Consider the following 54107-nt stretch of genomic DNA (forward strand, 5'->3'; position numbering starts at 1 on the left):
CGCACGCTTCCGACGGCGGCGGCTCGATCCGCGTGCCTTCGGCCTGCAGCGGCCTCGTCGGCCTCAAGACCTCGCGCGGCCGCGTGCCCCTGACGCCGCTCACCAGTGAGAGCTGGTACGGCATGGTCGTGGACCACGCCGTCAGCCGCTCGGTGCGCGACACGGCACTCCTGCTCGACCTGACGCACGGCGCCGATCCATTGTCGCCTTATGCGGCGCGGGAACCGAAAGGCTCCTTTGCCGCCGCCGCGGCGCGCGATCCGGGCAAACTCAGCCTCGCCGTCTACCGCAAGTCGCCGCTCGGCCTGCCGATCTCGGCCGAGACGATTGCCGCGCTGGACACGGCGGTGGCGCTGGCGCGCGAGGGCGGCCACACGGTGGAAGAGATCGACCTGCCCTATATCGGCCGCCACTTCATGACCGATTTCTGCAAGAGCGTCGCCTCGGCGGTCGCAGGCATGATGCGGGCCGAGGCGCTGCGTGTCGGCCGCCCCGTCACCGGCGAGGTCGAGCGCGCGACGCGCGTGCTCGGCCGCCTCGGCGAAATGCTGTCCGCCGGCGAAGTCTATGACGCGGTGCAGCGGCTCAACGCCACCGCGCGACGGATGATCGAAGAGACCGCGCGCTTCGATGCCGTGCTGATGCCGATCATCGCCCATCCTCCGCTCGCCTGCGGCGCGATGGACCCGAAAGGCGCCGACGAGCTCATCGAAAATCTGCTCGACAAATTGCATCTTACCAGACTGCTCAGGATCAAGTCGGTGTTTGGCCAGCTGATGGACAAAAGCCTGTGGTTCACCCACTGGCCGGCGATCCACAATGTCAGCGGCCAGCCCTCGATCGCGATGCCGGTGCATGTCACGGCGGGCGGCCTGCCGCTCGGCATCCAGGCCGCGGGGCGGCCCGGCGACGAGGAGACGCTTTTGTCCTTCGCCGGGCAGATGGAGAAAATTTCGGGATGGCTCAAGCGCCGCGCGCCGCTCAAGGTGCCGGGTTAAGGTCGTCGATATTCAGGTGATGCCGGCCTGCGAATGGAGGCTTTCTGCGCTTCCGGTACTCACGTACCAGAAAGTACGCTCCGTTCCGGTTCTCGAAAACCACCATTCTCGACTCGGCCTGACCTGAATCTCAACAGACCTTGGAACTCGCAGATTTCGCAATTGTGACAGCAAAGCCGTTTGCGGCCTGCGGCATTTCCCGCTAAGAGGCCGCCATCCTTGCCGCTTAGGGAAACGCACCGATGACGGACATCGCCGCCACCGCCGAAATGCAGGCCGCGCTGCTTTCCAGAGCGCTGCCGTACATGCAGCGCTACGAAAACAAGACGGTGGTGGTGAAATATGGCGGCCACGCCATGGGCGACAACGAGCTCGGCAAGGCCTTCGCCCGCGACATCGCACTCCTGAAACAGTCCGGCGTAAACCCGATCGTCGTGCATGGCGGCGGGCCGCAGATCGGCGCCATGCTCAACAAGATGGGCATCGAATCCAAATTCGAGGGCGGCCTGCGCGTCACCGACCAGAAGACGGTCGAGATCGTCGAGATGGTGCTGGCCGGCTCGATCAACAAGGAGATCGTGGCGCTGATCAACGCCGAGGGCGAATGGGCGATCGGGCTCTGCGGCAAGGACGGCAACATGGTGTTCGCCGAAAAGGCGCGCAAGACGATGATCGATCCGGATTCCAACATCGAGCGGGTGCTCGATCTCGGTTTCGTCGGCGAGCCGGTCGAGGTCGACCGCACGCTGCTCGATTTGCTCGCCCGCTCGGAAATGATCCCGGTGCTGGCGCCGGTGGCGCCCGGCCGTGACGGCCATACCTACAACATCAACGCCGACACTTTTGCCGGCGCCATTGCCGGCGCCTGCCGCGCCTCGCGCCTGCTCTTCCTCACCGACGTGCCCGGCGTGCTCGACAAGAACAAGAAGCTGATCGACGAGCTGACGGTCGCCGAGGCCAAGGCGCTGATCAAGGACGGCACGATATCGGGCGGCATGATCCCCAAGGTCGAGACCTGCATCGAGGCGATCGAGCGCGGCGTCGAGGGCGTCGTCATCCTCAACGGCAAGACGCCGCATTCCGTGCTGCTCGAGCTGTTCACCGAGCACGGCGCCGGCACGTTGATCGTGCCGTAACAAGAGCAATTCCAGGAAAAGTGTGACACGGTTTTCCGTCCGGAATTGCGTCAGAACAAAGAGAGAGGGCAAGTTCACCGTTTCATGAAACGGTGAACTGTCATAATCAGCCGGCTAATCTTCTTTCGTTTGGCACGCGCGTCTTCGATGACGGGCGCGGCCGGCTTTCGCCCCGGGCGTTGAAAGACCATCCGAATCCGGCGTCGACCAGGGCGCACCAGATGGTCGGCATCGAGCAGCGGCCGCCGATCGCCAACAGGCGGAGAGGCGGCTGGTGATCGTCTGACACGCGGCTGCCGATGGCCGTATGCGGCGGGTTGACCAGCACGATCTTTCATGGCGGGCCTTCCTTGTGTCGGTCTGCAGGTCGTATTTGCCGAAGTCGAACCAGCCTTGGCACGGTTCAGCAGTTTCGTGCAGCTTCCCGCATGCCAGGAAAACGCGTCAGCCAGTGCAACAACGAAAGACGTTGAGGTCGTACGCATGCGTACGTTGACGGCGCCGTAGCACTTGGCGGTTCAAACCTTCGGGCGATCATATTTTAGCTACCACTAATGCAGTCTCTCCTAAACTTTTATTAAAACTCTATGCATCTATAATTGTCGCCGGGGGACCACAAGGAAATGGCCATATGGCGCTCAATCCTGACCTGAAAATTGATGAAGCAAGCCTGATCACGTCGACATTGATCAAAAAGCACAAGGCGGCGTCCGCCGAGACGGTCGACGCCGTCGAGCTCAAGGCACGGGCGGCCCAGCTCGCCCTCGTGCTGGACCTCGCCCACCAGGCTTTCGCGCGCCAGGAGCCCGCGGGGCAAATCGTCGAACGCCTGGCGGGTCGATTGCACGAACTGCGCCGCGATGTCGCTCCGGCTCTGTGGCAGGAACTGATCCCGCTTGCTCAGCAGCACCGTGTCGCGGCATATCTGAAACAGGATCCGTTCACGCGCTGGTCCTTCGAGAAGCCGCGCGGCTATTCGGGCGACGCGACACTGCTGGACATCTACTACAAGCATCCGAGCGCCAACGAGATCTTGGCATCGTCGAGCGATCTCGGCCGCGAGATCTTTGCCTATACGAGCGAGGCGGCAAGCTCGGTGGCGGGGCGCGAGCGTCGCGAGATACTGGCCAAAACGGTCGACGAAACGGCTGCGCGGGCAGAAAATGCCGAGGTGCTGGCAATCGCTTGCGGCCATTTGCGGGAAGCAGAACTCTCGAAGGCGCTGGCCGAGAAAAGGCTGAAGCGCTGGATCGGTCTCGACCAGGATCCGGTGAGCGTCGGCACGGTCAACCGCGACCTCGCCGGCACGGTCGTGGAAGCCGTGGACGGATCCGTGCGCGGCCTGTTGCGGCGCGCCTATCCGCTTGGCACGTTCGATCTCGTCTACGCGTCCGGCCTGTACGACTACCTGCCGCTTCCCGTCGGCGCGCGCCTGCTTCAGCGGGCCATGGAACTGGTCAAGCCGGACGGCGAATTCCTCTTCGCCAATTTCAGCGACGAGATCACGACCGACGGCTATATGGAGACGTTCATGGATTGGCCGCTCATCCTGCGTTCGGCGAGCGACATGTGGGACATCATCAATGCCGCGGTGGACAAGAACCGCGTCGAGGCCGAGGTCTATTACGGATCGAACAGAAACATCGTTTACGGCAAGATCCGCAAGCGCGGGGATCTCGGGGCGCCGGCATAGAGCGGTAGTGGAGTCGCTCACAATCCATTTTGATTTTCAGTCGGGCCGTGCAGCGGCCCGACTTTTTGATGCAGCTCGTGGCGCCACATCCTGTTTTGCCGGGATTAGCGCCGCTCTGCATTCCTGCTGGATTGCTTCAAATTAGGCGACCAGTTCCCGCCTGGCCTGCTTGATCTCTTCGATCGGAACGGGGCGCCCGGTGAGGAAGCCCTGCACCGACTGAATGCCCATATGCTGCAGCAAATTCTGTTGTTCTTTCGTCTCGACGCCCTCGACCAGGACAGTGTGGCCCAGATTGCGCAGAAGCCTGACCATGTCCTGCAACAGGCTCAGACCACGGATCGTCTGGCAGTCGTGCAGGAAACTCCGGTCGATCTTGACGACGTCGAATTTGAACCGACGGAGCCAGGCCAGACCGGCAAACCCGGTTCCAAAATCATCCAGCCAGATCTGAATGCCCAGGTTTCGAAGCTGCTCGATATTTCTGGCGGCCTGCGCCTCCAGGAAGATATCGCTGCCTTCTGTGACTTCGAGCGCCAGTTTCTGGGGCGCCATGCCATGCCTGCCGAGGATCTCGGCGATGTGCAGCGGGAAATTCGGCGCCTTGAGCTGGACGACCGACACGTTCGCCGACACGACCGATCCCAACCCATGCTCGACCATGTCGCCGCAGGCCCGATCGATCAGCCACATCCCGAGTTCCTCGATGCCGCCGGTCTGCTCGGCGACAGGTATGAACACGGACGGGCTGATCATGCTGCCGTCGAAGTCGCGCAGCCGCATCAACGACTCATGGCCAAGCACCTGGCCGGATGTCGCATCGCAGATCGGCTGATAGACAACCGAGACAAGTCCCTCCGCAACGGCATGCTTGAGCAGTTCTGAGAGATTCTGGCTGGCGCGCTTCTGGTCGATGGCCTGTGCGTCATAGATCGTGAATGTCGCGCGACCCGAAAACTTGGAGGCATAGAGCGCGCGGTCGGCCTCCTGCAGCAGGATCCGAAGCTCTATGCTTTGATCGGCGCGCGTCAACGAGGCGCCGGCGCTGATGGTGACGATGTTGAGCTTGTCATCCCGGTCGGGATGGGAGATTTTCAAATCCTCGACGGCCCGGCAGAATTGATGCGTCATCTCGCGCAGATGATCCCGTCCGGCGACCTTGCAGAGCACGACGAATTCCTCGCCGCCGTAGCGTCCCGCGATGGCATGGTTGGAAGCCGCCGTTTCGTCGAAGGCCCGGGCGAGCTCGATCAGGCAGTCGTCGCCGGCCTGATGGCCGAGCCGGTCGTTGAACCGCTTGAAGTAGTCCACATCCATGAGAATGACGCCTATCTCGTCATTGTCCGTGGCCCATTCCCTGCACAACTCCGCGAATTCCCGCGTGATCGCCCTGCGGTTCTTAAGCCCGGTAAGCGGATCCGTGTCCGCGATCTCGATGAGCTTTTGCCCGTTCTCGATGGCGACCTGCTCCTGGATCTGCGCCTGAAGCGCATGCAGGAAGGTCTGGTAGCGCTCCATGCTGAGGCGCCATGAAAGATATAGCGACAAAACAAGGCAATTCGCGAAATAGGTTGCAAGCACCAGGCGGGTGGCAAAGTCGGCTTGAAGGACGAACAGCGTGGCGCTCGCGAAGGCGACCGTCACGGTCGCCGACGACAGCGCCGAGAGCCATAACCGGAAATTGAAGAAGAGGTTGGCGCCGAGAATGAACACCGTGCCGAAAATGATGAAATGGGATAGCGCCTCCTGATGCGTCGTTCCTAGCGCCGACAGCAGCCACCCGATTGCGCCGGCCACGATCGCCAGGGCGGCAACATAGTGCAAAGTGGTGACGGCAAAACCGCGTCGAGCAACGAGTTCGACAAGCACCAGGAAGGTTAGTCCCAACGTCAGGCGCGTCAGGACCAGACGGTCCGCAAGGTCCGGGAAAAGAAACCAGTCGAAGGCACCGTAGGATATGTAGCTCAACACGGCCGCCGCTATGCCCCAGCGCACGACCTTGCGATTCTGGTCCGCGTTTTTGTGCAACAACATCGCAAAAAGCGTCGGATCGGCGGATTTCCACGGCGGGCGTGAAATCGCTTCGGTGACCCTTTGAGCCACATCCTCCGTCAGTTGCATGCAACGCTCCTGTGCGATCATCCTCCGCATGAACGGTTCGAGCAAGCGAAGTCCGTCAAGTCCTCACGGAAGGACGAAGGCAAGACTGGTTCATTATAAGACACTAATGTTGCTAACCGGCGGTAAACGGATCGTGCGGCCGAACCGGCCTGGCGACACGCCAGGATTCCAGGCAACAATCCGGAGCTACAGAATAATGCGCGGTCATACTTTCTTCCGGCTCGCAAGAGAAGACGAACGAAACGTCGATGCTACCGTAAATCTCCAGGCATGTCTTTTCTTAAGGTTTGCATAACCTTAATTTCAGTTGATACCGGGGAAATCGTTCAGATTGAATTTACCCCGAACATTTTGTCGGGTTCGTTTTCGCAGAACCGCAATCTAACGCCGCAAATGGTTGAGCGGCACGTGACCTGGCCCTTTGATATTCTGCAGCACAAGCTGGGTGTGGACGTCGCGGACGCCGGGCAGCCGCATCAGCCGGTGCATGACGAAAGCGTTGAGATCGTCCACTGACGGCACCATCACATGCAGCAGGAAATCGTGGTCGCCGGTCATCGTCCAGCAGGACGAGACCTCGTCCATGCGCTGCACGGCGGCGATGAAGCTTTCCGGCGAGCCGTCGCTGTGGCTCACCAGGCGGACCTGGATGAACACCTCGACCGTCAGGCCCAGCGCGCGCCGGCTGAGCACGGCAGCAAAGCCCTTGATGATGCCGCCGCCTTGCAGCGCCTCGAAGCGGCGCGCGCAGGGCGTGGTCGACAGGCCGATCTCCTGCGCGAGCTCCGATACGGTCTTGCGCCCGTCGCGCTGCAGGATGTCGAGCATTCTTATTTCGAACTCATCCAACTGAGGCATTTTCACTCCTATCCGCATAAGTTCGAGCGAAGTTTATCTCGAAATCCGTCGCGCGGCTACAAACAAGGCTGATTTGCCTCATGAGCCGCGGCTACGATGCCGACATGATCCGGGAATCATGATTTTGAGGAGGAAGACATGACGATCAGCGTTGCCGACTATGCCCGCGAATGCGCGGAGCAAGGCCTTCGCGGCGACTATTCGGTCTGCCGCTCCGACTTCACGGTGGCTCAAGGGTACAATTATTCGGCCGAGGAGCAGGCGGTGTGGCGCACGCTCTGCGACCGCCAGACGAAGCTGACGCAGAAGCTCGCGCATCGCTCCTATCTCGACGGCGTCGCGGCGCTTGGCCTGCTCGACAGGATTCCGGATTTCGACGCCGTCAGCGAGAAACTGCGCAAAGCGACCGGCTGGGAGATCGTGGCGGTGCCCGGGCTGATCCCCGCGGGCCCGTTCTTCGAGCATCTGGCCAACCGCCGCTTCCCCGTCACCAACTGGCTGCGGACCAGACAGGAGCTCGACTATATTGTCGAGCCGGACATGTTCCACGACTTCTTCGGCCATGTGCCGATCCTGACGCAGCCGGTGTTCGCCGATTTCATGCAGATGTATGGCGAGAAGGCCGAGGACATGATCGCGCTGGGCGGCGACGAGATGATCACCCGGCTCTACTGGTACAGCGCCGAATACGGCCTCATCCAGGAACCAGGCCAGCCGCTCAAGGCGTTCGGCGCCGGGCTGATGTCATCCTTCACCGAGTTGCAGTTCGCGGTCGAGAGCAAGGACGCCCACCACGTGCCTTTCGACCTCGAGACGGTGATGCGCACCGGCTACGAGATTGACAAGTTCCAGCGCGCCTATTTCGTGCTGCCGTCCTTCGACGCGTTGCGTGACGCATTCGCCGGCGGCGAACTCGCCGGTATCATCACGCGGTTCAAGGGTCAGCCGGCGCTCGACCCGGCCACGGTCTAGGCATCAAAAGCGCGGCGCCTCACTGTTTCAACGCGGCGCGCTTCAGTGTCCGGCTTTCGCCCAGCCGGCGGGTCAGAGCGGTTCAGTCGCCGACCAAGCGGCTGAACCTCTCTGGTTATCCGGAAAACGTCTCCCTCGCTGCCATCAGCCAGCCGGAGCCGGCTCGGCCTTGAGCCTCGCCAGCTGCTCGCTCTGCAGGTCGAGTGCGGCGTTGATGAATCGCAGCACGGTCGCCAGCTCGGCGTCACTGAAGTCCGCCACCACCTTCTCGCCCTCCCGCGCGATGGCGCCATAGTAGCGTTCCGACAGCTCTCTGGTCAGCTCGGTCGCCTCGATCACTACCTTGCGCCTGTCCTCCAGGCTGCGAGTTCGGGTGACGAGCCCACGCGCCTCCAGACGGTCTATCAACGCCGTGACGGCCGCCGGCGTCAGCCCCGTTGCCGTGGCTACGGCGCCCGCCGATTGCGGTCCTGCGTAAAGCAGGCCCAGACAATGCCGCTCGGCGGCGATCAGCCCGAGCCGCGCCCCCACCGCCTCGTCATAGGCCTGCGTTGCGTCCTGCCAGCGCATGACGGCGAGGCTGACAGCCGCTGTCATTTCAGCGCGATTTGCGCTTGACGAATTTACTTCTATCATCTAACTATCAATCCGCCTAACATTCAGACTATCGTATCAATATGCGACGCCACCCTTTGCAAGGCAAGGGCAAAGTCGCCGACAAGGAGTGAACAATGAGCTTGATTCAACAGCGCACCCCGCTCTCGAACGAGGAAGAGTACAAATACGCCAAGCTGGCGATGGAGTGGTATGGCTGGGGCTCGCCCATCGGCCTCGGCATTCTGCTGGTAGCACTTGCCGCTGCGGCCGTTCTGGTGCGCGTCGCCGTTTACGGACTGTAGATCTGACCCCAAAAGGCGCGCCACGGCGGCGCCGGTTGCCAATTCCAGGCGCCGACGCCGCCTGCCTTTCGGGGGCTCAGACCGTGATCACCTTGCTGAGGTGATCCCCCAGCCGGCAGGCGAGCGCGGTGATGGTGGTCGTCGGGTTGCACTGTCCGGAGGTGCAGAACACCGAAGAGCCGCCGACATAGAGGTTGTCCATGCCATGCACCTTGCAGTTGGCGTCGACGACGCTCTTCAGGACATCGGTGCCCATGCGGGTGCCGCCCATATGGTGGTGGCCGGCCGTCTCCTCATTCGTCGGGTAGTCGCCGCCATTGCTGACCCAGTCGTCGATGCGGACGCGGCCGAGATTCTTCTGCGCCATTGTGGTGCCGAAAAGCCTCAAGCCTTCCAGCAGCGTGCGGCGCTCGAGCGGCGACTTCTTCCAGTGCAATTCGATGCGCGGCACGCCGGCGTGGTCGACATCGGTCTTCGACAGCTCGATCTGGTTCGAGGCGAGTGGCGCCTGTTCCCAGGCGACGTAAAGCTGAGCGGCGCAGCGCAACCTCTGGTCAAGCTGGGAGGACATCCACTCCGCCATGTCGGGAGCCGTGCAGGCGAGGTCGGCGATCAGCCGCTTGACATTGGGATAAGGCGACTCGATCAGGCGGACGCCGAAATTCAGGATCCGCAGCCGCTCCATCGCGGCGAGTGTCGGCGAGAAGAAGGCCTCGTTCGAGGCGTCGACCTCGAACTCGTTGTAGTTGGCGAGGATGGCGTTGCCGCCCTGGAAGGTCGGATGCTCCATCCAGTAGTGGCCGAGCGCGGCGGCGTTCGGCACGACGCCGCCATTGGAGCGCTGATTCGACCATAGAAGCAGCCTGGAATTCTCCAGTCCGCCGGTGCAGGCGATGAAATAATCCGCCGTGAAGGCGCCGGCATCCTGGCCGTTCGACCACAATCTGGCGCCGGTGACGCGCCTGCCGTCGCCGGCGAGCTCCGTTGCGTAGGTGTTGAGCACGACGGCGATGTTCTTGCTCCGGTCGAGCTCGTCGGCGAACTTCTCGCCGAAGCGCACGGCCGGGCTCTTGATCAGCTGCACCCAGCGGATGTCGTCCGAAATCGGCACATCCGGCCGGAAATCGGGCAGTTCGAGGATGTCGTGGACTTCCCGCAGATAGGGCTCGATGTCAGCGCGGCTGATCGGCCAGCCGGTGTCCGGCGCCCAGGCCTTCGGCTCGAAGTCTTGGCTGTCGAGCACGCGGCACCAGCCGGCCCAGTGGTTGGAAGAGCCGCCCATGAAGCGCAGCCTGGTGATGTCGAGATCGAAATAGTAATCGCCGACCGTGGTGCCGCGGTAGAAATCCTGCGACTCGTCGCTGAATTCGCGCGAGCCGGCCTCCAGGACGGCGACCGGAATGCCGGCGGCGCCCAGCTTCCTGGCGATCGTGGTGCCGGCAGGGCCGGAGCCGAGAATGCAGACCTTCGGCTTGAAGCTTGCCTGCTTGTAAGCCTCGTAGCTGTCGAAGATCATGCGAGATCGCTCCGCTTCAGGATCCAACCGTTGACCTCCACGATCTCGTCGGGGTCGATCCCGTTTGGGTTGGGGACGGCGGACTGGTTGCGGAACAGCGACAGCGCCGGCAGCGCGATCAGCGCCTGCACGATCTTGCGGCGCGACATCTTTTTTATGAAATAGCTCATGACACGTCTTTCGATGGGAGCTCGATAGCATGCCGTTCCTGGGCGGCACACATGCCGCCGCAGAAGCTAATTCCGTGCCAAGTCTAGATGAAAACCCCGTTACAACCGCGCAATCGCCGCGGTTGAATTTGGAAAGGGTTAGGAATCTGCTAACGCCCACCCATGGCCTCAGGCGGCTTCCGAAATGTCGTGATCGAGAATGGAGAGGTTGCGGCCACGATGCTTGGCCTCGTAGAGCCTGCGGTCGGCGGCGCGCATCAGCTCCGACACGGTGGCGCTCTCGCCACAGGTGATGCCGCCGATCGAGACGGTCAACGAAACGGTCCGCTCGTCGACTGGGCGGAAGCGGATCAGTTCGACCTCGCGGCGGATGCGCTCGGCCACGCGCCTTGCCTCCGGCTCGATGGCGCCGACCAGGAAGGCGGCGAACTCCTCGCCGCCGATACGGCCGAGCACATCGCCGCTGCGCACGCCGCGCTCGATGGCGCCGGCGATCAGAAGCAACGCATCGTCGCCGGTCAGGTGACCGTAATTGTCGTTGATGGTCTTGAAATGATCGGCATCGATGATCAGCAGCGCGCCGCGATCGGCCTTGCGCCGGGAACCGTCGAGCGCGGCAAAGAAGCTCTCGCGGTTGAGCATGCCGGTCATGTCGTCGCGGCTTGCCTTCTCCGACAGGCGCCTGTGGGAGGCGGCAAGCTGCGCATGCGCACGGGCAAGCTCGCGATGCGCATTCTTCAGGCGGTCGCTTTGCCAGAAGGTGCCCGCGCTGGCGATCCAGGCGAGCATCAAAGGGCAGATCGTGGCCGTCAGCCAGACGGTGCGGCTGACAGCAAAGCCCATCGCCGGGACCACAACCAGCGTCAACAAAAGCGAGACGGCGACCGAAGCGAACGCTACGGCTGCGGACTTCAAAATTATGCGACTCATCGCTGTCTCCCACCGGACTGCTTCTGTGCCAGCAAGCGCTGAAGGTGACCTTTCCGGGACGATTAAAATTTGAAGCGAGAGGTTATTTTCACCGTGCGCGACGCGCAGAAGTTGTGGATAAAGTCAGCGCCGGCATGCCATAAGGAAGCCATGACAACGACACCCGACCCCGCCCGTTTTGCCCATGTCACGGATTGGGTGTTCGACCTCGACAACACGCTCTATCCGCATCATTCGAATCTGTTCGCGCAGATCGACGTGAAGATGACCGCCTATATCGGCGAGCTGCTGACGCTCTCGCGCGAGGAGGCGCGCAAGCTGCAGAAAGATCTCTACCTGGAGTATGGCACGACGCTGAATGGGCTGATGACGCGCCACGGCATCGACCCCGACGACTTCCTCGAGAAGGTGCACGACATCGACTATTCCTGGCTGGTGCCCGATCCGGTGCTCGGCGCCGCGATCCGGCAGTTGCCGGGCCGCAAGTTCATCTTCACCAATGGCGACCGCAGGCATGCCGAGCGCACGGCACGCCAGCTCGGCATATTGGACCATTTCGACGCCATCTTCGACATCGTCGCGGCTGGTCTCAACCCCAAGCCGGCGCGCCAGACCTATGAAAGGTTCGCCGAGCTGCATTCCGTCACCGGCCACAACGCGGTGATGTTCGAGGATCTGGCTCGCAATCTCTCGGTGCCGAAATCGCTCGGCATGACGACGGTGCTGGTTGTGCCGCGCAATTTCGAGCCGACTTTCTCGGAGATCTGGGAGCGCGATCCGGCCAATGAGGACGATGTCGATTTCGTCACCGACAATCTCGCCGACTTCCTGACGGCGATCGTCGAAGTCCCGGCCTGAACCAACTCCAGATTGCCGGCGCGCCGCCTTCGGCGGCACGCGTTAGTCGAAGTCCGGAATCGCGCCCGGCGGCAGTTGACCGTTCAGGTTTTTCAGGAACCGGCACCACTCGGGGACGTCCCGATGGTTCCCGTTGCCGTTGCCGTCGGACGAAAACCCGTTGCCGAAGCCGCTGCCGCAATTGGCGTTGCCATTGAAGCTGCCCGCGTTGCCATTGCCGTTGAAGCTGCCGGCATTTCCGTTGCCGTTGAAATCGCCGGTGTTGCCGTTGCCGTTGAAGCTGCCGCGATTGCCATTGCCGTTGAAATTGCCGGAATTCCAATTGCCGTTTGAGCCATCGGCGTCGCCCAGACCGACGCTAGGACCGGCAATCGCGACATGTCCATGGTCGATGGGGCCGCGGCCGATGGGAAGATCGGCCATCCTGATCACCGTCGAGGCATCGGCAACCACGATCGCGGCAAGCAGCGTGCAAACCGCAAGGCCGATACCGCCGGACAGCCTCGCGGCCGCCTGGCGAGTGCCACGCCGGACCGAAGCGGATGGTCCGGCCATCAGTGGTTTCCTCGACCGTTGAAATTGCCGTTGAACGCGCCGGCATTGCCGTTGCCGTTGAACGCGCCGACATTGGTGTTGCCGTCATATTCGCCGGTGTTGCCGTTGCCGTTGAAAGCCCCGATGTTGTGGTTTCCGCTCGTCGAGGACGTGTTGTCGTTGCCGTTGAAGGCGCCGACATTGCCGGTGCCGCTGTTGAAGGCGCCGACGTTGCCGCTGCCGGTGTTCTTGTAGCCGACATTGCCGCCCAGGCTGCCGAGCGGGTCCATGCCCCTGACATTCGAACCGATATACTGGCCGTATTGGCCGGCGGTTTGCTGGACGCGCGACATGCTGAAGGCCTGGCTGCCCGTCGTGGTGTCGGCCTTCACCGCGGTTGCACTGAGCAGCCCCAGGCAAAGCGCCGGTATGACACACCGTTTCATCTGCGAACTCCTTCCATCGCTTGCTTGAAAAGGATCTCCGGAAAAGGACTGGGACCGCCGGCGACATGTCGCGATAGCCCTGCGTGGGGGACGGGCGCGCGGCTCGGCGATCCCAGAAGCGTCAGCGTCTTTCGACGCTAGTGGTTGGCGACGCTAGTGGTTGGCGTTGCCGTTTCCGTTGCCGTTGCCGATGCCCGCATTGGCGTTGCCGTTGGCATTGCCGTTGCCGAAGCCCCAGTTGCCGTTGCCGTTGCCGTTGCCGTTGCCGAGGCCCCAGTTGCCGTTGCCATTGCCGTTGCCGTTGGCGGCGCCGGCATTGAGGTTGCCGTTGTAGTTGCCATTGAAGGCACCCATGTTGGCATTGCCGTTGCCATTGCCGTTGCCGAAGCCGAAATTGCCGTTGCCGTTGAAGTTGCCGTTGAAGGCGCCGGTGTTGGCATTGCCGTTCCCGTTGCCGTTGCCGACCCCGACGTTGCCGTTGCCGTTGCCGCTACCGATCGACAATGCGGATGCCGAACCTGTCAGAGCCGACAGGACAGCCGCGGCCAGAATGATCTTCCTCATGACGTTCTCCTTGGTTTGCGTTGAACATCCCGGCCAGCACAAGATGACCGGGACCACGCAAAAAGGATGCGCGCAGAAACGTCGCCGCAACATCGGGGCTGATCGGCATAGTCTGTGGGTTTTTCAGCTGATGCTCTTGTCAGGAAAAGTTAAAGGCATCGGGAAAAAACTGACACGCATAACGGCATATGTCCGGTGTATGTTGCCGGAGGAACAGACATTCATGCCTTTTCTCGGCGACCGTGAACGGCTTGCGCCCGCGACGGCAACGAGAAGAGAAGGGCTGATGCAGGCGGGTATCGCTACAGGCAAGGACGACAAGGCCCGGCGCCGGAGACTGGCGCGGCGCTTGATTGCCGTGCAGGAGGAACAGCGCCTGCGCCTGTCACGCGAGCTGCATGACGATCTGGGCCAGATGCTGGCGAGCGTCGCGCTGGAACTACACAGCATCCGCGCGGACTCGGCGGAACTCGATGCCCGCCTGGCGCGCGCCGCCCAATTGATCGACCAGTTGAGCGCCCGGGTGCACGACGCTGCCTGGAGCCTGCGGCCAGCAGACCTCGATCGCCTGGGACTTCGCGCCTCGGTCGAGGATCTGGTCAGCATGCTGTGCGCTCAGCTCGGCATCCCCGGCGATGTGGATCTCGAAGCCCTGTCGAGGCCGCTCGAGCTCGAAGTCGCCCTAACGCTCTATCGCATCGCGCAGGAGGCCCTCACCAACATCGGCAAGCACGCCCGGCCGGGCCGGGTCAGCGTTACGGCCCACATTTGGGACAACAAACTGCGGCTGGCCGTCGAGGACAACGGCCATGGGTTCGACGGTACCGTCGCGCCCGGCCCTCACCATTTGGGGCTTGCGGGGATGAAAGAGCGCCTTGCCTTGATCGGAGGCGAACTGACGGTCGAAACCGCCAAGGGCAGGGGGACCGCCATCTATGCCGACGTGCTTTTGAGCGACTGAGCGCTCTGACAAATGGCTGCACGCCCTAGAGCCGGATGATTTCGGATCGAGTCGATTCGAAATCTGAATCCGGCTCTAAATCAAAGAGATAGAGCATGATGTCGTCCGAAAACCGCTTCACACTCTTCGGCATCATGCTCCAAAGCGCCTTACCGTTTCATGGAAACGGCGAACCGCTCTATCTCTTTGTTTTTACGCAATTCCGGACGGAGGCTACGGCGAAGGCGCCGAGCCTAACCGTTATGCACTTTTCCTGGAATTGCTCTAAGTGAAGCGTTCCACATCCGAAATCGTCGGCCGCGGCTTACAATCCGCCCCATGGGTCAGGCGGGGGATGGCTTACCCGTTGCGGCCGCGTCGCGGCTTTGCTGAAACAGACGGGCGTCCCGCGCCAGGCGGGGCAGTTGCCTAGACCATCAAGCACAAGGGGGACCGCTCCAAGGGACGGGCCCTTTGACAGACTGATGGAGGTTATAGGTGTGCTGCAGGCGCATATTCGTGGTCGACGACCATCCGATCATCCTGTCCGGCGTGGGTGCGATGATCAACAGCCAGGACGATCTGACGATCGTCGGACTGGCGGCGAATGCCGACGAGGCCCTCGCGGGCATAGGCAAGGCCCTTCCCGACGTCGCCGTGGTCGACACATCTCACTCCCCGGCGTCAACGGCGTCACGTTGATCGAACGGCTCGTCGAACGGTTTCCCGAGCTCGGCTGCATTGCGCTGACGGCGCATGAGGACCCCGGCTGCCTGCGCCAGGTGCTGGCCGCCGGGGCGCGCGGCTTCGTGGTCAAAAGGTCGACCGCGACGGATCTGCTGCAGGCCATCCGATGCGTGCTGGCCGGCGACAATTATGTCGATCCGGCGCTTGCCGCGCGCATCTTAAGCCCCCGTCATGGCACGCAATGCGATCCGGGGAATCTCAGCGAGCGGGAGCGGTCGGTGATCCAGCTGGTTGCGCTTGGCTACAGCAACAAGGAGATATCCTCGCGGCTCAACCTCAGCATAAAAACCATCGAAACCTACCGGACCAGGGCAACCGACAAGCTGGAGCTCCACTCCCGCGCCGCCATCGTTCGCTTCGCGCAATCGAACGGCTGGCTGGCCGAGCTGCAGTAACGGCCGGCCGGCTGCCTCAGAGCGGTTCACCGTTTCACGGAAACGCCGAACCGCTCTATCCCTTTGTTTTTACGCAATTCCGGACAGAAAACCGTTACACACTTTTCCTGTAATTGCTCTAGAGATTGTAGAAGCGGCGGACGATGTCCCAGGCTTCTTCGGCGGTGTCGACGAAATCGATGATGTCCTGGTCGCCGGGCGAGATCGTGCCCTGCTCGGCGAGGAAATCGAGGTCGATCGCCCTTTGCCAGAACGTCTTGCCGAACAGGATCACCGGCACGCGCTCCATGCGGCCGGTCTGGATCAGCGTCAGCGTCTCGAAGAATTCGTCCATCGTGCCGAAGCCGCCCGGAAACACGGCGACCGCCTTGGCGCGCATGACGAAATGCATCTTGCGGATGGCGAAATAGTGGAAGTTGAAGCAGAGTTCCGGCGTCACATAGGCGTTTGGTGCCTGCTCATGCGGCAGCACGATGTTGAGGCCGATCGACGGCGCGCCGACATCGTCGGCGCCGCGGTTTCCGGCTTCCATGACGCCAGGGCCGCCGCCGGTGACGACTACGAATTCGCGGTAGTAGGACGCGGCCGACTGCTGCGAGCAGAGCCGGGCGAACTTGCGCGCCTCCTCGTAGTATTTGCTGTTCAGCTCGAGGTTCTTCTTCTGCGTCTCGTTCTTCGCCGCCCAGGCGACGCCGCCCGGCTCCGGCAGCCTGGCGCCGCCGAACAAGATGACCGTCGAGCTGATGCCGCGTTCGGCGAGGATCATCTCCGGCTTCAAGAGCTCGAGTTGCAGGCGCACCGGGCGCAATTCGCGCCGCGTCATGAAGTCGGGATCGTTCCAGGCCAGGCGATAGGTTTCGGCTCGCGTCTGCGGCGTGTCCGGCACGCTTTTCGACCGCTCCAGATCCTCGTCCGAATGCGGCAGCGGCGTCCAGCCCGCCTTTTCCATGGGTGTCATTGAGTCCACCGTTCCAATTCCCTTACTTGCGCCGTCCCGTGACGCAGCCGCGATTGACCCTCATCAAGGCTTCACATAGGGTCCGCGCGATTTCAAAACAGGTTAAGGCGCAGCCCTTAACAGCTTTGTAATGGAGCAATTTCATGTCGAAGACCGATCTGGCGAGCCTCGAAAAGACCATCGAAAAGGCCTTCGAGGAGCGCGATACGATTTCGACCGCGACTCGCGGCGAAACGCGCGACGCCATCCAGTCGGCGCTGGACCTGCTCGATCGCGGCGTGGCCCGCGTCGCCGAGCGGCAGGACGACGGCAAATGGCGTGTCAACCAGTGGCTGAAGAAGGCGGTGCTGCTCTCCTTCCGGCTGAACCCAATGGAGATCATCAAGGGCGGTCCGGGGCAGGCGGTCTGGTGGGACAAGGTGCCGTCGAAGTTCGACGGCTGGAGCGCCGTCGATTTCGAGAAGGCCGGCTTTCGCGCCGTGCCGTCCTCGGTCGTGCGCCGCTCGGCCTATGTCGCGCCGGGCGCGGTGCTGATGCCGTCCTTCGTCAATATCGGCGCCTATGTCGACACGGGCACGATGGTCGACACCTGGGCCTCGGTCGGCTCTTGCGCCCAGATCGGCAAGAACGTGCATCTTTCGGGCGGCGTCGGCATCGGCGGCGTGCTGGAGCCCATGCAGGCCGGCCCGACCATCATCGAGGACAATTGCTTCATCGGCGCGCGCTCCGAGGTGGTCGAAGGCTGCATCGTGCGCGAAGGCTCGGTGCTCGGCATGGGCGTGTTCATCGGCCAATCGACCAAGATCGTCGACCGCGCCACCGGCGAGGTCTTCTACGGCGAGGTGCCGGCAAATTCCGTGGTTGTCGCCGGATCGCTGCCGGGCAAGCCGCTGCCCAATGGCGAGCCGGGACCCAGCCTCTACTGCGCCGTCATCGTCAAGCGCGTCGACGCCAAGACCCGCTCCAAGACATCGATCAACGAACTGCTGCGCGATTGATCTTTTCCGGAAACGGACGCACCTTCCGCCGGCGCGACATTCCGTCGCGCCGGTTCAACGGAGGGGCGTCATGGACTGGAAGTATCTGCTGACGAGTTTCGACGGCCGCATCAACCGCGCCAAGTTCTGGGCCGGCATCGGCATATTCATCGTCATTGCCATCGTAGCCTTCATTCTCGATTCGATCCTCGACACACGTTTCACCACCGAGAGCGGCGCCCAGGTCGGCGTCGTCGGCATCCTCGTCATGCTGGCATCGATCTATTTCTCGATTGCTCTCTACGCCAAACGCTGGCACGACCGTAACAAGTCGGGCTGGTGGACGCTGATCGGCCTTATCCCCATCATCGGCATCTGGCTGCTCATCGAACTCGGCATCCTCGAAGGCACCAGGGGCGCCAATCAATACGGACCGGACCCGCTTGCCTGAAAAAGCAGACTTCATCTGGCTCTTCTTCAAAACCTCGGGCCGCGTCAGCCGCGCCGCCTATTTCCTCGGCGGATTGCTGGTGGCGCTCGTCCAGGCTTTCCCGCTCTACCGCTTCACGCTGGTGCCGGAAGGCTCGGCCGAGAGCAACATGTGGTCGTTCGTCTTCTTCCTCACCTTCCTCGCCTCGCTGTGGTCGAACATCGTGCTGGCGGTGAAGCGGCTGCACGACCTCGACAAGCCCGGCATCGCGGCGCTGGTGCTGTTCGTCCCCGTCGTATCGATCATCGCCTTCCTGGTGCTCTGCCTGTTTCCGGGACAACCCGGATCCAATCGCTACGGCAGCCGCACGAATGCGCCGGCTGACCGCTGAAGTGCCAAAGCGGCCATGCGCAACCGCACGCTCGATCCGCAACTGATCATCGAGACCGCCAAACGGCTCGAGGAGCGGGTCGCCGAGCGTTTTCCGGAAGCCGGCCTGCGCGGCGTCGCCGGCGAGCTGGTCGCGCTGTCGGGCGACCTGGCGAAGGCCGCCAAGGAACTGGAGGCGCCGATCTGGTGGCTGCGCGGCGTCATCGTCGCGGCCTTCATTGCCGGGGCGGCGATGTTCCTGTTCGTCGGCACCATCCTGCCGCTCGACCGAATCTCGGGTGCCGACGATGCGGTGCAGTCGGTGCAGGGCATCAAGGCGACGATCAACACGGTCATTCTGGCGGTACTTGGGCTGCTGGCGCTGATCCGCACCGAGGAACGGATAAAACGCAAGAAGGTCTTCCGGCAACTGCACGGACTGCGCTCGCTGATCCATGTCATAGATATGCATCAGCTGACCAAGGATCCGGCCGCGTTGTCGGCCGACTTCAAGCCGACCGCGCATTCGCCCGCACGCATCACCAACGCGGCCGACCTTGCCCGCTATCTCGACTATTGCTCGGAAATGCTGTCGATCACCGGCAAGATCGCGGCGCTGTTCGCCCAGTCGGTCAACGACGACGTAGTCATCGACGGGGTCAACGATATCGAAAACCTGGCCTCCAACCTGTCGCGCAAGATCTGGCAGAAGATCACGCTGATCGAAGACCGCCAGTGACGGCATCCGGGCCCAGCCCGGGCGGGCCGCGCTTGTCCGCTTCCGCCTGACGCACCAGCGCGATGATGCGCTTTGTCAGCGGCACCGCCACGCCGGTCTTTTGCGCGAGCCGCAGGATCGCGCCCTGCAATTCGTCGATCTCGGTCGGCCGGCCGCGCTGGAGATCGTCCCACATCGAGGAGCGGGCATTGGGGTCGATGGCGAGCATGCGCCGCGCCAACAGCTTGAACAGCCAGTCCGGCAACCTCAGCACCTTCGGCAAGAGCGCCGGCGGCAGCGCGGCAATCCGCGCCGGCTTGATGCCTGCGGCCTTCATGGCAACGAGCGCCTCGTCGACCTGGTCGGCAAGGATCAACCGCCAGCGCCGATCGGCCAGTTGCGTGGCCAGCGGCAAGTCGCAAAGCGCCACCAACGCGTTGTTCAGGTTGAAGAGCAGCTTGCTCCACTGCACCGCCTTCATGTCGGCGCGTGCTTCGACGGCAAGCCCATCGACGTCGAGCAGGTCGACAAGGCCATCGACCCCGTCCTCGATCCTCACGTCGCCCTCGCTGGCGCGATGGACCCGGAACGGTGTCTCTCCATCCGGCGATTGAACCACGTTGAACAGCACCATGCCGGCAAGCACTCGCCGGCCGGGAAGCCCGGCGCGCAGCCGGTCGGCATTGCCGACGCCGTTCTGCAGGCTGATCACGACGGCGTCCGGGCGTCCGTGGGCGGCGATCTCAGCCGCCATCTCCTGCGTCGCGCCGCTCTTCACCGCCACAAGGACAATATCGGCGTCGCGCAATGCGGTCGCCGGATCGTCGGTGGCCGTAAGCGCCTCAGGCCCGATGCGGCGGTCGCGGCCGTCGAGATCGCTGACCCGCAGCCCGTCCTTGCACATGGCTTCGACGATGCGCCCGCGACCCAGGAAGACGACCTTGCGGCCGGCGAGCGCCAGGCAGCCGCCGACATAGCAGCCGATGCTGCCGGCGCCGGCGACGGCGATGGTTTTGTCTGCCTTGGCCATGCAATCGTCCCGACTTGGCTCGCAACTATACGACATGAAAACCATAATGTCGGCGGCGTGATCGCCCACCATGTCCGACCGTGACAGGCCCGTTGCTTTCGACTATCGCTTTGCCCATGAAATTGCCGACCGATCCCGCACAGAACCTTGCCGCCCTGATCCGCTGTCCTTCCGTGACGCCTGCCGAAGGCGGCGCGCTGCAGACGCTGGAAGACATGCTGAAGCCGCTCGGCTTCTCGGTCGAGCGGCCGGTGTTCTCGGAGGACGACACGCCGGACATCGAAAACCTATACGCGCGCCGCTCGGGCAACGGCCCGCATCTGATGTTTGCCGGCCATACCGACGTCGTGCCGGTCGGCGACGAGGCGGCCTGGACGCATCCGCCTTTCGGCGCCGAGATCGCCAATGGCGAGATGTATGGCCGCGGCGCCGTCGACATGAAGGGCGGTATCGCCTGCTTCATCGCTGCGGTGGCGCGCCATATAGAGACGAATGGCGGTCCCAAGGGCTCGGTATCGCTGCTGATCACCGGTGACGAGGAAGGACCGGCCATCAATGGCACGACGAAGCTGCTCGACTGGGCGGCCGCCAAAGGCGAGAGATGGGACGCCTCGATCGTCGGCGAGCCGACCAATCCGGACGCGCTCGGCGACATGATCAAGATCGGCCGGCGCGGCTCGCTCTCCGGCAGCGTCATCGTCAACGGCCGCCAGGGCCATGCCGCCTATCCGCAGCTTGCCGACAACCCGGTGCGCGGTCTCATCAGCCTGGTCGACGCGCTGCTCCATCCGGTGTTCGACAAGGGAACGAAGGATTTCCAACCGACCAATCTTGAAGTGACGTCGATCGATGTCGGCAACCCGGCGACCAATGTCATCCCGGCCAAGGCGACGGCCACCTTCAACATCCGCTTCAACGATACCTGGACCGCCGAGACCATCCAGGCCGAGATTCACAACCGGCTCGACCAGGCGGCCGGACGCAAGAAATACCGACCCGGCAAGAAGACCGCGGTCGACTACGAGCTTGTCTGGCGCGACCGGCCGAGCCATGTCTTTCTTACCCGCGACGAGAAGCTGATCGACACGCTGAGCACATCGGTTGCGGCGGTGGTCGGCAAGACACCGGCGCTCTCGACCTCCGGCGGCACGTCGGACGCGCGCTTCATCAAGGATTTTTGCCCAGTGGTCGAGTTCGGGCTGGTCGGCAAGACCATGCACATGGTGGACGAACGGGTGGCGGTCGCCGATCTCGAGACGCTGACGCGGATCTACGAGCGCTTTATCGAGGACTGGTTCGGACAAGGTCTGAAGTGACCATGCTCTCAACGGACGAAACCTTTGCTTCGCTGGCCGGCGCCTGGCGGCTGATGTTCGGCAAGGCCGACGGTCTGCGCATGCTCGACCTTTCGGCGGACGGTTTCTGGAATTCCTTCTTCGCCATCATCGTGGCGTTGCCGGCGTTGATCGTCGGCTGGGTCGGCATCGCCAACGAGATCGGCGACCCGAACGCATTCGCCGGGCGGCTCAGCATGCTGATCCGGCTGGCAACCGTCGACATCGGCTCTTGGGTGTTGCCGCTGGTGGTGCTTGCGCTGGTCGCGCCGCGCGCCGGCATCGGCGGACGCTTCGTCCATTATGTCGTCGCCTCCAACTGGGCCTCCGCGATCATCGCCTGGCTGATGCTGCCGTCGGCGCTGCTGAGGCTGTTCCTGCCCCCGACCGACGAGATCAGCGGGCTGGTCTCGCTGCTTCTGTTCGCGCTGTCGATGGTGCTGACCTGGCGCATGACCAACGCGGCGATCGGCAAGGGCGCCGCCGTCGGCAGCACGGTGTTTGCCGGCATGTTCGTGGCCTCGCTGCTCGTCCTGTTCGGGCTGCAGGCGCTGCTCGGCATCGACATGCCGGACGGTGCGAGGGGCTGATCTTCGAACCGAAGGCGGTCTTTTAATTCATCGTCCTTTTAATTCATCGTCAGGATGGTATGATAATTTCATACCGAGCCTTGAGGAGGGAGCCAGTGTCGGCCACGGAAAAACGCACTTTCAGCCTTCCGACTGAGCAAGCCGCCTTTATAGATCAGCTCGTTCGATCAGGCGCCTATGCAACCAGTAGCGAGGTCATCCGCGCCGGGCTTCGCGCGCTTCAGGAGCGCGATGCCGCCGTGGAGCGCTGGTTGCGCGAGGAAGTCGCTCCGACCTATGATGCCTGGAAGGCAAATCCCGGCAAGGGCATCTCGCCGGAGGAAATGGCCGAACGGGCGCGCAAACGCCATGAGACCCATTTGCAGAAGAAACCGTGAAGCGTCGCGCGGTCGTCTACACGCTTGATGCCGGCGACGATCTCGATCGAATCTACAACCTCATTGCGGAGGCCAGCAGCGCGACCACGGCCGACCGCTACGACAGTCGCATACGGTCCTTCTGTGAGCGCCTCGAATATGGCTCCGAACGCGGCACCCGCCGTGATGACGTGCGGCCTGATCTTCGTGTCGTGGGATTTGAACGCCGAGTAACCGTTGCTTTCATCGTGGAACCGGAACGCGTGGTGATCTTGCGCCTGTTCTATGGCGGGGCCAATTGGTCGGACGATCTCACCGAGGGCGGCGCCGGCTGATCGGCGTGTCCTTCGGCAACCGCGGGATAATCCACCCCCACCAGAAACAGCCCGTCCGGCGGCGCAACCTGGCCGCACGCGGCGCGGTCGCGCGCTTCGAGTGCCGCCTTGAGGTCGGCGGCGCTCCAGGAGCCGTCGCCGACGCGCCGCAACGATCCGACCATCGAGCGCACCTGGTTGTGCAGGAAGGAGCGCGCAGAGGTCCGTACCTCGATGAGGTCCCCGGCGCGGGTCACATCGAGACGGTCAAGCGTGCGGACCGGGCTCTCGGCCTGGCACTGGGTCGAGCGGAAGGTGGTGAAGTCGTGCCGCCCGAGCAGCACCTTCGCCGCCTCGTGCATGGCCTCGGCATCGAGGCGCTTCGGCACCCACCAGACCTTGCCCTTTTCCAGCGCCGATGGGGCGCGGCGGTTGAGGATGCGGTAGAGATAATGGCGGCCGGTAGCCGAGAAGCGCGCGTCGAAGCCGTCGGCGACGACCGCTGCCTTGAGGATGGCAATGCGCGCGCCGGCAGCCTGCAGATGAGCGTTGACGGCATCACGCACCTTGTCGCCCGTCCAAGCCTTGGCGAGATCGACATGCGCCACCTGGGCGGTGGCGTGCACGCCCGCATCGGTGCGGCCGGCGGCACGTATTCTTACCGCTTCGCCGCAGAACTTTTCGATCGCCTGCTCGATCGCCTGCTGCACAGAAGGCTGGTCCGCCTGGTGCTGCCAGCCGGCGAACTGGCTGCCGTCATATTCGATGTCGAGACGAAAACGCGGCATGCCAGCTCTACTTTGGCGCTCGCCTAGGCGGCTAAAGCGGTGAAAGCCGAAGCGTAGACCAGCTTGCCGGTCTCGGGCGCGTCGCCCCAGGCCAGCGCCTGAAGCGCCTCGCCCTGGTACTCGCTTTCGAATTTTTCGGCACGGGCGTGGGTGTAGCCGAAGCGGCCGTAATAGGCCGGATCGCCGAGCACCACGGCCAGCGTCTCGCCGACTTCCTTGAGGCGGATATGCGCCTCGCGGATCAGCGCGCCGCCGATACCGGTGCCGTGGAAGGACGGCTCGACCGCCAGCGGCGCCAGCGCGAGCGCCGCAAACCGCTTGCCGCCATTCTGCACGAAAAGCCTGGAAAACAGGATGTGGCCGACGACCTGGCCGTCTTCTTCGGCAACCAGTTCGACGACGGTGTCGCCACCGGCCACCAGCGCGTCGACCAGGCCGGCCTCCGCCTGCTGGCCGAAGGCATGCTCTTCGACGAGGCGGATCGCCTCGCGATCCCGCGGCGTCGCCGCGCGTATCGACATCATGCTCATTTGAGTTTCATTCCTTTTTCGATCTTGGCCCCGCGCAGAAACTCCTGCGCGGCGGCGGGCCTTCCGCCCGCCCGTTGAACTTCGACCAGCCGCACCGCGCCTGACCCGCAGGCGACCGTCAGCCGGTCATCGAGAATTCCTCCCGACTCGCCGACGCCATTGGAAAGCGTCGAGCGAAGCAGTTTCAGCCGCTCCATGCGGCCACCAATTTCGACCTCGCACCACGCGCCCGGGAAGGGCGAGAGGCCGCGAATGTGATTGTGGACTTCGCCGGCAGGCCGCGTCCAGTCTACGCGTGTCTCCGATTTATCGATCTTTCGGGCGTAGGTCACCCCTTCCGCCGCCTGTTGGGTAAATGTCAGACAATTTATCCCCAGCCGCGTCAGCGCTTCCACCATCAGCGAAGCGCCTATCGCCATCAGGCGGTCATGCAATTCGCCGGCGGTCATATCGGGTCCGATGGGAGATTTTTCAACCATCGCCACCGGACCGGTGTCGAGACCTTCTTCCATGCGCATCACCATCATGCCGGTCTCGGCATCGCCGGCCATGATCGCGCGCTGGATCGGCGCGGCGCCCCGCCAGCGCGGCAGAAGCGAGGCATGGCCGTTGAGGCAGCCTAGTTTGGTGGCCTCCAGCACGGGTTTCGGCAGGAGCAGGCCATAGGCGACGACCACGGCGACATCCGCCCGCAAGGCAGCAAAGGACTGCTGCTCAGCCTCGCCCTTGAGCGATGCCGGCGTCCGCACCTCGAGGCCGAGCCGCTCCGCCTCGCGCTGCACCGGCGAGGGCGTCAGCTCCAGTCCGCGCCGGCCGGCGGCGCGCGGCGGCTGCGTGTAGACGGCTGCGATGTCGTGGCCGGCTTCGGCGATGGCGCTGAGCGTCGGCACCGAAAAATCCGGCGTACCCATGAAGATGACGCGCAGGGGCATGCCCCTAGCCCACCATCTTGCCCGGCGCCTTGTCCTTGGCGAGCTTCTTGAATTTCCTCACCACCATGTCCCGCTTCAGCTTCGAGATGTGGTCGATGAACAGCACCCCGTTGAGATGGTCGATCTCGTGCTGCAGGCAGGTCGCCATCAGGCCTTCGGCCTGCATCTCCTGCAGCTTGCCGTCGCGGTCGAGATATTTCACCCGCACCGCGGCGGGACGCTCGACCTCGGCATAGTAGTCGGGGATCGACAGGCAGCCTTCCTCATAGACCGAGCGCTGGTCGGAGCTTTCGAGGATTTCCGGATTGATGAACACATGCGGAGCCGGCGGCTCGCCTTCCTTGGCAAGGTCGATGACCAGCAAGCGCCGCGGCTCGCCGACCTGGATCGCCGCCAGCCCGATGCCCGGCGCGTCATACATGGTCTCCAGCATGTCGTCGGCGAGCTTGCGCAAATCGCCATCGACCCGCTCCACCGGTTTGGAAACCTGGCGCAGGATCGGATCGGGAAGAATGATGAGCGGCTTGATCGACATGGCGTCTCACCTAAGACCTCGCTGGAAAAGCGTCAACCGGGACATCTTCCGCCTGTTCACGTTTTGATCTGTGCCGGCGGGCCGAATCGGTTATGCTGCTTCCATGAACGACATGACCTCCATCCTTTCGCAACCGGTCGCGCGGCTCGGCGCTACCACGATCACGCTCGGCGAGGCGCTGGGTTTCGGTCCAGTGCTGCTGCTAGCCTTGTTCCTCGCGCTTGTCGTGGCGCTGTGGCGCGCGGCCGGGGCACGCGCGGTGGCAGCGGCCGAAGCCGCCGACCATGCCCGCGATGCCGAAGCGCGCATGGCCGACATCATGCAGGCGCAGGCCGAGATGCAGGGACGGATGGGCGCGATCGCCGAAGTATTCGGGGCGCGGCAGGCCGAGCTTACCCAATCGCTCGGCCAGCGGCTCGATGCCATGACCGGCCGTCTCGGCCAGACCATGACCGAGCAGACCAAATCGACGCATGAGAGCCTGGCGAAATTGCAGGAGCGGCTGGCGGTGATCGACACGGCGCAAGGCAACATCCAGTCGCTCGCCGGCCAGGTCGTGCAGCTGCAGGCGATCCTCTCCAACAAGCAGACGCGCGGCGCCTTCGGCCAGTCGCGCATGGAGGCGATCGTCGCCGACGGCCTGCCGCATGGCGCTTATGAGTTCCAGGCGACCTTGTCGAACGGTAGCCGGCCGGACTGCCTGGTTAGGATGCCGAACGGCGCGCCTTCGCTTGCCGTCGACGCCAAGTTCCCGCTGGAAGCCTGGAACGCCATTCGCGCCGCCGAAGGCGCCGAGTTGCAGAAGGTGGCCGCGCAGGCGTTCCGGCGCGATATCGAGGTGCATGTCCGCGATATCGCCGAGAAATACCTGATCCAGGGCGAGACGCAGGACACCGCCTTCATGTTCGTGCCGTCGGAATCGGTGTTCGCCGAGATCCACGAAAATTTCGAAGCCGTGGTGCAGAAGGCGCACCGCGCCCGCGTCGTCATCGTCTCGCCGTCGCTGCTGATGCTGTCGATCCAGGTCATCCAGGCGATTCTCAAGGACGCGCGCATGCGCGAGCAGGCGCACCTGATCCAGGGCGAGGTCATCCGCCTGATGGAGGATGTGGCGCGCGTCGACGAGCGCGTGCGCCGGTTGCAGACGCATTTCGGCCAGGCGACCAAGGACATCGACGACATCCTCGTTTCGACGTCGAAAGTGACCAAGCGCGGCCAGAAGATTGAAGCGCTGGAGTTCGCCGAAGGGGAAGCCGAGCCGCCGCGCGGTCCGGCCAAGGTGGAGGCCGGCGCGCGCGTGGCCGATTCCAAGACGGGCCAATTGCGGCTGAGGGTCGTCGAAGGCGACGACTAGAGCGGTTCAGCGGAACCGCTGATCCGCTCTAAGCATTTGTTTTTGCGCAATTCCGGACGGAAAACCGCCACGCAGTTTTCCTGGAATTGCTCGAAGCCTACTGCTCCTCGACGACCCTGGTGCCCTCGAATTCCGGCAGCCAGTGCAGCGCCGAGCGATGCCAGTATTGCGTCCTCGGCACGAGCTGGTCGCGCTGGCGCGCCGTGCCGGTCCTGATGCCGTAGACCTTCGGCCCGTCACCGACGGACGTGGCATAAAGATGCGACCCGCACTCGCCGCAAAAGCCCTGCGCCCGCTTGGCGCCGCTCGACCCGGTCTTGATGTAGACCTTGGGCTCGCCCTTGGTGATGCGGTAGTCCTCCTCAGGCACGCGCACGGTGACGCGGAACGCGGTGCCGCTGAGCTGCTGGCAATCCGTGCAGTGGCAGATCGAGGTCTTTTCGGGGTCGACCTCCGCCTCATAGGTGATGGCGCCGCAATGGCACCCGCCGTCGATCTTCATTCGCTTTCCTCCATGAGAGTTCGCTCAAATCTAGCCCTCGCCGGAGGCCTCGGCGATGGCCTTTCGTCTCGCCTCCCAAGTACCAGCGGCCTGTGGCTTGACGAACAGCCTGGTGATTTCGGGCATGTCCTTTTTCAGCCGTGCCTCCAGGCGCTCGATGCAGGCTTCGATCTCCGGTGCTGTGAGATGGTCCTCGAATTCGATGCTCAGGCCAGCGACGATTTCCTCCGGACCGATATGGACGCTCAATACGCCGTTCGCCTTTTGCACGGCCGGATCGTCTTCAGCGATCGCCAGAACCTTGCGCTGCACCTCGGCCGAAGCGGGCTCGCCCATAAGCAGGCCCTTGCTCTCGCGCGCCAGGAAGATCGCGGTCGCGCCCAGGATGATCGCGATGCCGATCGAGCCGACGCCGTCGAGTTCGGGAATTTCCAGGAGCTCGGCAGACAGGATGCCGGCGAAGGCAACGATCAAGCCAAGCAGCGCGGCACTGTCCTCGAACAGCACGGTGTAGACGCTTGGGTCCTTGCTTCGGCGCACCGCCTGGAACCAACCCTGCTCGCCCTTCTGTTTTCGAAATTCCTTCAGCGCAACCAGCCAGGAACTGCCTTCGAACAGGAAGGACAGGCCAAGCACGATGTAATTGACCCTGGCGTTGACGACCGGCACGGGGGCCATGATGTGGATAACGCCCTCGTAGAAGGAAACGCCGGCGCCCAGCGCGAAGACCAGAAGGGCGACGATAAAACTCCAGAAATAGAGCTCGCGCCCGTGGCCGAGCGGATGCGTGCGGTCGGGCGGGCGCGCGGCACGGCGCATGCCGTGAAGCAGAAGCGCGCCGTTGCCGGTATCGACCAGCGAATGCACGCCTTCCGACAGCATGGCGGAAGAACCGGTGAAGAATGCCGCGGCGAACTTGGTCAGCGCGATCGCGAGATTACCGGCGAGCGCGGCGTAGATCACCCGTCTCGAACCGCTATGTCCTGCCATCCGCTTCCAGATCCTCTTCAGAGTGCCGAGCTTAACGACCCGCCGGCCGAAGCTCTACAGACAATGCGCCAGCCGTTGCGAGGTTCACGGGTGCTGACGGACATCGGTTGCCGCCGCTCGAAACCTGTTCGATGCCCGCCGGATCAAGGGAAAACGGTTGACATCCGGGAAGCCGGCTTTCGAAGCGGCAAGCGGCCTCTTGCGGTCGGGCGCTTCTCTTGTTTCACTTGGGCTGCCCACAATCGGAGGAGCGAATCATGGCTAAAGGTGCGATGAAGGCGGGCAAGGAACCCCGCAAGCCGAAGAAGGACGCGAAGAAACCAGCCGCGGCCCCGGCCCCGAAAGCGCCGCCGGTCAAGGCGATGCGCATCAAGGAGAAATAAGCCGCCAGCGCGGCCGATCCGTCTCGATGCGATTTGAACCGGCGGCATGCCGAATGCTGCCGGTGTTTTGTTGAACGGGGGTACGACTCCCTATATCAATACGGCGAGGACGACCTCGCTTCCCCGAAAACCGGCCGGGACGACCCGCCACCTCAAGCGTCGAGTGATCGACGCTCGATCGATGGAGCGTTCGCGATGTCCTGGATTTTTCTCTTCTTCGCCGGCCTGTTCGAGATCGGCTGGGCGATCGGCCTCAAATATACCGAGGGTTTCTCGAAGCCGCTGCCGACCGTGCTGACCGTCGCCTCGATGATGGTCAGCCTTGGCCTGCTCGGGCTTGCGCTGAAGGCGCTGCCTGTGGGCACTGCCTATGCGGTATGGACGGGCATCGGCACCGTCGGCACCGCCTTGCTCGGCATCTGGCTGCTCGGCGAGCCGGCGACTGCGGCGCGGCTTGCCTGCATCGGCCTGATCGTGTGCGGCATCGTCGGGCTGAAGCTCGTCGCCTGACGGGTCCGGGCCAGGTATCAGCGACCGACACAAACGCCTTCAGGGCCGCCACTGGCGACCCTGATTCATCTTTCGAACGAACTCGAACCTAGCGAGCGGAGAAGCCCGGGGGCGTCCGGCCGACACGTGCCTTGCGGGCGGCGTAGCGCGCATCGCGCTTGGCCTTGCGCTCGGCCTCGTCGGCAAGCAAGCGGGCAACGCGTTCGGTCTCTTCGGCTTCGCGGATTTTCGCCTCGGCGGCAGCAGCCTCTTCGGCGGCTTTCCGCGCTGCTTCGGCTGCAGCTTCCCGCTCGGCCTTCTCGGCCGCTTCGCGGGCAAGCTTTTCCTGCTTCAGCCTGGCCTTCTCGGCCTCGCGGATCGCACGGGCCTCGAGGATCGCCTTGCGTTCAGCCTGGCGCGCCAGGACGGCTGGATCGTCCGCCGCCGGCTTTGCCTTGAAGCGCTCCAGGAGCGCCTTCTTTGCCTCGTTCGCGGCGTTGCGCCGCTCGAATATGTCTTTTTCCCTGTAGATAGCCAAGTCCACTTCCCTGCAGTCAATTCGCGACGCTTACATACGCGCGAAAGTCACGAGTTCAAGCGCCAAAACGGTATGCCAGCCATGAAAATCTGCGCTGTTGCCGCCGGGATACGTCGCCGTGGCGCGATGCACTGTTCACAAATCGCGCCTCTGGCGGGCGGCGTCGCAGATCGCTACCTCTAGCGCCAACAATCAACGCCCAAGCAGCGCATCAGGATGCAATCGAAATGGAACTCGGCCTCTACACTTTCGCGGATGTCAGCCCGGAACCGGGTCCAGGCGCCATCGGCCCGCATGAACGGTTGCGCAACCTGATCGAGGAGGTCGAGCTGGCCGACCAGGTCGGTCTCGACGTGTTCGGCCTCGGCGAGCATCACCGCCCCGACTATGCGGCCTCGGCGCCCGTCGTGGCGCTCGCGGCGGCCGCGGAGCGGACGAAGCGCATCAAGCTCACCAGCGCGGTCACCGTGCTCTCTTCCGACGATCCGGTGCGCGTCTTCCAGCAGTTCGCTACGCTCGACCTTCTGTCCAGCGGCCGCGCCGAGATCATGGCCGGGCGCGGCTCCTTCATCGAATCCTTCCCGCTGTTCGGCTACAATCTCGAGGACTATGACGAGCTCTTCGCCGAGAAGCTCGACCTGTTGCTCGCCATCCGAGACCAGGTGAAGGTGACGTGGCAAGGCAAGCTGCGCGCGCCAATCAACGGCCGCGGCGTCTATCCTCGGCCTTTCCAGGACAAGCTGCCGATCTGGATCGCCATCGGCGGGACGCCGCAGTCCGCCGCCCGCGCCGGCGTGCTCGGCCTACCGCTCGCGCTTGCCATCATCGGCGGCGAGCCGGCCCGCTTTGCGCCGCTATTCGACATCTATCGCGAGGCGGCAAGGCGTGCCGGCAACGATCCCGCCTCGCTCGCCACCAGCCTCAACGTGCACGGCTTCATCGCTGAGACGACGGAGAAGGCGGCCGACGATTTCTACGCACCGCAGGCCGAGGTGATGAACCGCATCGGCCGCGAGCGCGGCTGGGGACCGACCTCGCGGGCGCATTTCGACCACGCGCGGGGTCCCGGCGGCGCGCTGTTCGTCGGCAATCCTGAAGCTGTAGCGGAAAAGATCGTCGCCCAGCACAGGATCTTCGGCAACGACCGCTTCCTCCTGCAGATGGCGATCGGCACCATGCCGCATGCCAAGATCATGAAGGCGATCGAGCTCTACGGCACCAAGGTGGCGCCGATCGTACGGCGCGAGGCGGCGAAAGCTGCGCCCGCCGCACCGGCGCCTGCCGCCTGAGGACACCGGCCCCGGCAAGGCGCTCTCATCGCCGCCGGCTAACGGAACCTTGGCGCGGCGGACACGTTTTCTCGACGATCGCACCGGTAGCGGTGCTCGAGGGGAACGATGAAAGCCGAGACGACCGCTTCGGGCGCGAGCGTTGGCGAAAGCCCTGATTCCGGCGACGGAGCCAACGCGGAATTGCGGCTGATGCGATCACTGCTGATCGGCATCTTCCTCCTAATGACGGTCGCCGCGCTTTATTTCGCCCGCGCTTTCTTCATGCCCGTCATCCTCGCCTTCCTGCTGGCGCTGACGCTGACGCCGATCGTGCGCTTCCTGCGCAAGCGCGGCATTCCCGATGTGCTGTCCGCGACGCTGCTGGTGCTGCTCTCCGTCTTCTTCGTCGCCAGCGCCGGCTATCTGCTCAGTGGCCCGGTCATCGATCTCATCAACAACAGCTCGTCCATTGGCCTCCAACTGACCGACAGGCTGGCGCCGTTCAAGCAACCGCTGGAAAGGGTCATGGACATCTCGCACCAGCTGGAAGCGCTGACCGAGACCACACAGGAGCCGAACGTGCAAAAGGTGGCGGTGGCGCCATCCGGCATGCTCTCCACGGCCGCCAGCAACATTCTGGGGGCCGGCACCAGCATCACCATCGTCTTCGTGCTGTCGCTGTTCCTGCTCGCCTCAGGCACCCTGTTCTACGAGAAGATCGTTCAGTCCTTCGCCAGCCTCAGCCATAAGAAGCGGGCGTTGCGCGTCGTCTATGACGTCGAGCGCGAGATCTCGCATTACCTGCTCACAGTCACTGTCATCAATGCCGGCCTCGGCACGGTGATCGGGCTCGGCCTGTGGGGACTCGGCATGCCGAACCCGCTGGTCTGGGGCGCGGCCGCGGCGCTGCTCAATTTCCTGCCCTATGTCGGCGCGCTGATAACCATCCTGCTGGTCACGGGCATCGCGCTGATCAGCTTCGATACGATCTCCTACGCGCTGCTGGCGCCCGCCTTCGTTTTGTTGTGCGACATCGTCGAGGGCCAGTTCGTGACCCCGACCGTGGTCGGCCGGCGGCTCGAGATAAACGCCGTGGCGATCTTCATCGCCATCGCCTTCTGGTCCTGGCTGTGGGGCTTCGTCGGCGCATTGATGGCGGTGCCGCTCCTGGTGGTCATCAAGGTGTTCTGCGACCATTTCGACGGCCTCAGCCATGTCGGCAATTTCCTTGCCGCGCAGCAGACCATGGCGATCGACGACGAGGCTGCCGAAAACAACCACAAGCCCGCCGCGTAAAGCCTGGCCCAATCCCATGTCCGGTCGGCTGTTTGCGGCGCCCATGGCGAGTGCCTATATCGGTCCGGTCAAGCCGGACCCCCTTGTTGATGAGCAACGTCGATCTCGATGCCTATTTCGCCCGCATCGGCTACAGCGGGCCGACGGACTCTTCGCTCGCCACGCTCGCGTCGCTGCATCTGGCCCATCCGCAGGCGATCCCGTTCGAGAACATCGACGCGCTGATGGGCGTTTCGGTCGGGCTCGATCCGGCTTCGCTGCAGGACAAGGTCTTCAGCCAAGGCCGCGGCGGCTACTGCTTCGAGCACAATCTGATTTTCATGCATGCGCTCGCAGAGCTGGGTTTCAACGTCAGCGGGCTCGCCGCCCGGGTGCTCTGGGGCCAGCCGGACGATACCATCACGGCGCGCAGCCATATGCTGTTGCGGGTCGAGCTCGATGGAAAAACATACATTGCCGATGTCGGCTTCGGCGGCCTGACGTTGACGGCGCCGCTGCTGCTGGAGCCGGATCTCGAACAGCAGACCCCGCACGAGGCCTTCCGTATCGCCGAGGCCGGCGATCATTTTCGCCTGCAGGCCAATATCGGCGGTACCAATATCGGCGGCGATTGGCGCACGCTCTACCGTTTCGACATGCAGCGGACCTACGAGGTCGATTATCAGGTGAGCAGCCATTTCCTGTCGACGCATCCGAGCTCGCATTTCCTGTCGACCCTGGTCGCCGCCCGCGCCCTGCCGGACCGGCGCTACGCGCTGCGCAACAACCGCTTGTCGACCCATCATCCTGGCGGCCGCAGCGAGCAGCGGGAAATCGCCTCGGCGGCCGAACTCGCCGACGTGCTGGAGGGTGAGCTCGCCATCGTCATCCCCGACCGCGCCGCCTTCGAGGCGAGGCTGCGGCAGAAGAACATCGTGGAGACCTGATCAATGACGGCCCTTTCGGTTCTCGACCTGTCGCCGATCACGCAAGGCAGCAATGCCTCGCAGTCGCTCGCCAATTCGCTCGACCTTGCCCGCCATGCTGAGCGGCTGGGCTACAAGCGCTATTGGCTCGCCGAGCACCACAACATGCCGGGGATCGCGAGCGCGGCGACTTCCGTTGTCATCGCCCATATCGCGGGCGGCACCAAGACGATCCGCGTCGGCGCCGGCGGCATCATGCTGCCCAACCACGCGCCGCTGGTGATCGCCGAGCAGTTCGGCACGCTGGCTGCACTTTTTCCGGGCCGCATCGACCTCGGCCTCGGCCGCGCGCCGGGCACCGACATGATGACGGCGCGGGCGCTTCGCCGCAACCTGGAGGCAAGCGATAACTTCCCCCAGGACGTGGTCGAGCTGATGGGCTACTTCCAGCCGGCCGAGGAGGGACAGCGCATACGCGCGGTGCCGGGCGAAGGCCAGGACGTGCCGGTCTGGATCCTGGGCTCCAGCCTCTACGGCGCGCAGCTCGCGGCACTGCTTGGCCTGCCCTATGCCTTCGCCTCGCATTTCGCGCCGGCCGAACTCGACCACGCGCTGGAGGTCTATCGCACCCGCTTCCAGCCGTCGGCCGAGCTCGACAAACCCTATGTGATGCTCGGCCTCAATGTCTTTGCCGCGCCCACCGACGCCGAGGCGAAGCTGCTGTTCACCTCCTTGCAGCAGGCCTTCGTCAATCTGCGCAGCGGCCGGCCCGGCCAGTTGCCGCCGCCGGTCGAAAACTATGACCGCGATCTCGATCCGGTCGCCAAGACCATGCTTGCCCAGGCGCTGTCCTGCGCCGTCGTCGGTTCGCCGGAGACGGTTCGCCAGGGCATCGACGCCTTCGTGCGCCGCACCGGCGCCGACGAATTGATGGTGACGGCGCAAATGTTCGACCACGCGGCGCGCGTGCGCTCCTTCGAGATTCTTTCGAATGTCCACAAGTCGATGTCGCAAGCGGCCTGAGCAACCCGATGGCTTTTGCCTGACATACTCGTCTGCTAAGGGCAGGCCCTTCCTCAAGCGCGAGCCTTCCCGTGACCGACGACATCGACCAGCGCATGCATTTCGCCATCGGCCTCGCGCGGCGCGCCGGCGAGCTCGGGCTGAAATATTTTCGCGATCTCGACAACCTCACCATCGAGAGTAAAGGCCATCAGGACCTGGTCTCCGATGGCGATCGCGAGGTCGAGCTGTTCATCCGCGCGGCGGATCGCCGAGGCCTATCCTGCCGATGGCATTGTCGGCGAGGAGCATGCGCCGGTGACCGGCAAGACCGGCCATATCTGGGTGATCGACCCGATCGACGGCACGGCCAATTTCGTGCGCGGCATTCCCGCCTGGTGCGTGGTGATCGCCTGCGCCAGGGACGGCGAGACCGTCGTCGGCGTCATCCATGAGGCTTCGACCGGCGAGACTTTTCACGGCCGCCTCGGCGGCGGCGCCTTCGTCAACGGCCGGCCGATCAGGGCGAGCAGCGCCGCAGCACTTTCCGAGGGTTCGGTCGGAACCGGGCTTTCGAACCGGGCGTCGACCGAGCATGTCGCAGCATTGATCAGCATGATCATGGCCGAGGGCGGCGTCTTCTATCGCAACGCTTCCGGCGCCCTGATGCTGGCCTATGCCGCGGCCGGCCGGCTGCTCGGCTATGTCGAGGAGCACATGAATGCCTGGGACTGCCTGGCCGGCATGCTTCTGGTTGAAGAGGCGGGCGGCACGGTGCTCAGGGCAGACCCGAAGATCGTTATCAGCCAGGGAACGCAAGTAATCGCCGCCGGAAAGCTGATCTTTCCGAAGTTGCGCACGCTTTGCACGGAAGCGTTCCGACACTAATCCTTCGGCATCTGCAGGCCGGCATCACCTGAATCTCAACACGCCTTAAATGACGATGACCTTGGTGCCGATTGGGGCGCGGTCGTAGAGATCGATGATGTCCTGGTTCATGAGGCGGATGCAGCCCGCCGAAACGGCTTTGCCGATGGACCACCATTCAGGGCTGCCGTGCAGGCGATATCCGGTGTCACCTTTGTCGTTGAAGAGATAGAGCGCCCGGGCGCCGAGCGGATTCATCAGCCCGCCTTCCATATGGGCCGGTATGATGTGGCCCCGGTTACGCTCGCGTACCATCATCTGGGGAGGCGCGCTCCAATCCGGCCACTCGCGCTTCCTCTCGACGTGAGCGGTGCCATGCCACTCGAAGCCCGCCTTGCCGACGCCGATGCCGTAGCGCATCGCCTGGCCATCTCCCAACACGTAGTAGAGGAACTTCCCCCCTGTATCGACAATGATGGTGCCGGGCGCCTCGTCGGTCGGATAAGCCACTGTCTGGCGACGGAACTTTTGGTCGACCTTGTAGATCGGAACCGGCGGGATGCGGAAACCGGCGTCGGTGAGGCCGCCATAGGCTAAGGGAGAACTCTGCAATGCGCCACCGGTGGTGCAGCCGGAGAATGCGACCATCCCGGCAAGTATCCCGATCAGGATCGATTTCGCGCGCATGATCCAAGCCGGCGCTCTTGCCGGCAATCTGCCGCATCTTGCCTTATTCGTAGTCCCGCATGCCTCGATTGCCAAGCGTTCCATCGTCTCCGCTGGCGGATTGCCGGCACATGGCGAAAAGATGTTTTCAGACTTATTCGCGACCCAAAGTCACGCCCCCAGGGCAAAGCTTCCCCCGCCTGACATGCAGCTGGCGCATTGATGATGATGCCCCGTTCGGAAAAAATCCTCTCTGGACAATTAGATAGAGCAAATCTGGATCGATCCCGGCGAGGAGCGCGCCGGTCCGTTTCCCGAACCCCCGCCGGACAGCAGCCACCTTGCGCAGAATGCTTGCGCGCCGTGCCGCCTGTTCTTATATACGCGCCAGCCGTCCGGCCTTGAAAACCGGGGACCGTGGCGGAATTTCTTGTGAACAGGGGCTTTCGTCGGAACGCCTTATCAGGGTCCTGAGAGCCTGCTTAGAGGAGAGACTAGAACAATGGCAAAAGTAATCGGTATCGACCTCGGAACCACAAACTCCTGCATCGCCATCATGGACGGCAAGGAGCCCAAGGTGATCGAGAATGCGGAAGGCGCGCGCACGACCCCTTCCATCGTCGCCATCAACAGCGACGGAGAACGCCTCGTCGGCCAGCCGGCCAAGCGGCAGGCGGTCACCAACCCTGAAAACACCATCTTCGCGGTCAAGCGCCTGATCGGCCGCCGCTATGACGATCCGGTGACGGAGAAGGACAAGAAGCTTGTCCCCTACAAGATCGTCAAGGGCGACAATGGCGACGCCTGGGTCGAGGCCGGCGGCAAGAAGCTGTCGCCCAGCCAGATCTCGGCCATGATCCTGCAGAAGATGAAGGAAACGGCGGAAGCCTATCTCGGCGAGAAGGTCGAGAAGGCGGTCATCACCGTTCCGGCCTATTTCAACGACGCCCAGCGCCAAGCGACCAAGGACGCCGGCAAGATCGCCGGCCTCGAAGTGCTGCGCATCATCAACGAGCCGACGGCTGCCGCGCTCGCCTATGGCCTGGAGAAGAAGGACGGCAAGACCATCGCCGTCTATGACCTTGGCGGCGGCACGTTCGACATTTCGGTGCTCGAGATCGGCGACGGCGTCTTCGAGGTGAAGTCGACCAATGGCGACACCTTCCTCGGCGGCGAGGACTTCGACATGCGCCTGGTCGAGTACCTGGCGGCCGAGTTCAAGAAGGAACAGGGCATCGATCTCAAGGCCGACAAGCTCGCCCTGCAGCGGCTGAAGGAAGCCGCAGAAAAGGCTAAGATCGAGCTGTCGTCGACGACGCAGACCGAGATCAACCTGCCCTTCATCACCGCCGACGCCACCGGGCCGAAGCACCTGACGATGAAGCTCACCCGGGCGAAGTTCGAGAGCCTGGTCGAGGATCTCGTGCAGCGCACCATCGACCCGTGCAAGGCGGCGCTCAAGGACGCCGGCCTGAAGGCGGGCGAGATCGACGAGGTGGTTCTGGTCGGCGGCATGACCCGCATGCCCAAGATCCAGGAAATCGTGAAGCAGTTCTTCGGTAAGGACCCGCACAAGGGCGTCAACCCGGATGAGGTCGTGGCGCTTGGCGCTGCCATCCAGGCCGGCGTGCTGCAGGGCGACGTCAAGGACGTGCTGCTCCTCGACGTGACGCCGCTGTCGCTCGGCATCGAGACGCTGGGCGGCGTGTTCACCCGGCTGATCGAGCGCAACACCACGATCCCGACCAAGAAGAGCCAGGTGTTCTCGACGGCCGAGGATTCGCAGTCGGCGGTGACGATCCGCGTCTTCCAGGGCGAGCGCGAGATGGCGGCCGACAACAAGCTGCTCGGGCAGTTCGACCTGGTCGGCATCCCGCCGGCTCCGCGCGGCGTGCCGCAGATCGAGGTCACCTTCGACATCGACGCCAACGGCATCGTCAATGTCTCGGCCAAGGATAAGGGCACCGGCAAGGAGCACCAGATCCGCATCCAGGCTTCGGGCGGACTGTCCGACGCCGATATCGAGAAGATGGTGAAGGATGCCGAGGCCAATGCCGAGGCCGACAAGAAGCGCCGCGCCCTCGTCGAGGCTCGCAACCAGGCCGAATCCCTGGTGCATTCGTCCGAGAAGTCGCTCAAGGATTATGGCGACAAGGTCTCGGAGGCCGACCGCACCGCGATCGCCGACGCCATCAGCGCGCTGAAGACCGCCGCCGAGGGCGACGACGTGGCCGATATCGAGGCCAAGTCGCAGTCGCTTGCCGAAGCTTCGATGAAGCTTGGCCAGGCCATGTACGAGGCCTCGCAGAAGGAAGCAGCCGAAGCCGACGCCAAGGCGGACGCCGCCAAGGATTCGGACGTGGTCGACGCCGACTTCGAGGAAATCGACGAGGACGGCGACAAGAAGAAGTCGGCCTGAACCGCCGACGGCAGATAATGCGAAAAGCCCGGCGCAAGGCCGGGCTTTTTTGCAACCTTGAACGAAAAAGTGCGAGTCTGACCGAAAAAGTGACGGAAAAACACGGGCCAGGCATGTGCCGGCTCTGGCATCCGGGCAGCATCGCTCCTAAATCGAACAACGTGCCGGCGACGACGCAACAATGCTTGAAGACATTGAGCATCCGGACAGCGGGAAAAAATGAAAGCTGATTTCTACGAAACGCTGGGCGTGCACAAAGGTGCCGACGACAAGGAGCTGAAGAGCGCTTTCCGCAAGCTCGCCATGCAGTTCCATCCCGACCGCAATCCCGGCGACCATGCCTGCGAGCACAAGTTCAAGGAAATCAACGAAGCCTACGAGACGCTGAAAGACCCGCAGAAGCGCGCGGCCTATGACCGTTTCGGCCACGCCGCCTTCGAGCAGGGCGGCATGAACGGCGCGGCGCACGGCTTCGGCGCCGGCGGCTTTGCCGACATCTTCGAGGACATTTTCGGCGACATGATGGGCGGCCGCCAGCGCCGCTCGTCGGGCGGCCGCGAGCGCGGGGCCGACCTGCGCTACAACATGGAGATCTCGCTGGAAGAGGCATTCTCCGGCAAGACGGCGCAGATCCGCGTGCCGGCCTCCATTTCCTGCTCGGAATGCTCGGGCAGCGGCGCCAAGCCCGGCACGCAGCCTGTCACCTGCGCCATGTGCCACGGCCACGGCAAGGTGCGCGCCACGCAAGGCTTCTTCTCGATCGAGCGTACCTGCCCGCAATGCCAGGGCCGCGGCCAGACGATCAAGGACCCCTGCCCGAAATGCGCCGGCCAGGGCCGCGTCACCGAGGAGCGGTCGCTGTCGGTCAACATCCCGGCCGGCATCGAGGACGGCACCCGCATCCGGCTTGCCAATGAAGGTGAGGCCGGCCTGCGCGGCGGCCCTTCGGGCGATCTCTACATCTTCCTCGCGGTCAAGCCGCATGAATTCTTCCAGCGCGACGGTGCCGACCTCTATTGCAAGGTACCGATCTCGATGACGACCGCCGCCCTCGGCGGCTCGTTCGAGGTCACGACGCTCGACGGCACGCAGACCAAGGTCAAAGTGCCGGAAGGCACCCAGAACGGCCGCCAGTTCCGGCTGAAGGGCAAGGGCATGCCAGTGCTGCGACAGCCCAATATCGGCGACCTCTACATCCAGACGGCGGTAGAGACGCCGCAGAACCTGTCGCGCCGCCAGCGCGAGCTCCTGGAGGAGTTCGAGCAGCTCTCCTCGAAGGACAATTCGCCCCAGTCGAGCGGCTTCTTCGCCCGCATGAAGGACTTTTTCGAGTCCTTTGGCGAGCACTAAGGTTTTCTGCCGGAAGTCGCGCTCCCCAAGCGTCATCAACATCTTATGCCAGATTGACGCCTTGCCTTGTCCCACCCAACTGCTAAGTAGCGGATCGGGGGCGGAGCATTGAGGAGAGCTCGCATGGCACGTGGTCCCGGATTGCGCAAAGCGCTGGCGGAAAAATTCGACGACGAGCTGAAGTTCTTCAAAGGCTGGATCGACAAGCCGAAAGCGGTCGGCTCGATCGTTCCCACCAGCTCCATCACCGCCCGCAAGATGGCCTCGATCGTCAACCCGAAATCGGGCCTGCCGGTGCTCGAGGTCGGACCCGGCACCGGCGTCATCACCCGCGCCATCCTGGCCCAGGGCGTGAAGCCGGAAAATCTCTACGCAATCGAGTATTCCACCGACTTCGTGCGCCATCTGCGCCGGCTCTATCCGGGCGTCAACGTCATCGAGGGCGACGCCTTCAATCTCAATGCCACGCTGGGCGAAAAGCGCGACATGGTGTTCGATTCGGTCGTCTCCGGCGTGCCGCTGCTCAATTTCCCGGTCGCCCAGCGCATCGCCTATATCGAAAGCCTGCTCGACCGCATCCCCGTCGGCAGACCGATCGTGCAGCTGACCTATGGTCCGATGTCGCCGATCCCGCCCGGCCGCGGTGACTACACGGTCAAGCATTTCGACTTCATCATCCGCAACATCCCGCCGACGCAGCTGTGGATCTACCGGCGCAAGCCGCATTAGATGAGAGGGAGTAGGGCAGTAGGGCAGTAGGAGAATGACCGGACTATTCCCTACTCCCCTACTGCCTTACTCCGTTGATTTGAGTGACCCTTGGCTGTACCTGTCCCGGAACAAGGGTGGCCAATGGCAGTGATCCCAAGAATCCTCGTCTTTGCCGGCTCGGTCCGCACCGGCGCTTTCAGCGGCCGGACCGCCGATGTGGCGCAGAAGGAACTCGCCATGCAGGGCGCCGAGGTGACCCGCATCTCGCTCGGCGACTATCCGCTACCGATCATGGACGAGGACCTGGAGAAGGAAAGAGGACTCCCCGAAAACGCCGTGAGGCTCGGCCGGCTGGTCGCGGCTCACGACGGCTTGCTGATCGCGACGCCCGAATATAACGGCTCGATCCCGCCGCTCTTGAAGAACTCGATCGACTGGGTGAGCCGGATCCGGCGCAACGGCAGCCGCTCGTTCAGGCCGCTTTACGGCAAGCCCGTCGGCCTTTGCTCCTCCTCCGAAGGCAAGTTTGCCGGCATACGCTGCATCAACCATCTGCGCGCGGTGCTGGTGCGCTGCCAGATGGAAGTGATCACGCCGGAATGCTCGGTGTCCGGCGCCGACGAAGCGTTCGCCGAGGACGGACAATTTCGTGACGCCAGACTGCACCAATCGATGGAGCGCCTATGCAGTACACTGATCGAAACCTCGCGCATGCTGTCCGTCCGGATCGAAGCGTGATGCATCCGGTCGAGACCATGCGCGACAGGCTGATCGTCGGCCTCGACGTGCCGACGCTGAAAGAGGCCGAGAAGGCGGTGCGCGAGCTCGAAGGCACCGTCTCCTTCTACAAGATCGGCTATCAGCTCGCCTTTGCCGGCGGGCTGGATTTCGCGCGCGAGCTGGCCCGCGGCGGCACCAAGGTCTTCCTCGACATGAAGCTGCTCGACATCGACAACACGGTGGCCAAGGGCGTCGAGAACATCGTCAGGATGGGCGTCTCGATGCTGACGCTGCATGCCTACCCCAAGGCGATGAAGGCGGCGGTCGAGGCGGCCAAGGGCAGCGAGCTCTGCCTGCTTGCGGTGACGGTGCTCACCTCGATGGACGAGCAGGACATGATCGACGCCGGCTACGAGTATGATCCGCACACGCTGGTGCTGCGACGCGCCGAACAGGCGCTGCATGCCGGCATGGGCGGCATCGTCTGCTCGGCCGAGGAGGCTGAAGCCGCGCGCCGGATCGTCGGTCCCGACATGGCTGTCGTCACGCCGGGTATACGGCCGAGCGGCAGCGACCATGGCGACCAGAAGCGCGTGGTGACGCCGGCGCAGGCGATCCGCAACGGCTCCAGCCACCTCGTCGTTGGCCGACCCATTGTCGCCGCTGCCGACAGGCGGGCGGCGGCCGAAGCGATCCTGACCGAGATGCAATCGGCATAGCGCCGACCCTCGCGCACGAACCGAAACAGGAGAAAATCATGCCAAAGGGATACTGGATCGCTCGCGTCGACGTGCGCGACGCCGAGGGCTACAAGGATTATGTCGCCGCCGCCAAGCTCGCCTTCGACCGTTTTGGCGCGAAATTCCTGGCGCGCGGCGGCGAGCATGAAAAGGCCGAGGGCCCTGGCCGCGCGCGCAACGTGATCATCGAATTCGAATCGTTTGCCGCGGCGCATGACTGCTACCATTCGCCGGAATATCAGCGCGCCGTCGCCATCCGCCAGAAAGTGGCCGACGGCGAAATCGTGCTGGTCGAGGGCGTCTAGCGAAGTAGCCTATTCGCTGCCGTTTCGGCCATCGCGTCGGCGAGGCTCATGCCCCACTGCCTGCGGCAATAATCGCGAAAATCGAAGCAGGGCAGGCCGGGGCAGACTTCGAACTCGATGAGGTGGACCGTATCGTCGGCCTCGACTCGAAAATCGACCGAGAAGACGTCCTTCAGGCCAACCCCGGCGGTCAGCTTTTGCGCGATGGCGCGGATTGCCCGATCGGCCGCTGGCTGGCTGGCGGCGACCGGCTCGAGTTCCGGTTCGGCATAGATGCCAGCGTCCCTGGCGGCCTGGCCGGTATCGCCGTAGAGCGCCATCGAGTCGGCCATGGTCTGGAAGTCGCCGCCGGAATCGACGAAGGCGATGCCGAGCGCCTCGACGCCGGTTTCCGGCTTCAGCCCGAGGAAGCTTGCCCGCACATTGCGGCCGGCGACATAGGGCTGGACGACGACATCGTCGCGATAGCCGGCAAAGACACGCCGGCTAAGCTCCAGCGCGTGGCCGAGTTCGGTGATCCGCGAATCCGCCCAGATGCCGATCTTAGCGCCGAGACGGTTGGGCTTGACGAACCAGCCGGCGGCCGAGGCCGGCGGCTCGACCAGCCACGCGCCGTTGCGTGCGAGGCCGACAGCCGGCACCGGCAGGCCTAGTGCCGCGAGCACGGCACCGGAGCGGAACTTGTCTTGGCAGAGCGCGAACAACGAGTCGTCGGCGCCGATCGTCCGCAGGCCGTTCAGCCGCGCCAGCGCAGGCGAGGCGCCGCCCCGGAAATAGGCGACGCCGTCGGTCAGCGTCCAGACCAGGGTCGCCCTGGGATCGGCCTTCGCCAGCACGGTCGCGGCGTCGTCCAGTTCGGCGGCCATGAAGGCGAGGCCACGCTTTCCGCAAGCGGCGGCTAGCTCGCCGAATTCGGGCGCGAGATCGGTCGACTGCGCCAGATAAGACGAAATCTCGGTGGCGCGTTCCGTCGGGTAGCCCTCGGCGACGAGCCTGTCGAAACACGCCTTCACCGGCTCATGGACAAGGATCAGCGTCGGCTGGCTGTGCGGCATGGAATGGACTGCTCCGGCAAATCAGCCCCTACCATCGCATGGCTGGCTCGGCAGGCTTGCGGGAAACCGACCGGGCCGGACGATAATCCGCAAGCCGCTCAGGCGATCAGCACGCGCGGCTCGAAGCGGCCCCTGACCGGGATGTCGAGCAGGAATGTCATGCCAGCTTGAGGGTCCAGCGCTCGCTGCTTGTCATCCTTGCCCTTCCAGGCCGACGTCACCGCGATCCGGTCACCCTTTTGGCCGATAAAGGCGGGGCAGGACGGCTGCGTTACCGGCATCGGTATCTCGCGCAGCAGCGCGCCGTCCGGCGCATAGGCCTTCACCGCCTTGCCGCCCCAGACCGCGTTCCACAGCACGCCGTCGCGGTCGACGATGGAGCCGTCGACATAGCCCTTGGAGGAGCGATGGTCGACGAACACTTTCGGCTCGCCTGTCGGCAGGCCGGTCGCCGGATCGCAGGCGACGCGCATCAGAAGCCCGGTCGAGGTGTCGGTGTAATAGGCGGTCGCGCCGTCCTCCGAAAAACAGATCGAGTTCGACACGGTGACGTCCGAAAACAGGCGGCGAAGCTCGCCCTTGAAGAACCAGTAGATCGCGCCGGCGCCCTTCGCCTCGTCCTTGCCCATCGTGCCGGTCCAGAAGGCGCCACAGGGATGGACACGGGAATCGTTGGAGCGGGTAAGTGGATTGTCGGCCTCGATCGGCGTGTGCAGCCTCAGCTTGCCGGTCTTGACGTCCCTGACCTGCAGGCCGACCTCCGTGGCGATCAGCTGGCGCTCATCGTCGATCACGGCGATGGCGCTGGCCATCACGCCGAGATCATGGATTTTCAGCGCGCCGGCGAGCGGCTTTTCCAGAAGCCTGCCGTTGACGATGTCGAACCAGAACAGCGTGTCGGTGGCGGGATCGTAGCTCGGACCCTCGCCGAGCTCGCAGATATGGTCGCTGAGAACCGAAACGCTATCCATCATGCTCCTCCGAAGGCTTCGTCCCAGGCGGCGACTGCGGCGCGGGCGCGCTGCGCCACGTCCTCGACGCTGGCGCCCGGCTTGTAGAGGCTCGATCCCAGGCCGAACACGCTGACGCCGACCGTCTTGTAGCCGGCAAAATCCTTGTCGGAAACGCCGCCGACGGCGCCGATCAGCGTCGTCGCCGGCAGCACGGCGCGGATCGCCGAAATGCCGGCGGCGCCCAGCACGCTTGCCGGAAAGAATTTCAGCGCCGAGGCGCCAAGCTTTATGGCCTGGAAGGCTTCGGTGGGCGTGAACACGCCCGGCATGGTCACCATGCCGTGATGCATGGCGCGGCCCATGACCTCGGCATCGATGTTGGGGCTGACCAGCAGCCGGCCGCCGGCCTTGTGCAAGGCATCCACATCGGCGGCGGTCAGCACCGTGCCGGCGCCGACCAGTGCGGTCTCGGGCAAAGCTTCGGCGATACTGGCGATGGAGGCGAACGGCTGTGGCGAGTTGAGCGGCACCTCGATCGCCTCGATGCCGGCGTCATGAACCGCCTGGCCGATCGCCACCGCCTCGCCGGGCTTCAGCCCGCGCAGGATCGCGACCAGGCCGCGTCTCAATTTCGGAAAGGGCGCTGTCTGCGTCACGCGACACCTCCAATCATGCCGTTCTCGCGCGCGGCCTCGACAAGGCCGGCGCGCACCGCTTCATCCGCGTCGACGATCCGGAAGGCAAGGCCGGCAAAGCCAAGAACGGCACCGTAAAGCGCGGCCAGCGCGCCGGAGGCGATCAGGACGACCGGCGCCTCGCCGGCGCCATAGCGGCGTTTGGCCGAAGCGATCTCGCCGCCGATGAGCAGTCCGGACAGGCACGCCGCCGCCTCGTCGGATTTCAAGTCCTGCAGCAGCCCGGCGGCGCGGATCGCAAACAGTTTCGAGGTCACGTCGCCGCCCTCGCCCAGCGCTTGGCTGCACCATTGACGGAAAAACGGGCTGTCCGCCGCGACCGGAGCCGGATGCTCGCCGAGCGAATGTTTCAGGATGGAATGCGCGGCCAACACGGAAAACAATTCGCCTGTCGGCCAGGTGCCGAAGCCGGCGACCGCGCCGTCCTCGACGACGACCCACTTGGAATGCGTGCCCGGCATGCAGACGAGATGGCGGCCCTTTGCCGGCAAACCGGCGCCGGCAAGCTGCGTTTCCTCGCCGCGCATGACATCCGGCGCGTCGGCCAGCCGCTGGGCGAGGCCCGGCACGATGCGGATGTCGCGGCGCTGGCCCTCGACGCGGGTTGCCTCGCCAAGAATGGCGCCGATCGGCGCCGGCACGGTGACATAGGGCGCCTCGATCCAGCCCTGGCGGGAACCAGCCATGCCGCAGATGATGACGGGCAAGGCCTCCGGTGCGCCCATGGCGGCAAGGTGGCCTTCCAGCACCGTCGCAAAGCCTTTCTCGCGCGCCGTGATCAGCCCGTCGTCGCCGCGCCGCTCGGCAAGCATCTTGCCGGTACCATCGAGCAGCCAGGCCCTTAGCCTTGTCGTGCCCCAGTCGAAGGCGGCGACCGCCGGCGCGCCGCTCACAGGAAGCCTCCGTCGACGATCAGCATTTGGGCCGTCAGCATGCGCGAGGCATCCGAGGCCAGGAACAGCACCGTGCCGACGATATCGTCGGGCTGCATGACTTGCCTGATGCATTGCTTGGCGACATGGGCGGCGAGCGCCTCTTCGGTGACCCAAAGCTCCCGCTGCCGTTCGGTGACCACCCAGCCCGGCGCGACCGCGTTGACGCGGATGCCGTCGGCGCCGAGCTTGCCGGCCAGGCCCTTGCTGAGGCCGAGTATGCCGGCCTTGGCGGCGGTGTAGGCCGGCATGTCCGGATGGTTGATGAGATAGGAGGTCGAGGTGAAGTTGATGATCGAGCCGCCGCCGGCGCGCTTCATGCCCGGCGCCACCGCCTGGGCAGTGAAGAAATGCGGCCGAAGGTTGATGGCGAGATTGTTGTCCCAGAACTCGACCGTGACGTCCTTCACTTCATGGCGATCGTCGAGCGCGGCGTTGTTGACCAGCGCGGTGATATCGCCATGCGCTTGCGATGCCTTTGCCACCGCCGCACGCAGCGCCTCGACGTCGCGCAGGTCGGTCTTGAGGTAGAGCGGGCGGCGGCCGAGCTCCTTTTCCAGGCGGTCGGCAAGCGTCGTGCTGGGCTTGTCGGCGATATCGATGAACGCGACCTTCGCGCCTTGCCGCATGAAGCCCTCGGTCAGCGCCGCGCCGATACCGGAACCGCCGCCGGTGATCAGCACCGAGGCGCCGTCGAGGTCGGCGAAACGCGCCGATGGCATCATGATTTCTTTCTCCCTTTGGCCGGCGCGCATCCTAGCCATGCCGGCCCCGGGGGCAAGGGAGAAACGGCGGATTCAGCCGCTTATGTCTGACAAAATGAACGCCGCCCCAGGCGGCGGGCAGATCGGGTCTGTCAGATCGCCTTGGCGCGCAACGCGCCACGATAGGAATCGCGGAGATAGCCGAGCGTGGCGTCGGCATCGGCCGGCTTGCCGAACAGATAGCCCTGGCCGCCGGCGCAGCCGAACTGGACCAGGCGGTCGGCCTGCGCTTCCTCCTCGATGCCTTCGGCCACAACGTCCATGCCGAGCCCTTCGCACATGGCGAGAATGGCGCGGATGATGTGCTCGGACGGCCTGTCGTCGAGGATGGAGGAGACGAAGGCGCGGTCGATCTTCAGCTTGTCGAAATGGAACTCGCGCAGACGCCCGAGCGAGGACTGGCCGGTGCCGAAATCGTCGAGCGAGACGCGGATGCCGACCCGGCGCAGATCCTCGACGATCTTCTCGGCCGAAGCCGGATCGGTCATCAGGCCGGTTTCGGTGATCTCGATCTCCAGCCGGCGCGGATCGAAGCCGGTGCGCTCGAGAATAGCGAGAATGTGCAGGCCGGTGTTCTGGTCGACCAGCTGCGACGGCGACAGGTTGAAGGACAAAAACAGGTCCTTCGGCCAGCTGCGCGCCGCCTCGGTCGCCTTGCGCAGCACAAGCTGCGACAGCGGACCGATGATGCCGCGCTCCTCGGCGATCGGAATGAAGACGCTCGGCGGCACCATGCCGAGATCGCGGTCGGTCCAGCGGGCCAGCGTCTCGAAGCCGATGGTGCGGCGGCTGTTGAGATCGACGATGGGCTGGAAATGCGGCTCGACCTCGCCGGCCGAGACGGCGCGGCGCAACGCCTGCTCGATGCGGGTGACGCGCTTGGCCGCCTCCTCCATCTCGCGGGTGTAGACGACGACGCGGCCGCGGCCCGAGCGCTTGGCGTGGTAGAGCGCGGTCTCGGCCTTGTTGATCAGGATCTCGGTGGTCTCGTCACCGGAATAGAACAGCGAGCAGCCGACCGAGGCCGACAGCCTGGCGGTGCGCTCGCCGACATCATAGGGCGCCGACAGGATCTCGATCAGCATGCGCGACTTCTCGGCCGCCTGCTCTTCGCTGAACACCATGGGATAGAGGAAGGCGAACTCGTCGGCGCCGATGCGGCAGACGGTGGAGTAACCGTCCATCGAGGCGCGCAGCCGCATCGCCACCTGGATCAGGATGTCGTCGCCGGCCTTGTGGCCGAACAGGTCGTTGATCGGCTTGAAGCCGTCGAGGTCGAGGATGCCGACGGTGAAGGGCGCAGGATCGTCGGCGCGGTCGCTGATCAGGCGATCGACCTTGTCGAAGAAGCGAAGATGGTTGCCAAGCCCGGTCAGCGGATCGGTGAAGGCCAGATCCATGTTTTCCCTGCCTGGCTGCCCGGTGCCAAACGTCGTTTGCATCATGTCCCTGTTCTGACGGCGGAATTTGTAACCAGACTGGCAGCAAAGCGTTTAGGAAAGGTATCGGAAAAATCGATTTTCCCGATGACCCCAAAAAAGGGCCATGCTCCGGTTAGCCGACTTGCCTGACGCGATGGAGCTCGACGGGCTTCCCATGCTTTCTGCGACAGGCTCGAGCCAGTCCGGAGGGGATCGGCTTAAACCTGGCCTTAACGGCTTCAATAAATAGTAAAGCGGCCCGGAGACGCCGGCATTGGGGCCGGCATCGGCGCGGCCGAAGGGCCGGGCACCGGAGACAGACATGCCACACGAAATCCGCAACGAGCCGGCGATCGCCGTGCTGCTGCCTTGCCACAATGAGGAGCTGACGGTCGGCGAGGTCGTGCGGCGCTTCCGGGAAACGCTGCCGTCCGCAATGATCTATGTCTATGACAACAATTCGAAAGACCTGACAGCGCTCAGGGCCCGCGCGGCCGGCGCCGTGGTCGTGCGCGAACCGCGCCAGGGCAAGGGCAATGTGGTGCGCCGCATGTTCGCCGACATCGAGGCCGACATCTATGTGATGGCCGACGGCGACGGCACCTATGCGCCGGAAGATGCGCCGCAGCTGATCAACACGCTTTTGACCGAGCGCTGCGACATGGTGGTGGGCACCAGGCGCGGCGTGACCGACGATGCCGGCCGCTCCGGCCACGCCTTCGGCAACCGCGTTTTCAACCGCCTCTACACGAGCCTGTTTGGCGCCGATTTCACCGACATCTTTTCCGGTTACCGGGTCTTTTCGCGGCGCTTCGTCAAGAGCTTCCCGGCGGTTTCCGGCGGCTTCGAGATCGAGACCGAAATGTCGGTCCATGCCTCGCAGCTCAAGCTGCCGGTGAACGAAATGGCGCTCGACTACGGCCGCCGCCCGGAAGGTTCGTCGTCAAAGCTGTCGACATTCAGGGACGGCGCCAGGATCCTGTGGATGTTCGCCATGCTGGTGAAGGAGACGCAGCCGCTGCGGTTTTTCGGCACGTTCGCCCTGTTCTTCCTGGCGGCCAGCGTCGGCCTGATGATCCCGGTGCTGGTCGAATTCGCCGAGACGGGGCTTGTGCCGCGCATGCCGACCTGGGTGCTGTCGGTCGGGTTGCTGCTCTTGTCGATGCATTCGGCGGTGACCGGGCTGATCCTCGATTCGGTGTCGCGCGGCCGCGCCGAACAGAAGCGCATCTTCTATCTTTCGATCCCTGCCGGCCGCATCGGGCGGCGTGCAGGCGTCAACGAGCAGGCCTCCCCGAAGAGAGAGCCGGGCAAGGCCTCGCGGGCGGCCTGATGGGCCGGCTTACCCGCTTCGTCCTTGCTGGCGGCATCGGCTTCGTCGCCGACGCGGCCGCGCTCTGGCTGCTGCTTGCCGTCACGCCGCTCGGACCGCTGGTGGCGCGCGTGCTTTCGATCGGCTTCGCGCTCACCGTCACCTGGCAGATCAACCGGCATCTCACTTTCGCGCCGTCGAGCCGGGGCATCGCGCAAGAGGGCGCGCGCTATGGCAGCGTCGGCGTCGCCACCAGCATCGTCAATTATCTCGTCTACTGCGCCATCCTGTTCGCGCTGCCCGCCCTGCCGCCGCTGGCGGCGCTGGTGATCGCCTCGCTGGCTGCGATGGCGCTGTCCTTTCTCGGCTACTACCGGCTGGTCTTCGACCGGTAGCTTCTGGCCGATTGGCAGAAGCCTTCGAGTTCCTTATATCGGCGACAGAGATCGTGCCGGAGACCCTGCATGCCGCTGAAAATCGCCGTCCAGATGGACCATGTCTCGACCGTGTCGATCGCCGGCGACACGAGCTTCGCGCTGTCGCTGGAGGCGCAGCGGCGCGGCCACAAGCTCTTCCACTACACGCCCGACCGCCTGTCGATGCGTGACGGCAAGGTGTTCGCGCGCGTCGAGGAGATGCAGGTGCGCGACGAGAAGGGCAACCACTATTCGCTGGGCGATCCGGTGCGCACCGACCTTTCGGAGATGGACGTGGTGCTGCTGCGCCAGGATCCGCCCTTCGACATGAACTACATCACCACCACGCATATCCTGGAACGCATCCATCCGAAGACGCTGGTGGTCAACGATCCCGCCTGGGTGCGCAACAGCCCGGAAAAGATCTTCGTCACCGAGTTCCCGGACCTGATGCCGGACACGCTGATCACCAAGGATCCGCAGGAGGTCGCAGCCTTCCGCAAGGAGTTCGGCGACATCATCGTCAAGCCGCTCTATGGCAATGGCGGCGCCGGCATCTTCCATTTGCACGAGGCCGACCGCAACCTCGCCTCGCTGCTCGAAATGTTCGGCCAGCTGTTCCGCGAGCCCTATATCGTGCAGCGCTATCTCAAGGATGTGCGCAAGGGCGACAAGCGCATCATCCTGATCGACGGCGAGCCAGTGGGCGCCATCAACCGCGTGCCGGCCGAGCACGATTCGCGCTCCAACATGCATGTCGGCGGCCGCGCCGAGAAGACCGAGCTGACGGAGCGCGAGCGCGAGATCTGTGCCCGCATCGGCCCGGCGCTAAGGGAGCGCGGCTTCATCCTGGTCGGCATCGACGTGATCGGCGACTACATGACCGAGATCAACGTCACCTCGCCGACCGGCATTCGCGAAGTGCGGCGTTTCGGCGGCGCGGATATCGCTGCCCTGTTCTGGGATTGCGTGGAAGGGAAGCGGAGCTAGGCCCTTCTCGGATAGGCCCGCTGGGGCGCTACACTATGGCTTTTCCAAAGTCCCAGCAGCCGTGTGAAGAAGGTGACTATCAATGCCAACTTCGCAATACGCTCAACGACTTTTATGAGTGTTGTCTCAAGTAAAAATGAACTATTTTGGCGCAATACTCAAATCTTGGAAAATAAAACGAGACGCCGTTAGGATTTTTTGTGTCTGGATTCTCAAACCTTGCCCAGTCTTGATAGTCGGAGACGATATAGACCTCGTCTCTCTCGTTTCTGGTGCCTATGCTCGGAACCTCTGTTGAAATGCTCGTCATTTCGCGGGACCCTATTGTCGGGGATCCTACTCACGGGGCAGGATTTGTCATTCACGAAATAGCACCCTGACAGTTGGTCGCCGGCCTGGAAAAGGCGATGCTGGGGTAACGGTTGCCCGCGATCCCGCACCGCCGATACCAGAGCTCTGGTGAGCTTTTTAAACGCCGCGCCGTGATGGCCCATCGAAGTGTCCGCTGAGCGCCATGTTCGGATCTACGCGGGGCCAAGCGTGAACGTCTCCAGTCCAGACGGACGAACGTGCGCCTTGGGTGCGCAATGAGCAGTTTTCAATCCAGACGCTAACCAGGTCGTCGGAGCCCCAACGCAGAGCTGCGAAACTCATTGGCCCAGCGTGTCCAGCGCCCTTTGCGCTGCGATGAGGTCGACGACCGGATATCTGGTTTCAAACGTGTCGATCACGGATCGTAGGCGCGTCTCGGCGTCATTGACACGACCTTGTCGTGCGAGAACTGGTGCTAGTTGAGTTATGGCGCGGAGTTCAAAAAGTCGCGCTTTCTGCCGCTTTGAAGTAGCAATTGCTGTTTCGAATAGGTGTGTGGCACCCATCAGGTCATCTCTGCCCGCGGCGATTTGGCCACGAAGCCGGATGCATTCTGCTAGGTAGCTCGCCTCGTCCGTATCGAAAACGAGGGTATCGACATCATCAAGCGTTTGCGATGCCTCTTCGATGCGACCGGCCCGCAGGAGAAGATCACAAAGTTCGCACGCTTTCTCAGGGGTATGAAATACGACGCCCTGCCCGCGCCAAAGAACCATACTCTCCCGAGCGTCATCGATGCCGGCATCCAGTTCGCCTAAATGCGAGCGGGCATGGCCACGCCACCTGATGCCGCTGCTTCGACGCGCCGTGTAGCCATGCCGTTCGCAAATCTCGACGATCTTCCTTGCGTTATCGAGTACTTCCTCATATTGACCGAGCAGCGCGCACAATTGGCACTGCACGAGAAGATGCCACGCGAGGTCGAAAGGCTTATCGAGCTGGTCAAAATTGCGCATCAGGCGCTCTTTCTCTTCGACTGCAGCATCAAAGAAACCCAGTATGATCAGCGATTCGCTAAAATATGCCTGGGCAGACACACGTTGATCTGCACCAGCGAACGAAATGCGATGACTTGGGTCAACCCGATCAATCAGATCTAAGGCCTTGCGCAAGGCCTCCGCTGCCAGCGGCTCTTCTCCCCGGTTAGAATGAGCGATCCCCTTTGTTGCCCAAAGACCACTCAGATAGGCCGTTGGAAGGAGATCGGCACAGTTTGCGAGCTGTTCTTCGGCCAGGGTCAGGTAATCGTGATTGCGCCCAGTGGCATAAAAAAATGGAGCGACTGAAAGCGCAACGTCACATTGCAATTCGACCGATGCGGTGTTCGCGGCGGCAAGACGTGCATCTTCAAGCGTCTTCCCAAGGCGCTCAGAACGATACCCTTCAGCCTGCATCAAGGCATTGGCCATCGCAAGGTGGAGATGTGTCACCCGTTCGGCGCCGCCCGGGGCGTCGCCAAGTCTCCTGCTGCAGTCAATAGCACTGGTAAAGTGCGACACGGCTTCGCGGGTGGCCGCTCTGGCCAGGGCGGCCCCTCCCGCCTTTTGCCAGTGATCGAGCGCGCCCGCCCAATCCCCCGCTTCCTGAAAGTGGTGCGCGAGGAGTTCGGGTTGCGCCTCACTGATCTCGGGCCACCTTTCCTCCAACACATCTGCGACACGCTTATGTAGCTCCTGGCGCTTAGCGCGCAGCAGCGTGCCATACGCTGCGTCCTGAACGAGCGCATGCTTGAAGAGGTAAGTGGCCAGTGGCCGCGTCCCGCGGCAGAACACCAGACCGGCGCCGACGAGTTGATCCAGTGCGCCATTTAGTTCAGCGGCATTTCGCTGTGCGACCGCTGCCAGCAATTCGTAGGAGAACTCCCGACCGAGAACCGCGCCGATTTGTGCGGCCTCCTTAACGGTTGAGCCGAGGCGATCGAGCCGCGCCATCAACGAGGCATGCAGCGTGGCGGGCACGTTCAACGCCGTCGCAGCAGCTCTTGAGAGCACTGCCGTGGCGTTGCCGCCCTCCAGCACTGCCTTGGTCAGCTCCTCGACGAACAGTGGCACCCCATCAGTGCGCTCGATGATCTCCGCGACAACGTCGCTCGGCAGCTCTCCGGTGCCGACGACCCGCTGGACCAGCGCAGCACCTTCACGACGGTCGAGCCGATTGAGGACAAGAACCGTGACGTGTGCCTGCCCGGTCCACGGCGGTTGAAACTCGGGGCGGAACGTGAGGAGAAGCAACACTGGCAGGTGCGGCACCCGCTCGATCACCAAGTCGAGCAGCTCGCGCGAGCTGGGGTCGATCCAGTGCACATCCTCGAAGAGCATCAGCACCGGACCTTTTCGCGCCAGGTCTTCGAGCTGCCGGAGCAGCGCATCGAAGGTTTTCTCTTTGCACCGGACCTTTTCGCGCCAGGTCTTCGAGCTGCCGGAGCAGCGCATCGAAGGTTTTCTCTTTCTGACGCTGGGGCGTCAGTTGGAGGGGCGGAAAGCGGCCTTCGGTCGGCAATGACAACAGCTCGGCCAGCAGCGCCCCGTCCTCCGGCGAAGCCGGGGCGAGCAGGCCGGCGAGCTTTTCCAGCTTCGTCTCTGGCGGGTCGTCGCGCTCCAACCCGGCGGCACGTTCTAGCTGCGCAATGGTCGGGTGGAGCGCGCTGTCTTGATGGTGCGGCGAACAGAAATAGCGCAAGCGGGTGTGTGGCTCATTCTGGATCCGCTCCTGCAAGGTGACGGTGAGGCGCGACTTTCCGATGCCGGGCTCGCCTGAGAGCAGCACCACACGACCTTCACCACTTTTCGCGCGATGCCAGTGGCGCTGCAGCAGGTCGACCTCCTCCTCACGCCCGACCAGCGGCGTGGGCGTCGCCCCGTGCAGCGCCTCGAACCGGCTTTCGACAGCGCTCTCACGAACCACTTGATAGGGATGGATCGGCTCCGGAAAGCCTTTCACCTCGACGGCGCCAAGATCCCGATATTCGAAAAGACCGCCGACCAGCTGCCGCGTTTGCGGCCCGATCACGACCGCGTCGGGTTCAGCAAGAGCTTGCAGGCGGGCGGCGAG

The 54107-nt window shown here is 63.8% G+C and carries 61 protein-coding genes (1 of these 61 running past the window's edge); 34 read left to right on the plus strand and 27 right to left on the minus strand.

All coding sequences use genetic code 11. From position 1 onward, the window contains the following. The 3 genes from AU465_RS15770 to AU465_RS15780 form a co-directional block, all read left to right on the plus strand. A partial coding sequence (locus AU465_RS15770) for an amidase (RefSeq protein ID WP_192249236.1) occupies positions 1 to 998 on the plus strand: 998 nt, incomplete at its 5' end. Between the two features lie 242 nt (positions 999 to 1240). Beyond that, on the plus strand, positions 1241 to 2134 hold the full coding sequence (gene argB / locus AU465_RS15775; RefSeq protein WP_192249238.1) for an acetylglutamate kinase: 894 nt from the start codon (positions 1241 to 1243) through the stop codon (positions 2132 to 2134). Between the two features lie 631 nt (positions 2135 to 2765). Beyond that, complete coding sequence (locus tag AU465_RS15780) at positions 2766 to 3827, plus strand: class I SAM-dependent methyltransferase (RefSeq protein WP_192249241.1); 1062 nt, start codon at positions 2766 to 2768, stop codon at positions 3825 to 3827. 141 nt (positions 3828 to 3968) lie between these two features. Here AU465_RS15780 and AU465_RS15785 read toward each other — a convergent pair whose 3' ends face one another. Further along, on the minus strand, positions 3969 to 5948 hold the full coding sequence (locus AU465_RS15785) for a putative bifunctional diguanylate cyclase/phosphodiesterase (protein WP_192249244.1): 1980 nt from the start codon (positions 5946 to 5948) through the stop codon (positions 3969 to 3971). 381 nt (positions 5949 to 6329) lie between these two features. Continuing rightward, on the minus strand, positions 6330 to 6806 hold the full coding sequence (locus AU465_RS15790) for an Lrp/AsnC family transcriptional regulator (RefSeq protein WP_192249247.1): 477 nt from the start codon (positions 6804 to 6806) through the stop codon (positions 6330 to 6332). Positions 6807 to 6944: 138 nt separating this feature from the next. Between AU465_RS15790 and phhA the strand changes: the two genes are divergently transcribed. Then, positions 6945 to 7778 (plus strand): phenylalanine 4-monooxygenase, encoded by an 834-nt coding sequence (phhA, locus tag AU465_RS15795; protein WP_192249250.1) that lies wholly within the window; start codon positions 6945 to 6947, stop codon positions 7776 to 7778. A gap of 144 nt (positions 7779 to 7922) precedes the next feature. Here the strand turns inward: phhA and AU465_RS15800 are convergent, their stop codons facing one another. Further along, on the minus strand, positions 7923 to 8414 hold the full coding sequence (locus AU465_RS15800) for a MarR family winged helix-turn-helix transcriptional regulator (protein WP_192249254.1): 492 nt from the start codon (positions 8412 to 8414) through the stop codon (positions 7923 to 7925). 95 nt (positions 8415 to 8509) lie between these two features. On the opposite strand from AU465_RS15800, the gene AU465_RS15805 reads away from it, so the two are divergent. Then, positions 8510 to 8677, plus strand: a complete 168-nt coding sequence (locus tag AU465_RS15805; protein WP_181170310.1) for a hypothetical protein — start codon at positions 8510 to 8512, stop codon at positions 8675 to 8677. A gap of 76 nt (positions 8678 to 8753) precedes the next feature. Here AU465_RS15805 and AU465_RS15810 read toward each other — a convergent pair whose 3' ends face one another. The 3 genes from AU465_RS15810 to AU465_RS15820 all read right to left on the minus strand — a co-directional run bounded on the left by AU465_RS15810 (position 8754) and on the right by AU465_RS15820 (position 11293). Then, positions 8754 to 10193, minus strand: coding sequence for a GMC oxidoreductase (locus AU465_RS15810; protein ID WP_192249257.1), 1440 nt, complete (start codon positions 10191 to 10193; stop codon positions 8754 to 8756). Continuing rightward, entirely contained in the window at positions 10190 to 10363 is a 174-nt protein-coding gene (locus tag AU465_RS15815; RefSeq protein ID WP_192249260.1) for a hypothetical protein, read from the minus strand. Before AU465_RS15815 ends, AU465_RS15810 begins: the two co-directional genes overlap by 4 nt. Positions 10364 to 10531: 168 nt before the next feature. Continuing rightward, complete coding sequence (locus AU465_RS15820) at positions 10532 to 11293, minus strand: GGDEF domain-containing protein (protein ID WP_192249263.1); 762 nt, start codon at positions 11291 to 11293, stop codon at positions 10532 to 10534. A gap of 150 nt (positions 11294 to 11443) precedes the next feature. Here AU465_RS15820 and AU465_RS15825 point away from each other — a divergent pair, with 150 nt between their 5' ends. Further along, positions 11444 to 12151: a pyrimidine 5'-nucleotidase gene (locus AU465_RS15825; RefSeq protein ID WP_192249267.1), complete on the plus strand. Its 708-nt coding sequence runs from the start codon at positions 11444 to 11446 to the stop codon at positions 12149 to 12151. A 42-nt stretch (positions 12152 to 12193) separates the two neighbouring features. On the opposite strand, the gene AU465_RS15830 is transcribed toward AU465_RS15825, so the two are convergent. The 3 genes from AU465_RS15830 to AU465_RS15840 form a co-directional block, all read right to left on the minus strand. Continuing rightward, complete coding sequence (locus AU465_RS15830; protein WP_192249269.1) at positions 12194 to 12604, minus strand: hypothetical protein; 411 nt, start codon at positions 12602 to 12604, stop codon at positions 12194 to 12196. 101 nt (positions 12605 to 12705) lie between these two features. Further along, positions 12706 to 13131 carry a hypothetical protein gene (locus AU465_RS15835; RefSeq protein ID WP_192249272.1) on the minus strand — a complete coding sequence of 142 codons (426 nt, stop codon included), beginning with the start codon at positions 13129 to 13131 and terminating at the stop codon, positions 12706 to 12708. A gap of 153 nt (positions 13132 to 13284) precedes the next feature. Then, on the minus strand, positions 13285 to 13695 hold the full coding sequence (locus tag AU465_RS15840; protein ID WP_210325121.1) for a hypothetical protein: 411 nt from the start codon (positions 13693 to 13695) through the stop codon (positions 13285 to 13287). Here AU465_RS15840 and AU465_RS15845 point away from each other — a divergent pair. The 3 genes from AU465_RS15845 (at position 13682) to AU465_RS37165 (ending at position 15777) form a co-directional block, all read left to right on the plus strand. Further along, positions 13682 to 14656, plus strand: a complete 975-nt coding sequence (locus AU465_RS15845) for a sensor histidine kinase (RefSeq protein ID WP_192249275.1) — start codon at positions 13682 to 13684, stop codon at positions 14654 to 14656. The two genes, AU465_RS15840 and AU465_RS15845, sit on opposite strands and share 14 nt — an antisense overlap. A gap of 498 nt (positions 14657 to 15154) precedes the next feature. Next, complete coding sequence (locus tag AU465_RS37160) at positions 15155 to 15337, plus strand: response regulator transcription factor (protein WP_312891260.1); 183 nt, start codon at positions 15155 to 15157, stop codon at positions 15335 to 15337. Continuing rightward, complete coding sequence (locus tag AU465_RS37165) at positions 15334 to 15777, plus strand: LuxR C-terminal-related transcriptional regulator (RefSeq protein ID WP_281396766.1); 444 nt, start codon at positions 15334 to 15336, stop codon at positions 15775 to 15777. Before AU465_RS37160 ends, AU465_RS37165 begins: the two co-directional genes overlap by 4 nt. A 118-nt stretch (positions 15778 to 15895) precedes the next feature. Here the strand turns inward: AU465_RS37165 and AU465_RS15855 are convergent, their stop codons facing one another. Beyond that, complete coding sequence (locus AU465_RS15855; protein WP_192249278.1) at positions 15896 to 16735, minus strand: LOG family protein; 840 nt, start codon at positions 16733 to 16735, stop codon at positions 15896 to 15898. A gap of 143 nt (positions 16736 to 16878) precedes the next feature. Between AU465_RS15855 and dapD the strand changes: the two genes are divergently transcribed. The 4 genes from dapD to AU465_RS15875 all read left to right on the plus strand — a co-directional run bounded on the left by dapD (position 16879) and on the right by AU465_RS15875 (position 19250). Then, positions 16879 to 17733 (plus strand): 2,3,4,5-tetrahydropyridine-2,6-dicarboxylate N-succinyltransferase, encoded by an 855-nt coding sequence (gene dapD / locus AU465_RS15860; RefSeq protein ID WP_192249280.1) that lies wholly within the window; start codon positions 16879 to 16881, stop codon positions 17731 to 17733. 70 nt (positions 17734 to 17803) lie between these two features. Further along, complete coding sequence (locus tag AU465_RS15865) at positions 17804 to 18163, plus strand: DUF805 domain-containing protein (RefSeq protein ID WP_192249283.1); 360 nt, start codon at positions 17804 to 17806, stop codon at positions 18161 to 18163. Continuing rightward, positions 18156 to 18533 carry a DUF805 domain-containing protein gene (locus tag AU465_RS15870; protein ID WP_167484095.1) on the plus strand — a complete coding sequence of 126 codons (378 nt, stop codon included), beginning with the start codon at positions 18156 to 18158 and terminating at the stop codon, positions 18531 to 18533. The genes AU465_RS15865 and AU465_RS15870 overlap by 8 nt, the downstream gene beginning before the upstream one ends. 15 nt (positions 18534 to 18548) lie before the next feature. Next, complete coding sequence (locus AU465_RS15875; RefSeq protein ID WP_192249285.1) at positions 18549 to 19250, plus strand: hypothetical protein; 702 nt, start codon at positions 18549 to 18551, stop codon at positions 19248 to 19250. Here the strand turns inward: AU465_RS15875 and AU465_RS15880 are convergent. Then, the gene (locus AU465_RS15880; RefSeq protein ID WP_192249288.1) at positions 19225 to 20259 is read right to left on the minus strand and encodes a 2-dehydropantoate 2-reductase; all 1035 of its coding nucleotides are present in this window, start codon (positions 20257 to 20259) and stop codon (positions 19225 to 19227) included. The genes AU465_RS15875 and AU465_RS15880 overlap by 26 nt on opposite strands. A 116-nt stretch (positions 20260 to 20375) precedes the next feature. On the opposite strand from AU465_RS15880, the gene dapE reads away from it, so the two are divergent. The 4 genes from dapE to AU465_RS15900 all read left to right on the plus strand — a co-directional run bounded on the left by dapE (position 20376) and on the right by AU465_RS15900 (position 22874). Beyond that, on the plus strand, positions 20376 to 21575 hold the full coding sequence (gene dapE / locus AU465_RS15885; RefSeq protein WP_192249292.1) for a succinyl-diaminopimelate desuccinylase: 1200 nt from the start codon (positions 20376 to 20378) through the stop codon (positions 21573 to 21575). Between the two features lie 2 nt (positions 21576 to 21577). Further along, positions 21578 to 22183, plus strand: a complete 606-nt coding sequence (locus tag AU465_RS15890; protein WP_192249295.1) for a transporter — start codon at positions 21578 to 21580, stop codon at positions 22181 to 22183. A gap of 95 nt (positions 22184 to 22278) precedes the next feature. After that, positions 22279 to 22560, plus strand: a complete 282-nt coding sequence (locus AU465_RS15895; RefSeq protein ID WP_192249298.1) for a type II toxin-antitoxin system ParD family antitoxin — start codon at positions 22279 to 22281, stop codon at positions 22558 to 22560. Further along, the gene (locus AU465_RS15900; RefSeq protein WP_192249301.1) at positions 22557 to 22874 is read left to right on the plus strand and encodes a type II toxin-antitoxin system RelE/ParE family toxin; all 318 of its coding nucleotides are present in this window, start codon (positions 22557 to 22559) and stop codon (positions 22872 to 22874) included. The genes AU465_RS15895 and AU465_RS15900 overlap by 4 nt, the downstream gene beginning before the upstream one ends. Here the strand turns inward: AU465_RS15900 and truA are convergent. Genes truA through def form a run of 4 tightly spaced genes read right to left on the minus strand, consistent with a single transcriptional unit; the run spans position 22823 to position 25638 of the window. Next, positions 22823 to 23641: a tRNA pseudouridine(38-40) synthase TruA gene (truA, locus tag AU465_RS15905; RefSeq protein WP_246506149.1), complete on the minus strand. Its 819-nt coding sequence runs from the start codon at positions 23639 to 23641 to the stop codon at positions 22823 to 22825. The two genes, AU465_RS15900 and truA, sit on opposite strands and share 52 nt — an antisense overlap. Positions 23642 to 23664: 23 nt before the next feature. Beyond that, positions 23665 to 24171 carry a GNAT family N-acetyltransferase gene (locus AU465_RS15910; RefSeq protein ID WP_192249304.1) on the minus strand — a complete coding sequence of 169 codons (507 nt, stop codon included), beginning with the start codon at positions 24169 to 24171 and terminating at the stop codon, positions 23665 to 23667. Next, positions 24168 to 25103: a methionyl-tRNA formyltransferase gene (fmt, locus tag AU465_RS15915; RefSeq protein ID WP_192249307.1), complete on the minus strand. Its 936-nt coding sequence runs from the start codon at positions 25101 to 25103 to the stop codon at positions 24168 to 24170. Before fmt ends, AU465_RS15910 begins: the two co-directional genes overlap by 4 nt. A 4-nt stretch (positions 25104 to 25107) precedes the next feature. After that, a complete protein-coding gene (gene def, locus AU465_RS15920; RefSeq protein ID WP_192249310.1) occupies positions 25108 to 25638 on the minus strand; it encodes a peptide deformylase in 531 nt (176 codons plus the stop codon). A 103-nt stretch (positions 25639 to 25741) separates the two neighbouring features. On the opposite strand from def, the gene AU465_RS15925 reads away from it, so the two are divergent. Then, positions 25742 to 26992: a DNA recombination protein RmuC gene (locus AU465_RS15925; RefSeq protein WP_192249313.1), complete on the plus strand. Its 1251-nt coding sequence runs from the start codon at positions 25742 to 25744 to the stop codon at positions 26990 to 26992. Positions 26993 to 27089: 97 nt separating this feature from the next. Here the strand turns inward: AU465_RS15925 and AU465_RS15930 are convergent, their stop codons facing one another. Next, positions 27090 to 27494, minus strand: coding sequence for a GFA family protein (locus AU465_RS15930; protein ID WP_192249316.1), 405 nt, complete (start codon positions 27492 to 27494; stop codon positions 27090 to 27092). Between the two features lie 30 nt (positions 27495 to 27524). Then, on the minus strand, positions 27525 to 28484 hold the full coding sequence (locus AU465_RS15935; RefSeq protein WP_192249319.1) for a cation diffusion facilitator family transporter: 960 nt from the start codon (positions 28482 to 28484) through the stop codon (positions 27525 to 27527). A gap of 257 nt (positions 28485 to 28741) precedes the next feature. On the opposite strand from AU465_RS15935, the gene AU465_RS37170 reads away from it, so the two are divergent. Continuing rightward, entirely contained in the window at positions 28742 to 28867 is a 126-nt protein-coding gene (locus AU465_RS37170) for a hypothetical protein (protein WP_082953831.1), read from the plus strand. Positions 28868 to 29062: 195 nt separating this feature from the next. Beyond that, the gene (sugE, locus tag AU465_RS15940; RefSeq protein WP_192249322.1) at positions 29063 to 29377 is read left to right on the plus strand and encodes a quaternary ammonium compound efflux SMR transporter SugE; all 315 of its coding nucleotides are present in this window, start codon (positions 29063 to 29065) and stop codon (positions 29375 to 29377) included. 88 nt (positions 29378 to 29465) lie between these two features. Here the strand turns inward: sugE and AU465_RS15945 are convergent, their stop codons facing one another. Further along, a complete protein-coding gene (locus AU465_RS15945) occupies positions 29466 to 29894 on the minus strand; it encodes a DUF6481 family protein (RefSeq protein ID WP_192249325.1) in 429 nt (142 codons plus the stop codon). A 227-nt stretch (positions 29895 to 30121) separates the two neighbouring features. Between AU465_RS15945 and AU465_RS15950 the strand changes: the two genes are divergently transcribed. The 4 genes from AU465_RS15950 (at position 30122) to AU465_RS15965 (ending at position 34389) form a co-directional block, all read left to right on the plus strand. After that, the gene (locus AU465_RS15950) at positions 30122 to 31183 is read left to right on the plus strand and encodes an LLM class flavin-dependent oxidoreductase (RefSeq protein WP_192249328.1); all 1062 of its coding nucleotides are present in this window, start codon (positions 30122 to 30124) and stop codon (positions 31181 to 31183) included. 108 nt (positions 31184 to 31291) lie between these two features. Continuing rightward, on the plus strand, positions 31292 to 32461 hold the full coding sequence (locus tag AU465_RS15955; protein WP_192249331.1) for an AI-2E family transporter: 1170 nt from the start codon (positions 31292 to 31294) through the stop codon (positions 32459 to 32461). Positions 32462 to 32550: 89 nt separating this feature from the next. Beyond that, positions 32551 to 33387, plus strand: a complete 837-nt coding sequence (locus AU465_RS15960; RefSeq protein WP_192249334.1) for an arylamine N-acetyltransferase family protein — start codon at positions 32551 to 32553, stop codon at positions 33385 to 33387. Positions 33388 to 33390: 3 nt separating this feature from the next. Then, positions 33391 to 34389 carry an LLM class flavin-dependent oxidoreductase gene (locus AU465_RS15965; RefSeq protein WP_192249337.1) on the plus strand — a complete coding sequence of 333 codons (999 nt, stop codon included), beginning with the start codon at positions 33391 to 33393 and terminating at the stop codon, positions 34387 to 34389. 53 nt (positions 34390 to 34442) lie between these two features. Here the strand turns inward: AU465_RS15965 and AU465_RS36560 are convergent, their stop codons facing one another. Continuing rightward, complete coding sequence (locus AU465_RS36560; protein WP_246506156.1) at positions 34443 to 34580, minus strand: hypothetical protein; 138 nt, start codon at positions 34578 to 34580, stop codon at positions 34443 to 34445. A gap of 16 nt (positions 34581 to 34596) precedes the next feature. On the opposite strand from AU465_RS36560, the gene AU465_RS15970 reads away from it, so the two are divergent. Then, entirely contained in the window at positions 34597 to 35256 is a 660-nt protein-coding gene (locus AU465_RS15970; RefSeq protein ID WP_312891263.1) for an inositol monophosphatase family protein, read from the plus strand. 45 nt (positions 35257 to 35301) lie between these two features. On the opposite strand, the gene AU465_RS15975 is transcribed toward AU465_RS15970, so the two are convergent. Further along, positions 35302 to 35922 carry a L,D-transpeptidase gene (locus tag AU465_RS15975; protein WP_192249340.1) on the minus strand — a complete coding sequence of 207 codons (621 nt, stop codon included), beginning with the start codon at positions 35920 to 35922 and terminating at the stop codon, positions 35302 to 35304. Positions 35923 to 36403: 481 nt separating this feature from the next. On the opposite strand from AU465_RS15975, the gene dnaK reads away from it, so the two are divergent. The 6 genes from dnaK (at position 36404) to AU465_RS16005 (ending at position 42146) form a co-directional block, all read left to right on the plus strand. After that, complete coding sequence (gene dnaK, locus AU465_RS15980; RefSeq protein ID WP_192249343.1) at positions 36404 to 38320, plus strand: molecular chaperone DnaK; 1917 nt, start codon at positions 36404 to 36406, stop codon at positions 38318 to 38320. Between the two features lie 219 nt (positions 38321 to 38539). Continuing rightward, the gene (gene dnaJ, locus AU465_RS15985) at positions 38540 to 39670 is read left to right on the plus strand and encodes a molecular chaperone DnaJ (protein ID WP_192249346.1); all 1131 of its coding nucleotides are present in this window, start codon (positions 38540 to 38542) and stop codon (positions 39668 to 39670) included. 123 nt (positions 39671 to 39793) lie between these two features. Further along, a complete protein-coding gene (gene pmtA / locus AU465_RS15990) occupies positions 39794 to 40399 on the plus strand; it encodes a phospholipid N-methyltransferase PmtA (RefSeq protein WP_192249349.1) in 606 nt (201 codons plus the stop codon). A 123-nt stretch (positions 40400 to 40522) separates the two neighbouring features. After that, complete coding sequence (locus AU465_RS15995) at positions 40523 to 41119, plus strand: NADPH-dependent FMN reductase (RefSeq protein ID WP_192249352.1); 597 nt, start codon at positions 40523 to 40525, stop codon at positions 41117 to 41119. Continuing rightward, positions 41119 to 41820, plus strand: a complete 702-nt coding sequence (pyrF, locus tag AU465_RS16000; protein WP_192249387.1) for an orotidine-5'-phosphate decarboxylase — start codon at positions 41119 to 41121, stop codon at positions 41818 to 41820. Before AU465_RS15995 ends, pyrF begins: the two co-directional genes overlap by 1 nt. A gap of 38 nt (positions 41821 to 41858) precedes the next feature. After that, on the plus strand, positions 41859 to 42146 hold the full coding sequence (locus tag AU465_RS16005; RefSeq protein WP_192249355.1) for a DUF1330 domain-containing protein: 288 nt from the start codon (positions 41859 to 41861) through the stop codon (positions 42144 to 42146). Here the strand turns inward: AU465_RS16005 and AU465_RS16010 are convergent. The 6 genes from AU465_RS16010 to AU465_RS16035 form a co-directional block, all read right to left on the minus strand. After that, on the minus strand, positions 42143 to 43201 hold the full coding sequence (locus AU465_RS16010) for a D-alanine--D-alanine ligase family protein (protein ID WP_192249358.1): 1059 nt from the start codon (positions 43199 to 43201) through the stop codon (positions 42143 to 42145). The two genes, AU465_RS16005 and AU465_RS16010, sit on opposite strands and share 4 nt — an antisense overlap. Positions 43202 to 43299: 98 nt before the next feature. Next, positions 43300 to 44172 carry an SMP-30/gluconolactonase/LRE family protein gene (locus tag AU465_RS16015; RefSeq protein ID WP_376774860.1) on the minus strand — a complete coding sequence of 291 codons (873 nt, stop codon included), beginning with the start codon at positions 44170 to 44172 and terminating at the stop codon, positions 43300 to 43302. Then, positions 44172 to 44810, minus strand: a complete 639-nt coding sequence (locus AU465_RS16020) for a 2-dehydro-3-deoxy-6-phosphogalactonate aldolase (RefSeq protein WP_192249364.1) — start codon at positions 44808 to 44810, stop codon at positions 44172 to 44174. Before AU465_RS16020 ends, AU465_RS16015 begins: the two co-directional genes overlap by 1 nt. After that, positions 44807 to 45742: a 2-dehydro-3-deoxygalactonokinase gene (locus AU465_RS16025; protein ID WP_192249367.1), complete on the minus strand. Its 936-nt coding sequence runs from the start codon at positions 45740 to 45742 to the stop codon at positions 44807 to 44809. Before AU465_RS16025 ends, AU465_RS16020 begins: the two co-directional genes overlap by 4 nt. Further along, positions 45739 to 46506 (minus strand): SDR family NAD(P)-dependent oxidoreductase, encoded by a 768-nt coding sequence (locus tag AU465_RS16030; RefSeq protein ID WP_192249370.1) that lies wholly within the window; start codon positions 46504 to 46506, stop codon positions 45739 to 45741. The genes AU465_RS16025 and AU465_RS16030 overlap by 4 nt, the downstream gene beginning before the upstream one ends. A gap of 131 nt (positions 46507 to 46637) precedes the next feature. Beyond that, positions 46638 to 47987 (minus strand): putative bifunctional diguanylate cyclase/phosphodiesterase, encoded by a 1350-nt coding sequence (locus AU465_RS16035; protein WP_192249390.1) that lies wholly within the window; start codon positions 47985 to 47987, stop codon positions 46638 to 46640. Positions 47988 to 48288: 301 nt separating this feature from the next. On the opposite strand from AU465_RS16035, the gene AU465_RS16040 reads away from it, so the two are divergent. The 3 genes from AU465_RS16040 to gshB all read left to right on the plus strand — a co-directional run bounded on the left by AU465_RS16040 (position 48289) and on the right by gshB (position 50684). Then, positions 48289 to 49299 carry a glycosyltransferase gene (locus tag AU465_RS16040; protein ID WP_192249373.1) on the plus strand — a complete coding sequence of 337 codons (1011 nt, stop codon included), beginning with the start codon at positions 48289 to 48291 and terminating at the stop codon, positions 49297 to 49299. Continuing rightward, entirely contained in the window at positions 49299 to 49673 is a 375-nt protein-coding gene (locus AU465_RS16045) for a GtrA family protein (protein ID WP_192249376.1), read from the plus strand. The genes AU465_RS16040 and AU465_RS16045 overlap by 1 nt, the downstream gene beginning before the upstream one ends. Positions 49674 to 49742: 69 nt before the next feature. Next, positions 49743 to 50684 carry a glutathione synthase gene (gene gshB, locus AU465_RS16050; protein ID WP_192249380.1) on the plus strand — a complete coding sequence of 314 codons (942 nt, stop codon included), beginning with the start codon at positions 49743 to 49745 and terminating at the stop codon, positions 50682 to 50684. Between the two features lie 2508 nt (positions 50685 to 53192). Here gshB and AU465_RS16055 read toward each other — a convergent pair. Further along, positions 53193 to 54107, minus strand: the 3' portion of a protein-coding gene (locus tag AU465_RS16055; protein WP_192249383.1) for an adenylate/guanylate cyclase domain-containing protein. 627 nt of this gene lie beyond the right edge of the window; only the last 915 of its 1542 coding nucleotides appear in the window; its start codon lies beyond the right edge, outside the window; the stop codon is at positions 53193 to 53195.

This window comes from Mesorhizobium silamurunense (assembly GCF_014843905.1).
GTDB lineage: Bacteria > Pseudomonadota > Alphaproteobacteria > Rhizobiales > Rhizobiaceae > Mesorhizobium > Mesorhizobium silamurunense.

What these genes read in the sequence shown, in the direction of transcription:
- argB (WP_192249238.1), top strand. Translation starts at nt 1,241, where the DNA reads ATGACGGACATCGCCGCCACCGCCGAAATGCAGGCCGCGCTGCTTTCC.
- AU465_RS15780 (WP_192249241.1), top strand. Translation starts at nt 2,766, where the DNA reads ATGGCGCTCAATCCTGACCTGAAAATTGATGAAGCAAGCCTGATCACG.
- AU465_RS15785 (WP_192249244.1), bottom strand. Translation starts at nt 5,948, where the DNA reads ATGCAACTGACGGAGGATGTGGCTCAAAGGGTCACCGAAGCGATTTCA.
- AU465_RS15790 (WP_192249247.1), bottom strand. Translation starts at nt 6,806, where the DNA reads ATGCCTCAGTTGGATGAGTTCGAAATAAGAATGCTCGACATCCTGCAG.
- phhA (WP_192249250.1), top strand. Translation starts at nt 6,945, where the DNA reads ATGACGATCAGCGTTGCCGACTATGCCCGCGAATGCGCGGAGCAAGGC.
- AU465_RS15800 (WP_192249254.1), bottom strand. Translation starts at nt 8,414, where the DNA reads ATGATAGAAGTAAATTCGTCAAGCGCAAATCGCGCTGAAATGACAGCG.
- AU465_RS15805 (WP_181170310.1), top strand. Translation starts at nt 8,510, where the DNA reads ATGAGCTTGATTCAACAGCGCACCCCGCTCTCGAACGAGGAAGAGTAC.
- AU465_RS15810 (WP_192249257.1), bottom strand. Translation starts at nt 10,193, where the DNA reads ATGATCTTCGACAGCTACGAGGCTTACAAGCAGGCAAGCTTCAAGCCG.
- AU465_RS15815 (WP_192249260.1), bottom strand. Translation starts at nt 10,363, where the DNA reads ATGAGCTATTTCATAAAAAAGATGTCGCGCCGCAAGATCGTGCAGGCG.
- AU465_RS15820 (WP_192249263.1), bottom strand. Translation starts at nt 11,293, where the DNA reads ATGAGTCGCATAATTTTGAAGTCCGCAGCCGTAGCGTTCGCTTCGGTC.
- AU465_RS15825 (WP_192249267.1), top strand. Translation starts at nt 11,444, where the DNA reads ATGACAACGACACCCGACCCCGCCCGTTTTGCCCATGTCACGGATTGG.
- AU465_RS15835 (WP_192249272.1), bottom strand. Translation starts at nt 13,131, where the DNA reads ATGAAACGGTGTGTCATACCGGCGCTTTGCCTGGGGCTGCTCAGTGCA.
- AU465_RS15845 (WP_192249275.1), top strand. Translation starts at nt 13,682, where the DNA reads ATGATCTTCCTCATGACGTTCTCCTTGGTTTGCGTTGAACATCCCGGC.
- AU465_RS15840 (WP_210325121.1), bottom strand. Translation starts at nt 13,695, where the DNA reads ATGAGGAAGATCATTCTGGCCGCGGCTGTCCTGTCGGCTCTGACAGGT.
- AU465_RS15855 (WP_192249278.1), bottom strand. Translation starts at nt 16,735, where the DNA reads ATGACACCCATGGAAAAGGCGGGCTGGACGCCGCTGCCGCATTCGGAC.
- dapD (WP_192249280.1), top strand. Translation starts at nt 16,879, where the DNA reads ATGTCGAAGACCGATCTGGCGAGCCTCGAAAAGACCATCGAAAAGGCC.
- AU465_RS15865 (WP_192249283.1), top strand. Translation starts at nt 17,804, where the DNA reads ATGGACTGGAAGTATCTGCTGACGAGTTTCGACGGCCGCATCAACCGC.
- AU465_RS15875 (WP_192249285.1), top strand. Translation starts at nt 18,549, where the DNA reads ATGCGCAACCGCACGCTCGATCCGCAACTGATCATCGAGACCGCCAAA.
- AU465_RS15880 (WP_192249288.1), bottom strand. Translation starts at nt 20,259, where the DNA reads ATGGCCAAGGCAGACAAAACCATCGCCGTCGCCGGCGCCGGCAGCATC.
- dapE (WP_192249292.1), top strand. Translation starts at nt 20,376, where the DNA reads ATGAAATTGCCGACCGATCCCGCACAGAACCTTGCCGCCCTGATCCGC.
- AU465_RS15890 (WP_192249295.1), top strand. Translation starts at nt 21,578, where the DNA reads ATGCTCTCAACGGACGAAACCTTTGCTTCGCTGGCCGGCGCCTGGCGG.
- truA (WP_246506149.1), bottom strand. Translation starts at nt 23,641, where the DNA reads ATGCCGCGTTTTCGTCTCGACATCGAATATGACGGCAGCCAGTTCGCC.
- AU465_RS15910 (WP_192249304.1), bottom strand. Translation starts at nt 24,171, where the DNA reads ATGAGCATGATGTCGATACGCGCGGCGACGCCGCGGGATCGCGAGGCG.
- fmt (WP_192249307.1), bottom strand. Translation starts at nt 25,103, where the DNA reads ATGCCCCTGCGCGTCATCTTCATGGGTACGCCGGATTTTTCGGTGCCG.
- def (WP_192249310.1), bottom strand. Translation starts at nt 25,638, where the DNA reads ATGTCGATCAAGCCGCTCATCATTCTTCCCGATCCGATCCTGCGCCAG.
- AU465_RS15925 (WP_192249313.1), top strand. Translation starts at nt 25,742, where the DNA reads ATGAACGACATGACCTCCATCCTTTCGCAACCGGTCGCGCGGCTCGGC.
- AU465_RS15930 (WP_192249316.1), bottom strand. Translation starts at nt 27,494, where the DNA reads ATGAAGATCGACGGCGGGTGCCATTGCGGCGCCATCACCTATGAGGCG.
- AU465_RS15935 (WP_192249319.1), bottom strand. Translation starts at nt 28,484, where the DNA reads ATGGCAGGACATAGCGGTTCGAGACGGGTGATCTACGCCGCGCTCGCC.
- AU465_RS37170 (WP_082953831.1), top strand. Translation starts at nt 28,742, where the DNA reads ATGGCTAAAGGTGCGATGAAGGCGGGCAAGGAACCCCGCAAGCCGAAG.
- sugE (WP_192249322.1), top strand. Translation starts at nt 29,063, where the DNA reads ATGTCCTGGATTTTTCTCTTCTTCGCCGGCCTGTTCGAGATCGGCTGG.
- AU465_RS15950 (WP_192249328.1), top strand. Translation starts at nt 30,122, where the DNA reads ATGGAACTCGGCCTCTACACTTTCGCGGATGTCAGCCCGGAACCGGGT.
- AU465_RS15955 (WP_192249331.1), top strand. Translation starts at nt 31,292, where the DNA reads ATGAAAGCCGAGACGACCGCTTCGGGCGCGAGCGTTGGCGAAAGCCCT.
- AU465_RS15960 (WP_192249334.1), top strand. Translation starts at nt 32,551, where the DNA reads ATGAGCAACGTCGATCTCGATGCCTATTTCGCCCGCATCGGCTACAGC.
- AU465_RS15965 (WP_192249337.1), top strand. Translation starts at nt 33,391, where the DNA reads ATGACGGCCCTTTCGGTTCTCGACCTGTCGCCGATCACGCAAGGCAGC.
- AU465_RS36560 (WP_246506156.1), bottom strand. Translation starts at nt 34,580, where the DNA reads ATGGCCTTTACTCTCGATGGTGAGGTTGTCGAGATCGCGAAAATATTT.
- AU465_RS15970 (WP_312891263.1), top strand. Translation starts at nt 34,597, where the DNA reads ATGGCGATCGCGAGGTCGAGCTGTTCATCCGCGCGGCGGATCGCCGAG.
- AU465_RS15975 (WP_192249340.1), bottom strand. Translation starts at nt 35,922, where the DNA reads ATGCGCGCGAAATCGATCCTGATCGGGATACTTGCCGGGATGGTCGCA.
- dnaK (WP_192249343.1), top strand. Translation starts at nt 36,404, where the DNA reads ATGGCAAAAGTAATCGGTATCGACCTCGGAACCACAAACTCCTGCATC.
- dnaJ (WP_192249346.1), top strand. Translation starts at nt 38,540, where the DNA reads ATGAAAGCTGATTTCTACGAAACGCTGGGCGTGCACAAAGGTGCCGAC.
- pmtA (WP_192249349.1), top strand. Translation starts at nt 39,794, where the DNA reads ATGGCACGTGGTCCCGGATTGCGCAAAGCGCTGGCGGAAAAATTCGAC.
- AU465_RS15995 (WP_192249352.1), top strand. Translation starts at nt 40,523, where the DNA reads ATGGCAGTGATCCCAAGAATCCTCGTCTTTGCCGGCTCGGTCCGCACC.
- pyrF (WP_192249387.1), top strand. Translation starts at nt 41,119, where the DNA reads ATGCATCCGGTCGAGACCATGCGCGACAGGCTGATCGTCGGCCTCGAC.
- AU465_RS16005 (WP_192249355.1), top strand. Translation starts at nt 41,859, where the DNA reads ATGCCAAAGGGATACTGGATCGCTCGCGTCGACGTGCGCGACGCCGAG.
- AU465_RS16010 (WP_192249358.1), bottom strand. Translation starts at nt 43,201, where the DNA reads ATGCCGCACAGCCAGCCGACGCTGATCCTTGTCCATGAGCCGGTGAAG.
- AU465_RS16015 (WP_376774860.1), bottom strand. Translation starts at nt 44,172, where the DNA reads ATGGATAGCGTTTCGGTTCTCAGCGACCATATCTGCGAGCTCGGCGAG.
- AU465_RS16030 (WP_192249370.1), bottom strand. Translation starts at nt 46,506, where the DNA reads ATGATGCCATCGGCGCGTTTCGCCGACCTCGACGGCGCCTCGGTGCTG.
- AU465_RS16035 (WP_192249390.1), bottom strand. Translation starts at nt 47,987, where the DNA reads ATGCAAACGACGTTTGGCACCGGGCAGCCAGGCAGGGAAAACATGGAT.
- AU465_RS16040 (WP_192249373.1), top strand. Translation starts at nt 48,289, where the DNA reads ATGCCACACGAAATCCGCAACGAGCCGGCGATCGCCGTGCTGCTGCCT.
- AU465_RS16045 (WP_192249376.1), top strand. Translation starts at nt 49,299, where the DNA reads ATGGGCCGGCTTACCCGCTTCGTCCTTGCTGGCGGCATCGGCTTCGTC.
- gshB (WP_192249380.1), top strand. Translation starts at nt 49,743, where the DNA reads ATGCCGCTGAAAATCGCCGTCCAGATGGACCATGTCTCGACCGTGTCG.